Here is a 44,417-nt window from a genome sequence, read left to right as displayed (position 1 = left end):
CTCATCTTTTACTCAGCATAAGTAATAAACAAAGAACTTTTCCTTTGTTCAATCCTTGTCAGGACACTCAATATCCTTGATTTTGTTCAAAATCTGTCACATCGATTTCTGTCTGGGGGACCGGAAATAAATAATCTCTCGTTTCATCAACGCTATGAGGTTCAAACAAATCATCACCTGTTTCAAATGTTTCCTTTAATAATTCCCATCTTTTTATATCAAACCATCTTTTGAATTCAAAAGCAAATTCCAATCTTCTTTCTTCCCGGATTATATCTCTGAGTTCCTCCCTATTAATTTGGCTATCAACATTTACAGGAAAATCTGTTTCTTCCTCTCCATTGAACCGGGCCCTTTCCCTAATTTGATTGACCAAGCCAATAGCTTCACCTCCAGGCCCTTCTGTTTCATTAATAGCTTCTGCTGTCATCAGCAGTACATCAGCATACCGATACAAACTATAATGATGGTCACTGGAACGATCATCCCCAGCTTCCTGAGGTCCGGGGAACCGAAAATATTTTGCTATATGAGGTCTAGGCACCCGAAAATTAGTCGCAGTCAAAGCTGTTTTTACCCCATCGACAATTACAGAATCTTCAAAGCTGACTTTTTTCCTGTAGTCTCTTGAATCCCAATCAGTATAAACCATTAGAGAAGGAACAGCAACAGACAAGCTCCGGGGGGCATAATCCCTGATTCTTGTAAGATTAATCATTCCGTCCTTTTGATTGTAGGCACCCTGGTTCAGATCGTTTTTAAGATCAATGGTTAAAATAGGTTCTTTTAGAGTACCAGCCAAATTTGCGTTAAAAAGATCTTGATAATTAGGCTCCAGACCATAATTATATAATTCCTGATTTTGAATAATTTGTCTGCCTTCGGAAGCTGCTTCTTCATATCTACCTAATGTCAGATAAATATCAGTCAGGACAGTTGAGGCACTTCCCTGGGTACCTATATTTCTAGCATCTCCCTGGTTAGAAATAGGCAAGTGTTCTTTTGCGAAAACCATATCATCTATAATGTAGTTATAAACTTCTTCAATTTCCGTGCGGTCAATAGCATCTAATACTTCTGCACTTTCAATGGGCTCATCCATATAAGGAACAGCTCCAAAGCACCGGACCAAATGAAAATAAGTAAATCCACGGATAAACCGGGCTTTAGCTTCTAATTCATTCTTAATATCTTCATCAGCGGCTATAATTCTGGCCCCCTTTATTGCCGAGTTTGCTGCTGATACAGATTGAAACAGACGGTCCCAACTTTCCTGTATCAATCGATTGTTGGCATCCATGCTGAAATCGTTAATAGCAATTCTATCACTCAATGTATTTCGGTCTCCCACATCTACCATATCCCCTCTCAGCATCAAGGCCAATAGATATGATTTTTCCACTTGAGTAGTCACCCATTCGGCATAAGCTCCATGAATGGCTGCTTCTACATCTGAAGGCGATTTAAAAAAACCCTCCGGCGCCAGTAAGCCTTTTGGATCTTCATCAAGGGATGTGCAACCAAGAATGAAGACCGTGATTATTGCGGAAACATAAAAAATATAATTCTTCATTTGATTTTTAATTTTATGTAGGTTTTAAAATCCGATAGTAAGTCCTAAGGTGAATGATTGGGTATTTGGATAGCTACCAAAATCCAAACCTATATTTGTATTACTGGACCTGAAAGCAACTTCAGGGTCTACCCCGGAATAATCGGAAAAAGTCAGTATATTTTGGGCACTGAAATATATACGGGTACTATTTAATTTTGCTCTTTCAATCAATTGTGTTGGCAAGTTATATCCCAGCGATAAATTTTTCAATCTGATATACGATCCGTCTTCTACAAATCTTGTAGAAGTCCTGGCAGCCCTGTCTGAAGTAGCCTTTGGTACATTGGTTTCTGTATTGGACGGTGTCCATCTATCCAATGCCCTTACTGTTGCATTGGAATTACCACTAAGACGATCCAATTCCATTCGAACAATATTAAGCATATCTGCCCCCGTATAAGCCTGAAAAAAAAGATTGAGTGAAATTCCTTTATAAGTAAAATCATTATTGAATCCCCAAATCGCATCCGGATTTGGATCCCCTATAATTTTACGATCATCTGAATTTAAAATCCCATCTCCATTTAGATCCGCAAACTTTTCACCTCCCGGAGAAGTTTCAAAACTTCCTCCAGGAATAAATTCATCTCCTTCCTGGTATACACCTTCATATACATATCCAAAAAATGACCCTACGGGCTCTCCCTCGCGTAAAATTGAATTGGGTACCGCTGAAGGTTGACTAGGTGCACTTGAAAAAATAATATCAACACCTCCCGGAAGTTCCAACACTTTATTCCGGTTAAAGGTGATGTTAAAAGCCGTATTCCAATTAAAATCACCTGTTAACACCCTATAGTCTAATTGGAATTCAAAGCCTTTATTCTCTACTTTGCCAATATTTTCCAGACGGTTTTGAAATCCAGAAAAGGAAGGAATCGGAACATTAAAAAGCAGGTCACGTGTTTTTTTATAATAATATTCACCTGTAAGATTAAGTCTCCCTGAAAATAATTCCAAATCCAAGCCTAAATTGTATTGGCCCGTTGTTTCCCAGGTAAGATCCTTATTGGCTATAGATGTAGGTCTCACGGAACTTACCGGGCTGTTATTTAATATAAAATACGTTGTAGACAATCTCGCCAAAGATTGATATGCAGATATTCCCTGGTTTCCGGTCAGGCCATAACTTGTTCTCAATTTAAGATTTGTTATTAAATTATTGGTTGGAAAAAATCTTTCGTTACTAATATTCCATGAAAAGGCACCTGAGGGGAAAAAGGACCATTGATTTTCCTTACTGAATTGAGATGCTCCGTCATATCTGCTCGTAAATGTTAATAAATACCTTTGTTCAAAACTATAATTTACCCTTCCGTAAAAAGATGCAATTTCGGACTTTCCATAACTGGAGGAAGGAGAAATCAATGTCGTACCCGACCCCAGATTCCAAAATCCCAATGCATCGGATATAAATCCGGTATTGGAAGCGTTCAATGACTCGTTGTTAAATCTCTGGTAAGAATATCCGGCAGTCAATATCAGGTTATTCTTTTCTCCAAGGTCCGGACTATAATTAAAATATTGCTCTGTCAGGAAATTAACTCTCTTTATAAATTGCAATGAACCCTGTCCATTGGTATTTTCCCCTTGGTTTGTTATCCGGCTATTGTAGGTGCCATTCCTCACATTTTCGATCTTCAACCCATAGGTGGAATTAAAAACAAAGTTGTTGAATAAATCGATTGTAGCATGCAAATTAGATTGAATATTATTTTGCACATTTCCTTCTTCCCGGCCATCCAGAATAGCCATCGGGTTTTCAAATGCGGCAATACCAACTCTACTTTTAGTATAAATGCCATCTTCATCAATTATTCCCTGGTTCGGATCAAAACGCTGTGCTGCTGATACAACTCCGGAATTAGCAGCGATACCCCCAGTCTGGGTGGGTATACCATCTCTGTTTGAAGAACGGATTGACGTATTTAATTTCAAATTAATCTTATCCGAAGCCTGTAAGTCAAGATTTGATATTAGGGAAAATCTGTCATACCTTGAATTCTGTATTACCCCTTTTTGGTCAAAATATACTCCCGAAACATAATACTTTACCTTAGTTCCGCCCCCCGAAACGGATAATTGATGATTTTGGGCATGACCCGGCCTAAAAATTAATGATTGCCAGTCTGTATTGACATTTATAGAACTTAAATCATAAAATTCGGCATCTCTAGCATCATTGATATACTCTGCAAAATCCCTTGCCCCTAAAAGATCCAAACGCCCAATTTCTTTATGAAAGCTGTAGTACGTATTGTAATTAAACTTTGTAACCCCATTGGCACCGGATTTAGTAGTAACCATAATCACCCCATTGGCACCTCTGGATCCATAAATAGCAGTAGCTGATGCATCCTTTAGAACCTCTATTGATGCAATATCTTCAGGTGGAGGCATGGTTCCACCGACAAACCCGTCAACTACAAATAGCGGGTTACTACTTGCATTGATAGATGTTGACCCCCTTACCCTGATTTTAAAATCTCCTCCGGGTTCACCGTTAGTAGACTGAACCATCACACCAGCAGCTTTCCCCTGCAAAGCATGCACGGTACCAGTAGCGGGAAAATTCGTCAAATCTTCACTGTTAATGCTTGATACGGCACCCGTTAAATCACTCTTCTTTTGTGTACCGTACCCCACAACAACTACCTCATCCAATTGTGATGCGTTTTCCGATAAAACAGCATTTACCACTTCTTGATCAATTACATCTACTTCCATTGTTTCATACCCTATATAGGAAAACACTAATGTAATTGGACCATTCGGAATCTCCAATGAATACTTGCCATCAAAGTCAGTAACAGTTCCCAGTCCAGCTCTGCTTTTAACAGCAATATTTGCTCCTATCAGGGGGTTCCCTTCCGAATCAGTAACCGTACCGTTTACTGTCCTGTCAAAATTCAACCGGTTAGCCCTTAATCTATCCTGAAAAGAAACAGCTGATGCCAATTGATCGACTTTTTCTGTTTTGAATAGCATAATCTGGTTTGTACCTTCTATTACTTCATAAGTTATATCCAAACTTCCTAAAACCCTGTTCAGGAATTGACTTAAGACTTCATTATCAGCATACACATCCAATTTCTGTTGGCTGTTAATCCTTTGCGGGCTGTACAAGAATTCAACATGAGAGACCAACCCAATTTTATCTAATACTTCCTCCAGACTTGCGTTTGATAGGTCAATCTGTATTTTGTAATCCAGGATCCCCTGGTCATTTCGTAATTCCCCTCCCTGAGCAGGTGAAAAATTACTAACCAATACCCACAAAAATAAAATCAAACTCATTTTGTACCTATTATCCATAATTCCATATATTTTCTTTTCAACAACCTTTACTAAATATTACTATCTGCCCGTCATCTTCTAGGTAACTGGCATTCATAAGTCTACAAATTATATATAATGCTTCGTCCAACTTCTTACCCTCAAATGATGCTGTTAGAGTACAATCCTGAAGTTGTTCTTTGTCGTATTTGATTACGATCTTGAATTGCCGTGCAAGGTCTGTAAATACCGTATCAAGGGACTCGTTTTTGTAAGATTTAGTATGCATCCTCTGATCGCTATTCATCAATAAATTTAGATCCTCGGATTTACGGTAAATAGAGAGATCTTCTTTTTTGAGATGAATACTTTCCATTTGGGTCAACATTTCTGAAGCCGGTTCTACGGTATCCCCCCTTTTATTTTTCACACTTACCCGCCCCTCTGTAACTTTTACAAAAGATTCGGGATCAACCATTTTATCACTTACATAAAATTCAGTACCTAATACTGTTGTTTCAAAATGTTCAGAATTTACTATGAATTGAGCGCCTTCTTGTTTTTCAACAATAAAAAATGCACTACCTTCTAGATCCAATTCCCTGATTTCACCAAAAGAAGATGCATTGAACCGCACTGAACTCCCGGGGTCCAAAAAAACATAGGAATGGTCGGGAAGCTCTACGGGTTTGACCCTACCGTCTTCCTTATTACTCACTATATTCATAATGTTTTTCTCTTCATGGGAAGTATATTCTTCGACTATCATCTCTTCAGGTGGATTATCACCCCCCCAATACCAAACCCCCAAAACTATCACGGCTATACTACTTACAATCATTCCTGCATTTCGTACTTTTCGCAATCGATCCTGAAATTTGATTCCATTGATCAATTTACCTTTTTGATCTTCAATCCTTTGTAGGTCAAAATCTTCTTTTTCAGCGTAAAATGTATTGTAAAGGTCTATTGCGCTTTGCACTTGATGAAACTTCTCTTCACTTTGGGAAGCATAAATACGCCAGACATTATCTCCCATTCCCTCATCACTTTTCATCCATCTGAGGAATTCTTCATCGCGAAGTATTTCTTCTGTTGTATATTTCTTATCCATATATTTTCTCGTTATCTAGTTATAATGAGCATTGGGTAAGCAAAATCTAATAGGTAAATAGAGTTTTTTTTTAAAAATTAAACGAAGCCACCTATGTAAACAATTGACTATCAGGTTCAATACCAAAAAAAACTTTATTTGAATGTCTGTTCGACGAACAAATACAATGGAAATAAATGAAAGATTGGTATTCTTCGCATACCAGCTTTGAACAAGCGCTCCATCCTTACTATTTAAGACAATTCCACAACTTTATTATGCGAATCTCTGGCATACAAAATTATTCATGACGTTCAATTTTGACAAGACATCTATTTACCAGGGACAAAGCTCATTTCAGGCTCCACTTCGCTTACAGCGTGTGCTAAAACTTACTCTTCAAATTTTTCAATGAACGGCTCATTAGGTTATAAGCACTTTGTCTACCGATATTCATAATTTTACAAATTTCATCAAAAGATTTTTGCTCCAGAAAGTGAAGGGTAATAATATGTCTTTGTTTGTCAGGTAGCTTTGTGAGGTTCAACTTTAATAATTGCAGTTTTTCGTTTTCAGATTCTGCATGTATCCAGATTTGCTCCGGACTTTCACTTTTTAAATTCTCGATAGGCAAAATGTCCTCCGGTAAGTATTTTCTATATTCTTCCAGGTCCCTAATCACTTTGGACTTCAAAGTTTTCATCAAATAGAAGAAAGCGGCCTGGGGATTGCGAATTTGGTTCCTTTTTTTCCAAAGAATTAAAAACGCTTCCTGCACATTATCTTCTACTACATACTCCAAATGTGTGATTGTAAAACCGTATTTATACAATCGCACATAATGTTTGTCCACGAATTTGATAAATCCAATACGACTTTTTATTTCAAAACTGTTAAAGTCTTTACTCATATTATAACATCCTTCGCATTCTCAGGATAATCACTTTCACATAATAATGTTTCAAAGAAAGCAATTTCAAACAATAAATCAATATTTCCATCTTTGATTTATGACATTTTATTTCACAAACGATCAGACAGGTATGCTAATTTATTATTCTTCAGAGCAAATCGTTATAGATTAAAATTGGAGTTTTACAAAAATCACCCATTAATTTTTAACTAATTATTTTATTTTTAACATCTTTGTAAAAGATTTAAAAAGATTTGGATTTTTTTATTTCGCTTTATTGACTCTTGAATGAAAATCAAAAGATGCTTTTATCAAGAAATATACAAGATAAATATTGAAAATTCGGGTCTTATAGTATCAATATCTTTAAACAAGAAGGTATGTTAGGTATTTGAAATGAACTAACTCGTGATTTTAATTGATTGTTAACAAAAAAATGTTGAAATGGGAAATTTAAGAATTTCATCTGACGGGAATCTTCGACCGGCCGACTTCATTATTCGGCCATCGATGCGATTTCTATTCACAATAGCGGCAACCTTATGCGGCTATTTAATCACCGCACAGACGGTATCCGGTGTCGTCACCGACGCAGAAAGTGGAGAACCTATTATAGGGGCTTCCGTCCTGGAAACAGGAACAGACAACAATGGTACAGTAACTGATTTTGAAGGAAAGTATACATTGGACTTGCAAACGGAAAATCCAACTCTTATTGTTAGCTATGTAGGGTTTCAATCACAAGAAATACAATATAACGGACAGGGAAATATCAACGTGCAATTAGCTTCCGGACTGGCTTTAGATGAAGTTGTTGTCACGGCATTGGGAATTAAAAGGGAGACCAAAGCGCTTGGTTATGCAATGACTGAATTAGATGGCAGGGAACTTTCCTTAGTCAATACTGTCAACCCGGTGGAAGCCCTTCAGGGAAAATCCGCTGGTTTAAGCATTGGTGTATCTGACGGAGGTTTATTTGGAAATAATAAAATCCAGCTTCGTGGAGTATCAGTTTTAAATTCAGGTAATAACCAACCTATTTTTGTAATTGATGGAGTCATTATTCAACCAGGGGTTTCCAATGCCAGCGCTGACTGGAGTGCAAGTGCCAATGATTTTGGGAACATCCTTAAAAACCTGAATCCAGACAATATAGAATCTGTATCCGTTCTTAAAGGTGCTGCTGCCACGGCTCTTTACGGTTCCAGGGGGATCAATGGTGCCATAGTAATTAAAAATAAAGATGGTAAAAACCAACAAGGCATTGGGGTAAGTGTAACTCAAAGTGTAGGGATAACCGATGTCTATGCTACTCCCGATATTCAATATGATTATGGGCCAGGAACTTTAGCGGGTTATGTGGGATACGGTGACAGAGATGAAAACGGTAATTATTATAGGTTTGATGTAGATCAGGCTTATACAAGAGAAGTAGATGGCCAACAAGTAATGTCTAAAATTCAGAATGCAGGATCGGGATTAGGTTACGGTCCAAAATTTGATGGTCGTCCAATTGAAGATTTTGATGGCACGATCAGAAGGTATGAGGCATTTCCCAACAATATGTTGAATGCATATAGTACGGGTGTAAATTCCAATACAGCTTTAGCACTGAGCGGAGGAAATGAAAATGGTAATTTTTATTTATCAAATTCCTACAATCACAGGACTGGAATAATGCCTACCGATGAGTTCAATAGAAACTCTTTATTATTTAAGGGTTCCTATAACCTGGCATCCTGGTTAACAGCCGATGCTTCTATGACATTTACTACGTCAAAATCCAAGAATCCGTTTAATAATATTTCCGGTAATTTCCTTTCCGGGACCTGGGAAAATTGGTATGACACTGAAAGATGGAGTCAGCGCGATGTATATCAAGCGCCTCATGGTGGAACACCTAATAGCAACTATGGCGATGAATTTGCTTCTGTACCAGGAAATAATGTTTGGTTTGAATACAACCTTAACGATTTTGCCCGTAAAGAACAGGTTATTCGTCCAATTGTAAGACTAACTGCCAATCTTGCGGACTGGATATCAGTTTCCGCTGAGGCCAATATGAATTTTTACTCCAGATTTTATGAAAGAAAGGCATTGGGTTCAGGCTATGCAATGGATGGAGGAGCATATGAATTGAGAAATGATCAGGAAATAGCCCGTACAGGAAAATTATCCGCTAATCTCAATAAAAAGTGGGGAGATTTAACATCTAACTTAATTCTAGGTGGAGAAATTTGGGACCGACAAAATCAATTCACAAGGTCCTGGACAGACGGTGGATTAATTGTCCCGGGTAGATTTTATCTCAGCAATTCAAAAAGAAATCTTAGAACAGAGGGTGCTGTCAATGGAACAGAACAAATAAATTCCTTATACTTCCTGGCAAGTCTAGGGTGGAAAGATCAATTATATTTAGATATTACCGGAAGAAATGACTGGTCGTCTACTTTGATATATACCAATGGAACTGGAAATTATTCTTATTTCTATCCATCTATTAGCGCGTCCTGGATATTATCAGAAACATTCGAATTACCTGATTTAATATCTTTTGGGAAACTAAGGGCGTCATTTGCCCAGGTAGGAAACGATACAAATCCCTATACCATCAATAATGGATATTCATTGGGGACCATTGAGTTAGCCGGCGGTAATTTCATTTATAGCAACACTAAATCAACCACTTTGGTAGATCCTAACATTAGGCCTGAAAAGAAAAATTCCCTAGAAGTAGGACTTGATTTCAGATTATTTACAGGAAGAATTAGTACTGATATTGCATATTACAATGAATCCATTACTAATCAAATAGGAACTATTCCAATCCCATCAGCTACTGGATTTGGAAGTATGTTTACCAATATTGGTACGTTGACTAATAAGGGATTTGAACTATCTCTAAGTGTAATTCCTGTCCAAATTAGAGACTTTGAATGGGAAACCACTTTTAATTATTGGAACAATACCACCATAGTGTCAGACCTAAGAGATGAAGTAGGTGATTACAAGGCTTTGGGAGGTGATGTAGCTTATGGTAATTTCCGTGTAGGGTCAGTAGCATTTGAAAATGGTGAATACGGCGTATTAATGTCCGATACAAAGCCCCTGGAAGATGGAAATGGAAATAAAATTTTGACCTGGGCTGATGACCGTCGTGGTGCATTCTATACCAGAAGTAATGAAATTCAGGAAATAGGAAAGGTTAACCCTGATTTTGAAGGTTCCTGGAATAATGCATTCAAGTATAAAAATTTCAACTTATCGATTCTACTGGATGCTCGATTTGGTGGCCACATTGCTTCTTACTCGAATAAATATGGTACTGCGTATGGCTATCTGCAGACCTCTTTGGCCAATAGAGATGAAGAGCACGGAGGTATTACCTGGACAAGTGAATACGAAGACACAAAAGGCAGGACTTATCATGACGGCATGATTCCAGATGGTGTTTTTGCTGAAGGACAAAAAGTAACTGCACCTAGTGGTGAACAAGTAGATGTAGGCGGAATGAGCTATCAAGAAGCTTATGACGCTGGTTTTGTTGAACCCACCCACGCCAGCTTTAATACGTATTTCAATAGTGCCTGGAGTTCAGGTGTTATTAACGACAATTGGTTTAATGAAGTCAAATATATTGCACTTAGAAATATTTCGCTGGGATATTCATTTCCTAAAATCCTAGCTCAGAAAGTAGGTGCAAAAAGTCTCTACTTAGCTTTTAATGCACGGAATCTAGCTTATTTGTATAATTCACTACCTAACAATCTTAACCCTGAAAGTTTCCGGGGTACCACTAGTAGTGATTCATTCCGGGAGCGCTCATTTACTCCATACTCTGCAAATTATACATTTACACTAAGTATTGATTTTTAATCAAATAAAACCGTATTGAAATGAATTATAAAAATATATTTATACTATTAATTCTCACACTCTTTTTCGGAAGCTGTGACAGAGATAAATTTGCCGAACTGAACTCAGATCCTTCTACCCTTTCAGATCCGGATTTGAGGTACTCAATTACCAAGGCTATAGAACAAATGTATAGTAATGATTATACCAACTGGTTCTATTCAAATTTCCAATATATCTTCCCATGGACTCAGGTAACTACTATCCAAGATGGCAATAATGCCGATTTTAATGTTATGGGACCTTATGGAAGCCAGGGCATTTACGGAGGATTATTCCCACAAACAATGGATGTGAGAATGAGGATTGATGACATGTCTGAGGAAGATCAAGCTACTCGACAAGCCCTAAAAGCAATTACGTATCCAATTCAAATAACTCCCGCACTTACAAATACAGACCTTACAGGTTCGATGGTTTATAGTGAAGCAGGGCTCGCTCCTTATACCAACCCACCATTGCTTACACCTGAATTCGACTCACAAGAAGAATTGTTTAATATTTGGCTAGAGGAACTGGATGGTGCTATAGAGGTTTTATCCAATACAGAAAATCAGCTGACTCTTGCAAATCAGGATGTAATTTACCAGGGAGATTACAGTAAATGGGCAAAGTATTGTAATTTACTAAAATTAAAAATTGCTGCACGACTTGTCAATAAGAACAGGTCGAAAGCGTTGGCAATTGCTGAAGAGGTAGTGAATTCTCCCGCCGGATATCTGGATGGGCTTGACGATGATTTCATCTATCAACGTGGTATAAATTATTTTGGAACTGGAAACGGCATGTGGATCGGATATGGAAATAAAAGACTGGTTGACTTCCTATTGCAAAACCAAGATCCCAGATTGCGTTTTATTTTCAAAAAGAATGATTTCAATGGCGAGGTTGTCCAAGCATTTATTGATGCAGGACAAGATTTACCCCCATTTATTGAGCCTTTAGTCCAATATGACGAAAATGGAAATTTTGAGGGATGGGATGGTCCCGGTGAGCCGTGGGTAAGATACCACGGAGCCCCTGTATCTCCCGACGCTACACAGGATCCTGCGAATGATATTTATTTCAATCAATCTGCCTACAACAGAATAGCTGCCAATGGTGTTGAAAAAACTTATTCTTCTACCATTCTATATCAGGAAAAATTAACACGAACCACGTATAACTATACCTACCCAACGAAACCTGGCGGTCGCGTAATTGAATTAAGAGACAATGACCCACCTTTAAATATAATTTTGGGTAGTTCCGCTGAAGCAAATTTATACTTAGCTGAATTCAAACAATTAGGAGCTAATTTGCCTAAGTCAGCACAGGAATATCTGAATTGGGGTGTTGAATTATCCGTTAAAAGAGCAGATTTGCTGGCAGAAAATAATCAATTACCATATTATTCTTCTGATCCGGTCTATACAGATGCAGATATGGCTGATAAAGCAGCAACTTACTTGCGCGATGGCGAAATAGAAAGTCTATTGCAGAATCCTGCTTATGATCTTAGTACAGATGGTTTGGAAAAGATTTATATTCAACAATACATTAATTTCATGAATACACCTAGTGATTTGTGGGCAACAGTAAGACGTTCTGGAGTACCTAAGAAAGGGAGTGATTACCTGGCATGGGAAGAATTTACTTCTTCCGGCAATTCAATGCCTATCCCACGAAGATTTACTGTGGGCACCCCTACTCCTGATGATATTAACTACGATAATCAATTAAAATCAGTCCAGGAACAAGGTTTCACAACAGGTGACCCTAATCCTACCATTCTAAATGCGGAAAGATTGTGGTTTGACCTGGAAGACCCCGAATACGGAGCAGGACCTAAATAACAGATCAACATTTATATTCATTAAAAAGCAGGCCAGGAATTCTCCTGGCCTGCTTTTTTACATTTGTCCTTCCCCACCTGTAGATTGGCTTTAGTAGTTTCATGAAATGAAAATTGTTATAAACTATTTTCACCCAGTCCCACCTCTTCTCGATAAGAAATAATTGTTGCAATATTACGCTAAACCATAATGTCAAAATCGCCCGATATAATTATCATAAAAGCAAAGGTGCAGTTATCCTTAATACTTTATACTCACCATCCATTTGAAGACACTATTAAATAACTAGAATAAAATCAGTAAACAGTTATCAGATAATTCAAATTAAATACAACAATGCAGAGATTGTATGCAACTCATTCATCAACTAGGTAATGGGGAGGAATGGTAGCATTGGATAAGTGATGACTAAAATTAGGAATCAGTATAAAAGGATTCCTCAACAATCTAAGTCTAATGACACTTTAAATTTTTCAATTTGAAACATTTATAATACCTTTTTCCCCCTTCAGAATCATAGAACATTATCAAATAAAGGAAAACATAGAATAGGGGTAAATAGGATATGTGCCAAAACCCTACCACGGGATCAGGATTTACCTCAGTGAAGGCAGCAACCGTTTTGAAGAGGTTTATCTCTTCCCCATGTACGGTTGCAGCAAATCCATGGCTGCTGATTTTGATCACGATGGCGACCTTGATATTGCAGGTATTGCATTTTATGACAACACAAACCATCCTACTAAAGGATTTGTATACCTGGAAAATTCTGGCAATTTAGATTATACGGCCCACTATATGGACCAGGCCGCTTATGGAAAATGGTTGACTATGGACCTGGGAGATTTCGACAATGACGGATACACCGATATTTTCCTGGGTTCTTATTTCCATAATATACAAGAACTCTCCACCAGAGTAAGTCCCTCAGGTGAACATCTTCCACAGGTATTGTGGTTATCTTATAAAAAATAGAAAATATAACGTATGCTTACCTTTTTTTGTTAAAGAACGTTAAATATTCATTTTTTAACCGAAAGTCAAAAAAAATATTTCTTTTAAACAAAATTATGTTTATCTTTGTATTACTAAAGTGTGGTATATGAATCACAGTCTTTAGGCGATAAGAATTTAATTATTTAACTAAAACAACTTTTATAGAGAAAAAAACAAAAAATAGATTGACTTGATTTTGAATGTTTATGAGTTAAAATCGAGATTTCTAAGATTAATTTGATTATAGTTTAAAATACCCTTTAGAGGGTGTACTTGTAATTGGTATTTTAAATTCTAACTCTTATCTAATTTAGAATTTCCCTTTTCTTATTAAATTTCAAATCTTAAGGTAAAGTATATCTCTTTATCTTTTTCCAGGTTATATCTCATTTTTTAACATTTGAAAGACAGCATCTGACAATGCTAGTTTTTCTCGCATGTTAGCATACCAAATTTCATATTGAAATTAATGGGTTACCATTGATTATTGTGTTTACTTTTTTGACTTTAGGTCAAATTAGCCATGGGTATGCTATAACTTAAAATTCCCTAATAATTTTAAAACAACTCTAAATGAAACAGTTTACCCTTACCATTTTGCAATTATTTGCAATATCAATGATCTCTCAAGTTTATGTATTTGCAAATACCAATAACTTGAACACTTACGAAAACAACCCCCATAAGCTAAACCCAAAAGGAACTTTCTTCTCTAAAAATGTACTATCCGCCCCACCCGTACTTTCCGATGACTGCGGTCTAGGAATAGCTGGAGAGTTTAATTTCTTTATTTTTAAAGACCTTACCCTTTCCAATACTGACTCAGAAGGTAGAATAGCAGTAGGAAAAAACGCAAATTTGTCCAATTATTCCGTTAATTCCTCAAATGTCTCCGGTGAGTACGCCATTATTGTAGGTAAAGATTTTACCTTCACTAACGGTCAAATCAATGGTGGACACGCTGCATACGGAAATTCATTCAATGGATCCGGATATGGGATTCCCAATGGGGAAGTAAAAAAAATTACTCCCATAGACTTTTCCCAGTTAGAATCAGAACTAAATTCCCTTTCCGCATCATTGGCTGAAATTCCCGCCAACGGCACAGCAGACAATGTAGGTTGGTCTGGCAATCTAACCCTTACAGGTACAAATGAAGATATGAACGTCTTTTTGATCAGTGAGGATATTAAAGAATTAAAGCTTAATGTACCCTCCGGTTCTACTGTTCTTATTAATATTGAAGGAAGTAGTCGAAATATTGGTTTTAATGGTCAACAGTTTATTGACAAATCACAGGCCAAAAAGGTTATATTCAATTATTTTGAGGCGAGTTCATTGACTATAGGTTCCAGCGGTGCAAACGGCACCATATTAGCTCCTAAGGCGTCTGTATCTACCACTTACAGTCAAATAAACGGTTCTATAATAGCTAAAAATTTAATTGGAAATATTGAAGGACACCATAACTTATTTAATGGATGCTTAAGTGAACCTCCCTCTTCAACATGTGAAGATATATCACTATCCATAGAAACGGTTGATCCATCATGCGGAGAAAAAGACGGATCCATAACGGGAACGATCTCCCAGGAAAAAGAACCGAATGGGGCATGTATTCGATACGCATTATACAGATATGATGACCATGGCAGCGGAGATTGGGTGAAAATAAATCAGGAAACCCCTGTATTTACTGACCTTTCTCCCGGTAAATACGCTATTAAAAAATACCAGGATAAAAACTGTGATGGCGACTTTGAAATCGATAATTGTGATCAAAGGTTTCCTGAAAACAACAGTGAGTACATACTCTTGGAGGACCAGCCATGCCCTTGTGTAGAGATTTCTATGGAAATTGATAAAGCCAATCCATCATGCGACCAAAATGATGGGGTCATTGTCGGCATACCTTCTGAAGAAGAGGCTCCCATAAACGCTTGTTTCAGGTACGGATTATATAAATATGACCAACCCAATGAAGGATGGGTAGTAACGTATTCCAATAGCCCTGAATTTTCAAACCTTGCGCCAGGAAAGTACCGCATCAAAAAGTTTTTAGATTATGGTTGTGACGAGGACTATAGCTATGAGGACTGTTATCAGGCGTTTCCTTCCGGAGATAACTATATAATTCTTGAAAAAGAGCCTTGCTGTTATGAACCATCTGGTCAAACAGAATTCAGCGATGGATCTTGCACATATCCTTCGAACCTAGGTCTTATTAAAATGGATGAAGGATTCAATGACGGAGAGACCAAACACATTTACGTAAAAGTAGACGGTGCCGTATGTTGTGGAGAAGTACTCTTAAATCTCAAAACCGGAGGAAAAACACAATGTAACATCTATTCAATTGCTGGTCCAGTCTGCCTGGAAGAAAATAATAGCTGTAACACCAACTTCACAGAAATAGGAACTTACCAGCCCGGATGTGTAAGTGGTTTACAAAAATGCGAGGACGTAACAGATGAATTTGAAGTAGGTGGCCATTCAGCTAAATTCAATGGATGGAAAGATTTGGGGGACGGGACTTCCATTTGGTATTACACCATCTCCAGCGGTAACAAACATGCCATCAGCCATGTAACTTTTGGTTTAATTGAAAGTAGAAAAACATGTGAACAATTCAATTCTCTTGGTTCATTTGTTTGGATTGACAAAAACAAAAACGGGATACAGGACGATGGTTCCGAGGCGGGAATGCCAGGAGTAAAAGTAATTCTATACAAAGATGGTCAGGAAACTGATATTTATCAATATACTGATGCATTCGGCAAGTATCTATTCACTGACTTACCCAATGGAATGTACCAGGTGAAATTTATGAATCCGGCAGAATATATATTCACCACCAAAAATATGGGTAATGGTCAAAACGACAGCAAGGCAAATCCTCAAAATGGTATGACTGATGAAGTTCAACTTTCAGGAGGGCAAGATTACATGTTCTCAGATGCCGGATTGATTTTTTCTGTACTTTCGGTAGAATTAACATCCTTTGATGCCAGGCAATCAACTTCAGGAGTAGAATTGACATGGGAAACAGCGTCAGAAATTAATTCAGATTATTTTGAAGTGCAAAGATCTGCGAATGGCTATACCTTTGAAACAATTGCAATGGTCAATGCGGCAAATCAATCTTCAAGTGCCCTGCACTACGAATCCTTCGATGACAGTCCTACAGAAGGAATTAACTACTACAAATTAAAACAAGTAGACAAAGACGGAACATTTAAGGTGTCAGATACGAAAACAGTTGAATTTAAAAATAATACTTCCCAAAATTTAAGTGTATTTCCCAACCCGTTTGATACAGAGCTATCTATCAGGCATTCTTTCAAGGAGGACGTACAGGCAAGTCTGTATAACGCTGCAGGCATTTTGATCAAAAATTTCACATTGGATTCTAATCGATCAAACAGAATTGATACAAATGAATTAGAATCAGGAATGTATTATTTAACATTTCAATCTGATCAAACACAAAAGGCAATAAAAATCATTAAAAAATAAAGTACTGTAAAAGCATTTATTTAGGGTGCTCATCATGTAATAGCCGGATTACCATATTTAGGGGATGGTTTTCCGGCTTTGATGAGCTTTTTCACATTAAGTACTTAGAGTGAACTAAAGTCCGTGAAGTCCGTGAAGTCCGTAAGATTGGACAATTTTCTTCTTCATCAGCACATCTTCTTATTCAATTCTACTATAGTTTCAAGGGTATTAAAACCAGCCAATTTGCTTAGCCAATAACTACTGTATATATTTCATATACCGGTTTTATATGCACTCCTCAACTTTAGATACTTTTTAAAATAGTTTTCGCAATTTTGCATAATTATAAGCAAAAATAGGGATCTATGAATTACAGGTATCTTTATACTACAATACTTTTTACGATATTACTGGGTATAAACCCTCTGTACAGTCAGCAAAACAGTACCAATGTAGCGGGAAAGATCGTAAATGCAGAAACAGGCAATGGAATTCCTGCCGCAAACATTATATTAAAAAGAAATGAACAACTCTTCTCAGCGGTTTCTAATGACAACGGGAATTATGAAGTAAAAAATATACCTTTTGGGATTTATACATTACAGATTTCATCTATCGGGTTCCGGTCTGTGATCATTCACGAATTCCCTGTAGAATATAATCGCATACCTCCATCCTATTTTGAATTGCAACCTTCCCAGATACAGATCGACGAAGTAGTAATAAAAGCGGGACAAGATCCTTCAAAAACTTCCAGTCTTACCCATGAATATATCCTTACCCAGGAGGAGGTAAGAAGATTTCCGGCTACCTTTTACGACCCCGCTCGACTGGCTACAGTATACCCCGGAGTCAATAATGATAATGACCAGGCCAACAACCTTTCCATTAGGGGGAATACTCCCAATAATATGAATTACTACATTTACGGAACCGAAATTGTCAATCCCAATCACTTGTCGAATGCCGGAACGATAACGGATCGAAGCACAGTCAATGGTGGCGGTGTAAATATGATAAGTGCTCAATTGCTTAAAAATAGCAGTGTGTATACCGGTGTCTTGCCGGTAAAACTCAGCCAGGCTACGTCAGGAGGTATTGATTTTGCCATTAAGGAAGGAGCCAGGGACCAAATGCACTTTACCGGGCAGGCGGGATTAAACGGGATTGATCTGGCTTTAGAAGGTCCAGCCGGAGAAAATTTATCATATATTGCCAATTATAGATATTCTACTGTGGGATTGCTGACGCAATTAGGAGTGGATTTTGGAGATGAAGCGATAAATTACCAGGACCTTTCACTACAATTTACTTATACACCTAACGAGAAAACAAAAATACAGTTTTTTGGTATGGGCGGGACTAGTAGTAATATTTTTGAAGCCAAAGTGGATAGTCTTAGAGAGACCTATAAAGACCTTCAAAATATCGAATATGAATCCAAACTAGGTATTATCGGATTCAATGCCTCCTATGATTTCAATAATTCAACTCAATGGGTGACTACATTTGCCGTGTCAGGAAGAGAAGACCAGCGTTTTGCTGAAATCCCTATTTCTTCCTTTGAAACATCTGACCATGCTGTTTACGCAAAATATGCTTTAACTTCCTCTTTACATCAAAGTATTTCGTCTAACTGGAAAGCTGATTATGGAATTTCATTTACCGGTTGGGGTGGAAAGCTCTTATATACTGAAGAACTGTCATCTACCTTCCCCCAAACCGACGTACAGGCAAAAAGTTTCTTATTAAGACCATTTGCAAGTGCCAAATATATTGAGGGATTGTGGAGCATAGACGCCGGGATTGGGTTGGCATACAACCAAGTGAATAAAAATTTTGCACCGGAGCCGAGACTTGGGATTAATAGGTACATGGACAACAACCAAAAATTATCTTTCCAAACCGGTTTACAACACAAATTAAAACCATTTCAGGTACTTCTTTCCACCCCTGAAAATACAAAACTAAAAATGCTGCAATCCTGGAAGTCAACATTATCCTATAAAAAGGATTTTGATAAGAGTTCCATTACTTCATCACTATTCTACGAAAATATCAACCACGCAGGTGCCGGAGAAAATTCTTTTTCTACTTTAAACATCTTGGAACAATACCCTCCGGGAACTCTGACTGACAACGGTAAAGGACGTAATTACGGCGCAGAAGTGTTTTATAATCACTTTTTAAACGGAGGTCTATTCTATATGCTCTCTGCTTCTGTATGGGATGCTAAATTTAAAAATCCCCAATCAAATGAATGGAAGAATACCCGATATAACAACCAATACATGTTCAATGGTACCATTGGAAAACAATTCGATTTCTCAGACGGAGCAAAAGAAAAAATACTTGGAATCAACATTCAATTAGTCTATACGGGAGGATTTTGGTCTTCCCCTATCGATTTGCAGGCCTCCCGGCAAACCGGCAAAACGGAATATGTAAGTGGCCAGGAATTTACGATACAACAACCCGACATAATCAAAACATATTTCCGTGTCTACTATAAAATCAATCACAACAAGAGATATAGTATGATTGGACTTGACTTAAGCAACGTGATAAATCGCCAAAATTTAGCATATAAATACTATGATCCATATCTGGATACAATAACTGAACAATATCAATTAGGATTGATTCCCATGCTTAGTTATGTTTTAAGACTGTAAGATGAATGAAAATTATTACTTTTGAAATTATCTAGCATTCAAATAGTAAAATATGAAATGGGTACTAATTTTATTTTGTATTGCAGAAGTTTTATCAGCAATAGTTCAATTTAATGACCCTGATCCCTGGCTTTGGGTTCCTATTTATCTAATCCCCTGTATTCTTACCGCATTCTATTTCGGAAATAAGCTACCGAAATATTTGAAGATTGGAGTTTTGGTTTTGTATTTATCAGGGCTTTTTACCTATTTTCCTTCCCTGATAGGATGGGCGCAAGATGGTTTTCCTACTATTACCGGTTCTATGAAGGCAGAGTCCAAATATATCGAACTGGTCCGGGAAGGAGGAGGATTGTTAATTTGTATTGTCCATTTGATATTATTATTGTATCCTGGAAAGATGAAAAAATAAACTTGTAAAAGTAGATGATAACTTTTGAAAGGACGTATTTATATCTTTTTATATTCTAATGATCTCAATTACCAAGCAAAATTGGGGTTCATGAATTAATTTTTGAAAGTCGAAACCAAACATATTAAAATGTGCATTATAATTCGAAAGTCAATGATTGAATTAAGTTGAAAAAAATCATCTCAGACAACTTGGAAAAATTTAATATTTATTGATATTATGCAAGCATTTGAAAAATCCGGCCGGTTTTACATATATTTCGACGATCATTTTTTTGGGGATCAAGTAGTGACGGATCGTTTATCCGTTTTTGAATGGACGACCCTGAAGGAGTAAGCAAGGGGAAAAATGGAGCATTTGAAGAAGTGGAAGCGATGTACGACTTTTTTGTTAAAAACAGAACAATACTAAAAAAAAGATTAGTAGGTACTGTATAGGATTTTTATACTACACCCACACCTTTATCATTTCAAATCATACAATTGAGAAGATCATTATCATTATTAATTACAACTTTATTTTTGCTTTTCACGTTTCTCACGCCTGGAAAATCTCAAAACGCATTTTCCCCCAAAACTGCTATTGGATTTACAGCCGGCTACAATATCTCCTCTGCCAATTTTGAATCAGACTTGCGATTTGCTACGGCTATAGACGGGGCGTTTCTTCCGGGATATAACGCGGGCTTACTATTTACTTATGTCGCCCCAAAGAATCTCGGCATCCAGGTAGGACTCAATTACACTCAAAAGGGGTGGGTAATTAAAAGAGCTTCGAATTCTTATACCCGCAACATTAATTACCTGGAGCTTCCTTTCTTGACAAGGATTGAAATCGGAAAAGGGGACTTTAAGCTTTTTGGGTTGCTGGGCCCTTCTGTATCCTATTTTTATTCTGAAAGCGAAACTATCTCAATAGAACCGGGTACGGGAGAACAAGTATTCACTGCCTTTCAACAACCTATAGAAAATGAATTTGACTTTGCGATTTGTGGAGGGGTGGGGTTTTCCCTTTCAACATCAATTGGAATCTTTCAAATTCATGCAAAAGCCGGTCAAAGCCTTACCAACTTTTTTCAATACAAAAGGGAGGAAAATGGCTTTATAACTTCACAGAATCAGGCCCTAAATGTAAACTTTGGGTATTTGATAAAATTGTAGTTCCAATTGATTAATTACTATTTATTTCCTTACTTTGGAGCGTTTATTTTGAAAAATTAGCGTACCAAATAAATAATAATGGCATTTTCTACTTTAGACATTGTTTTGTTTGCTATCTATATTGTACTTACCATGGTAATGGGACTATGGATAGGATCCAGAAAACGAGGAGGATCGGAATCCGCTGCTGATTATTTTTTAGCGGATAAATCCATACCCTGGTGGGCAGTGGGAGGATCATTGATAGCCAGCAATATTTCAGCAGAACAAATGATCGGGATGTCCGGATCAGGATATGCTGTCGGTATGGCAATCGCATCATATGAATTGATGGCAGCCTTTGCACTTCTGATTATTGCAAAGTATTTTCTCCCGATCTACATTAATAAGGGAATTTATACCATGCCACAATTTCTCGAACAACGCTTTGGGCATGGGGTACGCACAGGGCTCGCATTGTTTTGGATTGGACTTTTTGTCCTTGTAAATATTACCAGTGTCCTTTACCTTGGAGCATTGGCTATAAGGACTATGTTGGGTATCCCGTTGCTTTATGGTATTATAGGGTTAGCGATCTACTCGGCAGCATTTTCAATTTTGGGCGGGCTACGAACAGTTGTTTGGTCAGAAGTGGTCCAAGTAATTGTTTTAATATTCGGTGGCTTTATGGCAAGCTATTTAGTTCTCAATCAGGTCAGCGACGGAGAGGGTTTCTTTGCCGGGCTTAATACTCTTGTAGAGAAAGCACCTGAAAAATTTGATATGATCCTAGATAAATCCAATCCCGAATACATCAATCTACCTGGTATCAGTGTACTTATAGGAGGGTTATGGATTGCCAATCTTTATTACTGGGGGAATAACCAATATATAATACAGCGAGCATTGGCAGCCAAAAATATAAAAGAAGCTCAAAGAGGAATGGCATTTGCCGGATTTCTAAAAGTACTTTTACCTATTATTGTTGTTGTTCCTGGGATAGCGGCTTATGTACTCGGTGCAGATATTATTAAACCGGATGAGGCTTTCCCGTGGGTATTATCTAATTATGTAACAGCTGGGTTTAAAGGTATTGTTTTTGCCGCACTTGTCGCTGCTGTAGGTTCTTCGGTAAGCGCAATGGTAAACAGTACCTCCACCATATTCACCCTCGATATTTACAAAAACTATCTGACCAAGGATCCCAGTGATAAAAATTTAGTTCGGGTTGGTAAAATCGCCTCGACATTGGCATTGGTTATAGGAACAGCTCTGGCACCTACCTTGAGCAGCCTCGATCAGGCATTTCAGTACATTCAGGAATACACCGGGTTTATTAGTCCGGGTGTAGTTGTTGTTTTCTTATTTGGAATGTTTTGGAAAAAAGCATCTAACCGAGCCGCGCTATGGGTAGTCATACTTTCAATTCCTCTTTCGGCGGCCATTAAATTCCTGGCTCCGGATTTTCCATTTATGGATCGAATGGGTGTATGCTTTCTGGTCCTGGCAGCTATTTTAGTCGCGATATCCTATATAGACAATGGTAAAGAAAACGATGTCAATGCTATTAAACTATCAAAAGATATTTTCAAAACCGGCTGGGTTTTCAATTTTGCCTCATTGGTAATTCTAATCATTTTGGCTTTTGTTTATATCAAATTTTGGTAGCCTATGGGATTAAAAGAAATACATGACACCCTATTCAACCCGCCACAATTTGCAGTTTGGGCTCCCGGAAGAATCAATCTCATCGGGGAACATACCGATTATAATGGCGGATGGGTACTTCCCGCTGCAATTGACCGTGGCTTTGAAATGTACTTTTCTTTTGATGAAAACATTGAGCAATTTGAACTTTACAGTAAAAACCTAGATAATCAACAAGCCTTTACTCGAACCCATGAATCTTTACCCGCTGCAAATTGGGCAAAATACTTACAAGCTCTCATCCTTGTCATCAAAGAGGAAGAAGGGATTATAGTACCTTATTTCCAAGTTAGTCTGGAAAGTTCAATTCCACCAGGTGGAGGACTTTCCTCTTCCGCAGCCATGAATGCTGGATTTTTAACTGGAATTAAACACTTTTTGAAGTTGAAATGGTCTGGGGCAAAAATGGCTCAATTAGCGCAATTAACAGAACATAAAATCGGTGCCAATGTGGGAATTATGGATCCTTATGCTGTTATTTACGGAGAAGAAAACAGTTTTATTTTCCTGGATTGTCAATCCAACTCACACCAGGTAATCAATGCAGACTTTCATGATTACGCATTGGTGCTGGTAGATACGAAAGTCACGCATAATCATGCGGAAAGTGGGTATAATGACCGGAGAAAAACCTGCGAAAGGGTAGTTGAACTGGCGAACGCTTTTACAAAAGCCCAAACTTTACGGGACCTCAAACCTGACGATTTAGTAAAAATAAATGATGAATACCCGAATGTTTCTACTGTCGAAGCAGAATTCATATTTGAAGAGAATAAGCGCGTGCAAGAAGCAGTAATGGCTTTGCAATCTGGAGATTTTGTTGGATTGGGGAAATTGATGTATGCGAGCCATTATGGATTGCAAAATAAATATCGGGTAAGTTGTCCTGAATTAGACTTTTTGGTACATACCGCTACCCGATCTGGGCTTGTTTTAGGAGCTAGAATGATGGGAGGAGGGTTCGGAGGAAGCACTATCAATTTGATTCACAAAGATAATGTTAGTTCCTGGATAAAATTTGCGACAACAGAATATGAATCAACATACCAGATTTATCCTTCTACACTAATTGCACGTCCGTCCAAAGGATGTGAGGTAAGGGAAACATGGGGCTAGAAAAATTGGGGTTGGAAAATATTTAAAGGCTTACCCTAGTCATCAACCACACAAACTCAGTATTTTATTTGTTATACTAAAAGCGGTAATTTCTACGTTTTATCAGCAAAGTACCAGAAGTATGAAATTAATAATTCCTCTCCTATTTTTTATTGGATACTTTAATCTCGTAATTGCCCAACCAAAGGTACAGTTAACTCCTTTTGCAGAACGTTTAGATGCTCCTATTTCAATGGCTGCTACTGGTAATAATACTTTATATGTAGTGCAAAGAGCAGGTACAATAGTAATACTGGATAATGGTCAGGTATCAAAGACTTTTCTTGATATTTCAAATCTGGTTTCGACGAAAGGAGAAGGAGGTTTACTCGATATGGCTTTTCACCCTGATTATGAACAAAACAAAACTTTCTATGTAAACTTTACGGCAGAGGATGAAGAAGAAATGCTCCATACGTATATTGCGCAAGTCACAGTACCACAGGATAGTTCTTCTGCTGACCCCGACAGTATGAAAATTTTAATGGATATTGTCCAACCGTTTGACAACCACAATGGTGGTCAAATTCTTTTTGGCCCGGATAGTAATCTGTATATTTTCACCGGAGACGGTGGTTCTGGAGGAGACCCGGAAGGAAATGCACAGGACTTGCTTTCGCCCTTGGGCAAGATCTTGAGAATAGATGTACGCCCGGACACTGCCTCTGCACCCTATTATGTGGTACCGGAATCCAATCCTTTTGCATTTACGGACCAGGCTTTACCAGAAATATGGGCCATCGGTCTCAGAAACCCCTGGAAAGTCAGCTTTGACAGGGAAACCGATAGCCTTTGGGTAGCCGATGTGGGGCAAGGACTCTGGGAAGAAATTAGTGTGCAGAACATTTATGAAGCGGAAGTAAATTACGGATGGAATTGCATGGAAGGGAATGTAGTGTACGAAGAATGTGACGAAACGTCTTCCTTCTTATCTCCTGTATATGTCTATGGACACAGCAATAAGGAAAATTGTGAGGACCCCGATTTTTGTGGTCAATCCGTCACTGGCGGGTATGTCTACCGGGGAAACGATTATCCGGCTCTGTACGGGCATTATATTTTTGCTGATTTTGTCAGTAACCATATCTGGACCCTGGATACAAAGAGTAATTCAGTAACTCTGCAGGATGATGAATCCATCAATGGCGTATCAGGGATTGTAAGCTTTTTTGAAGATCCGGATGGAGAATTGTACCTGGTCAGTTTAGGAGGCACAATCTACAAAGTGTCAGCAGAGGATGTAACGACCGCTTTGGGACATGAGTCGTATGAGAAAATCTCTATTACTCCTAACCCAGTGAGTAATGAACTAAATCTGAATATTTCCGAATTTGATAAGGCACAGATCTTTTCGATGGATGGCAAACTCATGAATGAATACCGAAGTCCCCGAAATACCATTAATGTATCTGCACTTCCAAATGGTACCTATTTCATAAAAATATCTAAAAACAACCAACGGTTTGTAGGCAAATTTGTCAAACTATAATTGTAAATATTTTGGGAATTCTAATTGCGAATCGTCTTGTTCTTGATGATTGGATCCGCTTTAAAAGAAATAAAGGCAATATATCCCAGTGTAATATATAAGAATAAAAAGGCGAGTTTCAGACCGATTAAATCACCAATACCTCCAACTACAAAAGGGACTAACGCTCCCCCAAAAATACCCGTACAAAGGATGCCAGATAATGGACCGTGGTGAGCTGTTACAGAATTCAATGCCATTGAAAAAATAATAGAGAACATTACAGATATAAAAAATCCCATCGCGGGAAAACAAAATAACGAGACATTTGCAGACCCAAAAATAGCAAGCCCCAAAGTAAGTGCGGAAAGGACGGTCGCAATGGATAGAACGATTTTCGCGTCGAATATTCTGAGAACAATTAGTCCAACCACACAACCAATTGACATAGATCCCCAAAACCATCCCACTGCTTTTGCTCCATTTACTTCAGGCGAAAATCCATGGTATGTTTTTAAAAACTCGGACATCCAGTTCGCCAATGCCTGTTCTGTACCTACATAAGCAACGATACCCATAAAATACATCCACACCTTAGGGTCTTTCAATAATTCCAGATACACTGCCAGTGATCCGGTTTTTTCATCTTCTTTCAAAGTAACTTTAGGCAACTTGATCAACGAGAGCATCACTATCATGGCAATAAATACAATACCAAATAACCAATACAATGAGGTCCAATTAATCTCTTGTCGAATCAGAGGAGCAAATATGCCCTTTACCCAGTTTTCTCCTGTTTCAGGCCCCAGAGATGACATAAAATAAGTAAATACAAAAGGGCTCGCAAACGACGCTAAACCAAAAACCAATTGGGCCATCACAGCAAAAAATGCAAAATTTTCTTCACCACCGGCTGTACGCATCAAAGGGTTAATTATTACTTGTAGCATAGCCATTCCAATTCCTATAACAAATAAAGAAAATAAAGCCATTCCATAGAATGGCAAAAAAGAAAAAGCCAGCGTTCCAATTAAATTCAGAGAAAATGCAATCAGTACAGACCTTTTTACTCCCAGTCTTTCAATCATAGTTCCTGCGGGAATAGAAGCTATACCATAAGCCAGAAAAAATGAAAATGGTAAAAACGAAGCCATGGTAAGACTGATGTCGTACGTATCAATAATCAATGGCATTAAAGGCCCCAGGATATTGGTGACAAATGAAATGACAAACCATATTACAAGTATAACTCCTACTACAAAATTACTTCGTTTCATACCTTAATTTTTGTGGGCTACGTTTAAAATTTATCCGGATACATCTTCGCAAATAATCCATGAACATACAGCAAAATGTGCCAAATTACTTAATCCATAGTTTGCCTTCTAATATTATATTGGGAAATCTTGGCGGAATATTACTTATATTTCAATGGAGAAAATAACGATGGGTAAGATTGTTTATTAACGCTGTCAGATCCTATGGACGCTGACAGGTTAATATCTTCATCAATCTTTATCCCTCAAATTTTTCCCATAATTTATCAATTGGGCTTGAGATTGAATGAGATTGAAAAAAAGAATTCCTCCCGCCAAACCATTCAAAAACATGTTTTACAATATATTCCGGCATCTCATTTGGCAAATAGTTGTGAAAAGAAGTCCACGGATAGTCATCTATTTCGTTGGTAAAACCATGATGCACAGGATTGTAATGTATATAGACCAATGCGTTCCTTAGATATTGTATATTATCAATTCTATTCCTTTTGAAAGGTCGTTGATATAAACTTCCGCTACGTTTGTATTTCCCGTTAATATATTTAGCATAAGAACTAAAAAGATGAGAAAAGTGGTGAGTAGGATTAGCCTTTTTTCTATTGTTCACGCGGTCAGGTTTTTCAAACGCTGACAGGTGAACAGCGTCCAATTTTACGGTTTTCCATTTTACATCTTCAAACCTGACAGCATCCAGATTGAGGGATCTGTTAGCGTTTGTCTTACTAAAGTCATTCTTTGAATACCGATAATACATTCTTTCTTTTATTCTAATAAGATAATGAAAATGATTTGGCATAAGCGCCCATGCATAGGTATCGGCTACCGGGCAAATATACTTGTCATATAATTCTAAGAAATGTTCATAATCAGTATCCTCTCGAAAGAGATCTTCTACTCCATTCGACCTGTTATATATGTGATAGAAATATCCTTCTTCCAATTTGTCCAGATAGCGCATGGACATTGATTTTATTAAAAAAAATTATTACTGCATACTTGTTCTTAAAATGGATCTTTCACTTAAAGTTAACAATTTTTTCAAACCTGACAGCATCCAGATTGAGGGATCTGTCAGCGTTTGGACAATCCACGATATCATACTTTTATTAACGCTGTCAGATCCTATGGACGCTGACAGGTTAATACACTCATGGAAAACTCAACTTACCCATCGTTGTCTTCGGCATGTTTTCGCCAAAATATGGGTATGATTTGGGGTCACCAAACAACAATTCATTAGCCAAAACAGCAAAGAGGACCGCTTCCTTGGCATCTCCATCAACACCCAAAACCTTAGTGTTTTTAAATCCACTATTGGGAAACCGTAGCTTTAATTGGTCCATTAATAAAGGGTTATGAGCCCCACCGCCGCTTATAAAAATTTCGGTTCCCGGGTTTGCATAACCTTCTAAACCCTCAGTTATCGACAACACAGAGAAACGGTTCAATGTGGCCATTACATCCACAGGAATTATTGCATTAACACTCGATTGAATCTTGTCAAATAGATACTCTAGATTAAATAGCTCAGGTCCTGTCGTTTTGGGAAAATGTAAATCAAAAAAAGGATTTTCCATTAAGCTTTTCAACAGTTGTTCATTAACGACCCCGCTTTCCGCCACCTTAGCATCCCTATCGAATTCTTTGCCAAATACATATCGCATATATGCATCCATTAAAGTATTCCCCGGTCCTGTATCAGTACTAAATGGAAAGTCACTACTTATGCCTTCCAACTTTGGCAGATACGTAAAATTGGCGATACCCCCAATATTCAAAAGAATTCGATCGGTTACCTGATTTGAGAATAAACAAACATCTCCATACAGTGCCAATGGTGCACCTTCGCCACCTGCCGCTATGTGTTTCTGACGAAAATCACTGGCTGTAATTATTCCTGTATTTTGTGCAATAAAATCACCATCTCCTACCTGAAGAGTTATATTCCCATACGCCTTGTTTTCATGAAAATGTCCCGGGGCATGGTAAACCGTCTGGCCATGGCTGGCAATAATATCTATTAAATCAGAACTAAGTTGCCATTCCAGAATAGTATCGTTAATTATTTGGCTGTGTTTAGTCGCTACCAATTGATCTAAAAAGCATACGTCCTGAATACATGCATCTGGTTTGGCAAAAACCTTTCTAATCTCATCTCTGAATTTATCCTCATACTCAACCGTCTGGAAATTTATTATCTCCAAATCCGTTTCATAACCAGTACCCTTTACTTTGCACAATGCCAAATCCAATCCATCCAGTGAAGTACCGGACATTAACCCAAGAACATACTTATACTCTTTATCACCTATTTTTATGAGTTCGTTATAATTGTTTGCCATATAATACTTGTCTTAAACTCTATGAATATTCAATACCAGATTTGATCTCCATTCTCTCCAATTTTGAAAATACGAGCAAGATTCCTTCTATCCGACGGACTTTCCAGAAAGTAATATCCTTCGGAGGGCACATCCTGAAAAGTTAAATTCCCTTCTTTTGTACATTTCTTTTCCTCCAGTGTTTCCCATTCGCCATTTCTATTAATCAATAATAATTTATAGACAGCTCCTTCTTCTACCTGAGCCAATTCGCCGTGATTGATTTTTGGTACTGAAATATTGATCTTCTGATCATAATCCGGATTGGGGTATTCTATTTCACCCTCCGTTGTTACCAAAAAAGGAGGAGACGTAAAATGATGTGTTCCTCTTTCAAAATATCCTACCCTGTAAATAACATCAGTCCCCATATCACTGAATACTACCTCACTATCTATCACCTTTCCAAAATAGATTGGCATCCATCTTCCATAGTTCATGGCGTAAATAAGACCGTACCCTTTTTCCTTTTCTTTTCTACTTGCAGGTAAACTTACATTCGTGGTCCGGCAATGGTCACTCGTAGAATCATACCAATAATCGTTTTTCAAAAATGATAATGGAAAAACATCATTTCCTACCAACTCTAATATATCATCTGAATATTTCCCCTCCCTGTGAAAAGTTCTTCGAATCACTTTAGCCGGACGCTTGGTTTGGATCGCATGTCTCAGGGGAGCTGAAAATCTATTCTCCACAGGGTCATACACTACTTCAAAGGCGTGTTGCCCATTAACAGAGCCCCAAAAAGGTATTTCATCAACCGTCGTTGGAATACCGGAGGCCCGTAATTGATAATTAAATAAATTAGCTCCGTAATAACATGTCCCCTCATGAAAACAATATAGTTCACTCAAAGATGGGTACTTATTAAAAGACCTGGGACTAGGATTATAAGACCAAAATCCGGATAATTGCTCTGTTTCTATGATTCTTTGCTCTGCCTGATCAATTAAACGCGTTTGTTCAAGCGGTTCGTAAGGCAAATTCTTATCCAGCGTATCCAACGTCTCAGAAAGGATATCAAAGTAGTGTGACCTCCACTCCTCTGGATATTCATCGATTATTTTATAAGGCAAAACATACCTTAGAAAAATACTATCGGGAATATTCTTATTCCATTGATATCTACTTCTTGTATCAATTGCTAATCTGATTCTCTTGGATAAATCCAATCTCGATAATACTTCCAGGTCTGAAACCGTATCTTTTGTAATTTGCCAACCATTATTCAATAATTTCATTAAGCTCTCCTGGTCATTTACTTCCATCGTGTGGAATGAAAGAACATCTCCCAGCGGATTAACCCATCGAACCCGATTTGATCTTTTTGAAGGCATCTCGGCTTCCAGAAAATCAATGCTCTTCGAATAAATCTCATCACCTTCACTTTGAAATTCTTCTCTCAGGTTTTTCCAAATTGGACTTTTCGACTTTTTCTCTACTTCAGATTCTGCTTCTGACGTATTGCATGAGAACATTGAATAAAATGCACATAAAGCAAAGCTAAAAAAGAGAATTTTTTGAGGCATTATTATTTTTTTGAAAAGTTAATTCACAATATAAAAAACATTTGTTAATTTCGTAATGTGTATAAATACGAACCCTAAAATTAATTTTTTGTGTCAAGTCAAACCCAGGAATACATTTCAATTGGTATCTTAGGATTATTAATTGCACTACCAACCTTTTTCCCTTTACATCCCGGACAACCTTACCCCAACTGGTATGAGCCTTCCTTTCTTGTTTCAGTAATATTAATTTGCACAGGTTTAATTTTTTCTGTCATTAGTGGTTTCCTACGGAAAAAATTTATTGCTTTTAATCTTGCTGATGTATGCTTTATTATACTTACCACCTATATAGTAGCCAATACCTGGCTTCAGAACACTGTAACAAATTCTACCTGGGTAAATATTCTCTGGATTTTTTTACTATTCTTTGTAACTCGCATTTTAGGTGCCGGAATTACAAAAAAGAAGTTACCTCTCCTTTTTACAGCGATATTATTGGTAGGGGTATTTCAAGTTTTTTACGCTTTGTTTCAATCCAGTGGCAAAGTAAATAATTATAGTATGTTTAATCTAACCGGTAGTTTTTTTAACCCGGGACCACTCGGTGGATTCCTGGCTACTATTATGCCCATTTCTATGGGAATGATTCTAAATTCCAGGTTGGATAATTATAGCAACTTTAGAATAAACAATATCCTTGCGTGGTTATTCATAACTTTTGGGACTTTAGTTTTATTCTTTACGTTTTCCCGTGCTGGAATCATCGCTGCCTTATCAGGGACATTGTTAGTTATATGGCCCTATATAGAGAAAAGGATACCATTAAAAATATCTAAAAAAGGCCTTTACACTCTACTGTCTACTATTGCTATCTCTGCAATAATAGGGCTATACCTGCTAAAAAAGGATTCTGCAGACGGAAGACTTTTTGTTTGGAAAGTCTCATCGAGCTTGATAGGAGATGCTCCATTCTTTGGACATGGGTGGGGAAGTTTTGATGATAAATACAATTTATACCAAGCTCAATATTTTGATTCAGGACAAGGTAATTCAGATGAAAAATATCTTTCCATAAACGGGGTAAAATACCCATATAATGAAAGCATAAAATGGATTGTAGAAAATGGGGTAGTGGGTTTCGGTTTATTAATTCTATTCCTCGTTTTACTCTATTTATCCTTTCAGAAAGTACTTTTTTCTGAGCGAAACAACGCCCTTCAATTCAGATCAATTCTTGGAAGTCTGGTAGCTCTTTTTATTTTTTCTCAGTTTTCCTATCCCTCCGAATTAATATTTTTATCAGTTTTTGGTCCTGTTTTATTAGCACTGCTTGGCGTGGGTGAAACTATAAATCAGAAAACCCTCTTAAGAGGTAACGGAGTAATTCAGTACGGAATGGTTACACTTCTTCTTGCATCCGGTTTTTACCTCGGAAAATGGACAATTAATAATCGCAAATACGCAGGAAACTGGGAGAAGGCTTTTGCCGCATTTAATGAACAAAAGTATCATGAAGCAAACCAATTATACAGTAATTCTTACCATCAACTAAATGACGAAGCAAACTTTCTACAGCAATACGGTAAATCACTTTCTTTGTCCAGTCAATTTGACAAGAGTAATATAATAATGACAAGGGCCAAACTATATAGTTCAGACCCTGGAATCTACAATACTCTGGGATATAATTACTTCGAGCAAGGAAAATATCAGAAAGCGGAATTAGAACTCCTACAATCTATGTCAATTAGTCCTTATTCACTGTATCCCCAATATATATTATCCAAGTCATATTTTCGTTCAAATCAAACAGATAAAGCCGTCTATCGCGCTAAGATATTATTAAGCATAGAACCAAAAATTCATAATGATATGTCAAATTCCATAAGAGCTGAAATGACTTCATTCATCAATGAAAATAAATAACAATACCTGACTACTCGGACCGCTCGAATAAGACATTAATTTCATTGTAATATGGCCGGGTGATAGCTTCGAAACCAGAATCCGTACCAATTAACAACCATGCAGTACCAGTACTATCGGAAGTATACAAAAATGGTTCTTCATTTCCTCTTGATATTAGGTTGTATTCAAACTCTGAAGTTCCATTAGACATGTCTCCTACCACTATCATATCCTCTCCCTCATTAGCTTGATTCCCTTTATCAATATCCATTCGATAATAGTCACCCTCATCTTCGATCCTTCCGGGCTCCTCATCTACTACACCTGCCTTCAAATAAACACTGGTTGCAGGGCTTCCCCCTACCCCTACCGAACTATCTGCTGCATCAGATGCCAGGTTGATATCAAAATAAACTTCATATTCAGTATTCGGCTCCAAGCCACTGATTTGCTTTTTTATTAGCATGAAAAGGTCATCGCTGTGGTTACTTCCTGAAATCACCAGGGCACCATCAGTTGTATCGAGTGGCTCCGGTAATGTAGAATGACTAAAATCCAGTTCATAAAACTCTTCCTCTCCTACCGGATAATCAGCAAAATCACTTTCCCAGCCCTCAGTATCAGTATCGAAACTATATTCATATAATTTAAGGGGGTCGGGACCAAGATCCTTATCGTCACAAGAAATTAGAGTCGTTATAAAAATTGAAATAATTAACAAAATAGGTATTCTCATATTAAACATTTTACTCTAAGACGTATCAGGGAGAGGAATCGTTGGGTAGTTAATAATTTTTTAGAAAAATTTAAATCCTCTTTAATAAAACTATCCTTTCGATACACAAATTATTGAATTCCAAATTATTAAAACACCTACAAACCCAGGCTTCTACAAATACATTAATACCCTGACAAAGAGAACAGCTTCCAGACTATCAATGCTAATTCTGTTTTGACCGTCAAGAGAAAATCAACATTGTTTTAGTTCCAGATATGACAAATAAATCCAATGTTAAATCGCAAATAATCTAATACCGAACCACTTAAAAAAACGTTAATATATTCAAGGAGAAATAAACTATCATGCATTTTCTCCATCAAGAGTTCTGAAAGATCTGAATATATTTTACCAGAAAGCTTCAACTAAAGAGATCATGAAAAAGATAATACTCTATTTATTAATAATTTATGGCTCTACAATATTCGCCCAAACGAATTCAACCTACCTGGGGGCTGGAAATGATAATAATATCAAAGTGTACAGCAGCAGTAACTATACACCACCCGGACGCAATAATTCTGCTTCCGCAGAGAATACAATTAATGGAAGTGGTCTTGACGGACCAAGACAATCGGCAGCTCGTTTTCTTTCTCAGGCAACATTCGGGGCAAATGATGTAGATATAGATCTCGTACTCGAATCGGGATTTGGAAATTGGATTGATGAACAAATTGCTAAGCCTTCACCTTCTATGCTGAATACTCTACACTCAGTGTACCAACAAGGATATCAATTACATTTGGAAAATGGTGGTGAACCGGATGACTATTACGGTCCTTACTGGATCCATTTCCAATATGCTTTCTGGCAAAACAACATAATGAATCAGGATGCCCTGCGCCAAAAAGTCGCCTGGGCTTTGAGCCAAATATTTGTAATTTCTATTCAATCAGACCTCGAAGGCCGGGGTGAAGCATTAGCTAGCTTTTATGATGTTTTACTCAAGAATGCATTAGGCAATTTCGAAGATTTGCTGCAAGAGGTAACTCTTCATCCCGCAATGGGTTATTACCTCAGTCATTACAATAACCCAAAGGTCGACCCGGAAACCAATATTCATCCCGATGAAAATTACGCACGCGAGGTAATGCAACTTTTTACAATCGGATTGCATGAACTCAATGTTGATGGTACTGTAAAATACAATGGAGCGGGAAATCCAGTTCCTACCTACGACATGAATACCATTTCGGAAATGGCCAGGGTATTTACCGGCCTGGGACCGGGAGGATTAATGAGAACCAATGAGTGGGTGCAAGAGCCCTTTTTTGGATTGGATATTTATTTTAATGACCTCACGGTACCTATGACCATGTATGAAGAATACCATGACAATGGGGAAAAAGTCCTAATTGATGGAACAGTATTACCTGCCGGGCAAGGAGGAATAAAAGACATAAAAGAGGCCCTTCACACATTGTTTATGCATCCCAATACCGGTCCATTCATTACACGTAGGCTCATACAACACCTTGTGAAATCAAATCCAAGTCCTGCTTACATTGAGAGGATTTCCTCGGTTTTCAACAATAATGGGCAAGGTAAACGAGGAGATCTTGGTGCTGTGGTAAAAGCTATATTGCTTGACCCCGAAGCAAGAACTTGTGAATGGATCCAAGAACCATCACAGGGAAAATTGAGAGACCCTTTTGTACGCTATCTAAATGTCGTGCGTTCCATGGACCTAAACAATAGCAATGGCATTTTTTGGAACACAGGGTATGAATTTTGGAATTCTACAGGGCAGGTTCCGTTAGCTGCACCTTCTGTTTTCAACTTTTACTTACCCGATTATCAAACCAATGCATTCAAATCAAATGGAAATCTATACAGCCCTGTCTTTCAAATCCACAATACGAAAACCAGTCTTGATATGATCAATCAGGTCTATCAGTGGACTATGCACTGGAATTTACTGAGAGCCTGGGATCCAGTTGAACCAACGTTCCTGGATTATAATAATTGTGAGCCGCTTGCCAAAGATCCCGAAGTATTAATCAATAAATTGGATATTCTATTTACGCACGGCCAAATGGATCCTTTTACACGAAAAAATATCAGGGAAGCAATTGAAAAGATCCGAGGTAGTAACCTGGGAGCGGATTATTTAGAATATCGATCTGCTCTCGCCCTTTATCTCACGTTAATATCTCCTGACTTCACCATACTAAAATAACCCGAAATGGAAAGCAAATTACATTCTCACTCGCGTCGAAAATTCCTATCAAATATTGGTTGTGCCGCCTTGGGATACAGTACCCTATACTCTTCATTAATTAACCTGAAGGCACTCAATGCAGCTGCTATAGCCGATTCACAAACTCAACAATCCAATGATTATAAAGCATTAGTTTGTATACTTTTAGCAGGAGGCAATGACTCTTATAATATGCTTATCCCCTACCAAAATGATATTTATTCGGAATATGCCAAAACGCGTTCCAACCTTGCCATTCCCAAGTCTGAAATTTTACCTTTAACTTCCCCAATATCATCCATTGCAAACTATGGAATACATCCTGGGATGTCAGAATTACAGACTTTGTACAGAGAACAAGACCTGGCATTTGTAGCCAATGTTGGGACCCTTGTAGAACCAACATCCAAAGAACAATTTTACAGTAATTCACACCGACTTCCACTGGGTTTATTTTCGCACGCCGACCAAATACAACAATGGCAGACCGGTCTACCTCACGAACGATCTTCCATTGGTTGGGGCGCTCGAATTACTGAAATTATACAATCGATGAACCAAAATCAAAACATTTCTATGAACATATCCCTTTCGGGAACCAATGTATTCCAACAAGGAAATGGAATTTTTGAGTTTTCTATCGGGCGCGAAGGCGCTGCCGGTATTCATGGATTTAACGATACATGGCAATTAGAACAAATCCGAACGGCAGCGCTAACCAATTTAATGGAACATCAATATCAGGATATATTTAAAAAATCTTATATCAATACTATCAGTAATGCGCATTCGGCCAGTCAGGAATTTCAAAGTGCCTTAGAAAACGCCCATGAATTCAATACTCAGTTTGGCCAGTCAGATCTTTCCCAAAGTCTGAAAATGATTGCAAGAGTAATTTCAGTACAAGCTAATCTCGGATTCAACAGGCAAATCTTTTTCTTAAACTTTGGAGGCTGGGATCATCACGATGAAATACTGGAGGCCCAAGACTCCATGCTTCCAATTCTAAGTCGGGCCCTATTTGATTTCCGGGAAGCAATGAAAGAAATAAATCAAAACCAATCAGTGACCACTTTTTCCATTTCAGATTTTGGACGTACACTAACCTCTAATGGCAATGGAACAGATCATGCATGGGGTGGTAATACCATCGTATCCGGAGGAGCTGTAAAAGGAGGTAAAATATATGGTTTGTATCCGACCTTAGCACTGAAGAGTTCCCTTGACCTGGGGAATGGGGTTTTGGTGCCCACGACATCCGCAGATGAATACTTTACAGAGTTAGCACTATGGTACGGAGTTTCCAAATCGGATGCAATGACTATTTTTCCGAACCTGAAAAATTTCTATAATCCACAATCTGGTAATTCCCCCCTTGGCTTTTTAAATGAAACATTATGAAAGTATACCACTGTATAATAATTGTATTATTTCTTTCTCCCATCCACCTTTTGTCTCAATGTTATCCCGATAGACACAATACATCATGGTCTGACGCATGGATAAGTTGTGAAACACGTAAAAGCCCAAATCCCAACAGGGGCTTGTCACATTGGATATTATATGATCTGGGCAAAGTTTACCCACTCGGGATAATGCATATATGGAATCTCAATATTCCGGGGGAAGAAAATTCCGGGATTAAATCAATGGTAGTAGACTATCTCCTGGATGAAGAAAATTCCGAATGGCAAAATTTGGGTACTTTTGAAGTGGACAAAGGACCAGGATCAAGCATCTACGAAGGAAAGGAAGTAACCGATTGGGAAGGCGCTCAGGCACGGTACGTTTTATTAACATTTCCAGAAAACTACGGTGGAAATTGTACTGGTTTTAGTGAAATAAAATTTGACCTTCATGAAGCAGAGGTAATGACTCATATTACTCACGAAAAAGTTTCCGAATTAAGCGTACAGGCCTATCCAAATCCTTTCAAAAATAAATTTATCCTGACCATTCAAACAGATATCAGGGAAAATGTCAGGTATAAACTTGTAAATGTATTGGGACAGGTGTTGATTGACAAAAACGTACCTGTTCATGGCCTGGAACAAATTGAAATAAATACCGCTAAACTTCCGGCCGGGAATTATTTTATATTTGTAGAACAAGGAGAATCCAGCGTATCCCAATCGCTTATTTGTATACCCTAATGGAAACATATAAATGGAATAATCACAGCGTTACCATCAAAAACGATCATGACCCATCCTTTTTCACTATAGGTTTCAACGTAATATCTTATTTATACTTCCTATAAATTTTCCTTGACCAGAGTAAAATAACCGGAAATTAAAAAACAATAATTAAATTAGATTATTAGTGTTTTTATACCATTTTTTAGTCATGGTCAAAAGACTTAGAGATATATCATTTTTAATTGTTGGTCTTATTATATTGGTTCACAATATAACACCTCACCTACACCACGATGAAATATCAGAAGAACAACATCTGAAAGCACATTATGAAGCAAATAATGTATTGGATTGGATTTTGCTAAGTTTTCACAATAACCTGGAGAATGGACATCTGGAATGTTATTCCGAAATCGAAAATATTAACTTGAGTCCGAATTTGGATTTCATCATTCCTGTGGACTTCATGTTTGACTTTAATTATGTATCTATCATTCGTCCGGACAGTACCAAAGAAATTTCACGGAGTGATTTGTATCACTTTCCTGATATTTTCCGGCATTTCTATCATTCTTTGGCTATTTCGAACAGGCCTCCTCCCAGTAATTTTGGATAAGTTCCTCCAACGGTAATTTGAGTCTTTTTTCAATATTAGTCATCCTTCGCTTGAGAGAAATAGCAGAAGGAAGGCACTTTGAGCTTTATTGTTGAACTGGCAACAACAAGTTTTCTTACTGTTTAGAGAAGTTTGTTCCCAGGACTAAACAAGAATACCAATGGGCAATCAGGGACCACACATAACACTTAATGTAAATCTCATTTATACAAGAATAATAATTTAGGTCGTGTTTAATAAAATAATACAATTTTCCCTCAATAATAAATTGATCGTACTACTTTTAGTAGGCGGCTTAGTGGGAGCTGGAATTTTTTCTGCTTCAAAAATTCCTTTAGATGCAGTACCAGATATAACCAATAATCAGGTCCAAATCGTCAGTACTTCACCCACCCTTGCTCCACAAGAAATGGAGCAACTTATTACCTATCCGTTAGAAGCATCTTTGACCAATATTCCGGGCGTTATTGAAGTCAGGTCAATTTCCCGGTATGGATTGTCTGTTATCACTGCTGTCTTTGAAGAAGATATCCCAATAATGAAGGCCAGACAATTTGTTCGGGAACAGCTTAATATAGCATCAGAAGAATTGCCCCAGGGCTTGACCAATCCTGAATTGATGCCCATTACCACCGGTCTTGGAGAAATATATCAATATGTATTAACCGTTGACAAATCAAAAGCCCATTTGTACGATGCCATGGCTTTGAGAACGATGCAGGATTGGGTGATTAAGCGCCAACTCAATGGGACACCAGGTATAATTGAAGTAAGTAGTTTCGGAGGCTTTCTAAAACAATATGAAGTCTCATTACAACCTGAGCTATTACGTAGTTATGACCTTACCATTAGTGAAGTGATAAGTGCTGTCGAAAAAAACAATGAAAATAGTGGCGGCAGTTATATCGAAAACGGACCGCATTCCTTTTATATTCGTTCTGAAGGAAGAGTATCAACACTGGAAGAAATAAGCAAAATTTTTATAAAGGATAATTCCGGGGCTCCTGTTAGAATTTCGGATGTAGGGGAAGTAAGGATCGGAAACTCTAAAAGGTATGGTGCACTCACTATGGATGGCCAGGGAGAGGTAGTAGGTGGAATCACATTAATGTTAAAAGGAGCTAATTCCTCGGAAGTACTCACCAATGTTCAGGAAAGGATAAACTCTATTAGTCAAAATCTACCTGAGGGTGTAAGTATCTATCCATACCTGGACAGGTCCCGGTTAATAAGTAAAACTATTGATACAGTAAAAACGAATTTAATTGAAGGAGGATTAATCGTCATTTTCGTACTCCTATTATTACTAGGAAATTTACGGGCAGGATTGATTGTAGCTTCCGTTATTCCCCTTTCGATGTTGTTTGCTCTCACAATGATGAATTATTTTGGAATATCTGCAAATCTAATGTCTCTGGGCGCCATTGATTTTGGGATTGTGATTGATGGTGCCGTTATCATCGTAGAAAGTTTGCTACACACACTTACTCTTGGATATTTGGGCAAACGACTCAAGCAAAAAGAAATGGACTCAATTGTAGCAGAATCCACCTCAAAAATCTACCGTTCTGCTGCTTTTGGAGTTCTTATTATTTTAGTAGTATTTATACCCATTCTCACACTGGAAGGGGTAGAAGGTAAAACTTTTCAACCAATGGCCAAGACCGTGGGATTCGCTATCCTGGGATCTATGTTATTGTCGATAACTTATGTACCCGTAATGGCTTCTATTTTCCTGAGCAAAAAAGTAAAAGATAAAGTAACCTTCTCTGACAAGATTGTCAATTTTCTCAAAACTCTTTACAAACCATTTCTCACCTTTTCGTTGAAATATCCCTTGTCAATTATAATTATAAGTATTTCCCTGTTAGTTCTTGCCATGATCCAATTCGGTAGATTGGGTACTGAATTTGTTCCTACCCTCGAAGAAGGGGACATTGCAGTCCAGCAGTCTATAAAGCCAGGGAGTTCGTTACAGGAAAGTATCCGGACATCAACCATAGCGGAAAAAATTATCCTTCAGAATTTTCCAGAAGTACAACATGTCGTATCCAAAATCGGAACCGCAGAGGTACCTACTGACCCTATGGCCATCGAAGATGCGGATATTATGATTATTATGAAGGATAAAGAAGAATGGACTTCTGCTTCAAACAGGGAGGATCTTATGGCAAAAATGAAAGAAAAACTCTCACCCATCACCTGGGCTTCTTATGAATTCACACAACCAATCCAGCTTAGATTTAATGAATTAATGACTGGTTCCAAAGCGGATATATCTGTAAAAATCTATGGTGAAAATATTGGCACTCTTAAGGAGAAAGCCGACGAAGCTGCTCAAATTATTAAGAATATAAACGGAGCCGGGGATGTTAAAGTTGATCAAACAGAAGGTCTCCAACAATTGTCAATTCAATACGATCGAAATAAATTAGCACAATTTGGAATCAACATTAAGGATGTCAACCAAATAATCCGAACAGCATATGCCGGAGAAAAGGTGGGAAATGTATTTGAAGAAGAAAGGAAGTTTGACCTTATGGTAAGACTAACTCCGGAAAAAAGGCAGAAACTGGATCTTACACAACTAACCGTTAAGTCCAACCTTGGACTCCCTATTTCATTAAGTGAAGTAGCTACTGTAAAAACGATTGAAGGCCCCATGATGATTTCTCGGGAAAAAGCCCGAAGATTTATTAATATCGGTGTGAACGTAAGGGATAGAGACGTCGGAAGTTTAGTAGCAGATATTCAGAATCATTTAAAATCCAAACTTAATCTCCCCCCAAGCTATGAAATTCAATACGGTGGTCAATTTGAAAACCTGCAAAACGCTCGAAAGCGATTAATGGTAGCCCTGCCGATTGCTTTGGGTCTGATTTTATTGCTTCTATATTTTGCATTTGGTTCTATCATGGAAACGCTAATTATTTTTATGGCAGTACCTCTATCTGCCATTGGGGGAATATTCGCTCTGGCTATCAGGGGTATGCCTTTTAGTATTTCGTCCGGCGTAGGTTTTATTGCATTATTTGGAGTTTCTGTACTTAATGGAATTGTACTACTAAGCGCTATAAACCAATTGAAAAATGAAGAAAACCTTAATCTATTTGACATGATCAAGACAGCCTGCTTATCCCGCTTTCGCCCTGTATTAATGACTGCTCTGGTAGCTGCGTTGGGATTTCTTCCCATGGCAATATCCACCGGAAATGGTGCAGAGGTTCAAAGACCACTGGCCACAGTAGTTATAGGGGGATTAGCTACATCTACACTATTGACTTTAATGGTTCTACCAGCTATTTATTTTTTAGTAAAAAAGCGCAATTCAGTTGTATCAGCAAGCATCTTTATTCCTTTAGTACTTGGTGTTAGTAGTCTCAATGCACAAAATATTTCCTCTTACGAGGAGGCGCTTCCATATTTATTAAAAAACAATCCGACCATAAAAAATTCCCAACTTGAATGGCAGAAAGAAGAATTGGGTACCCATAAAATAGGAAATTGGTCGCCACTTTCCTTTCAATATCAGGGAGGACAAATAAATTACCCGGGGTATGACCATTTCCTGACTATAGAACAAGATATTTCTCCAATTTTTCAAAAAAATCTCAAAAATGCACGGCAAGAGGTAATTGAGTTCAATTCTGCTGCCCTAAAAGACGAAAGCAAACTGACAGCCATAAATTTAACAAAAGATCTAAAGCTACTTTTTAACGACTGGTACTACTGGAATAGCAAAGCAAAACTTCAGGATTCTATTCTATCGATTTTAACCCAAATAAAACCGGTAATCCAGATTAGGCTTGAAAATGGTGAAATCGATGGTGTAGAGTATGAACTTTTTCTTCAAGAAATCACTAGTGCGGAAAACAACCAGGAATTATTCGCATACTACGATAAGGAGGCGGAAAATAACATCAGGAATTTGCTTTTTATCCCGGATTCTATTTCAATGAACCCCAGAAAACTTGAATTGCTAGATGTAAAGGGAGAAATTTCACCCTTAATTGATACAATCAAAATAAACTCCTGGTATCAAAACCAGCATAGTGCGATTGGAGCCATGATTCTGGAAAATAAAATACAGGCTAAGATGCCCTCATTCCAATTAGGGTATTTCACACAATCCCTCGAAGCTGATCATAATTATCACGGTTTTCAATTAACAGTACAAATACCTATAGATAAGAGAATTGAAAATACCAATGTACAACAATTGAAAGTCCAACAAAATCAAATTCAAAATGAAAACCAAGCAAAAATAAATGAACTCAATCTAAAAACCAGTCAGTTGAAATCCTCCATCCACCAGCTCGAAAACATAATAGAAAGGTACGCACAAAATATGTCTTCAAGTCAAGATCGATTGCTGGAAAAGGTAAAACAAAAATATACAAACGGGGAAATAAACTTTCTGGAATTTAGCCAAATTCAAAGAAGGATATTTCAAAATCAAAATGAATATCTGGATCATACCCAAGTTTATAATGAAAAAGTCATCCTATTAAACTATCTGTCCATCTTAAACTAATAATAAAATGAAATCACTTACAAATATATTTATCCCCATTTTTGCATTTCTATTAAGTGCATGTAGTCAAGCTCCGAATTCCGAGCCATTAAATAATTCAGAATCATCCACACAATCCCAAAGCACATTATCCCTGGAAAAAGTATCCTCAAATGACCTCATAGAAATTGGCCCGTTACAAACCAAAACTATATCGAGAGAAATTCCTGCTACCGGAAGATTGTCTCTTCCACCAAGCGGGACTATTTTAGTCCATGCCAAAACTTCAGGATATATAAGTGACTTCCACCACTTACCAGGAGATTTTGTCAAAAAAGGTAAATTACTAGTGTCTATTAATCATCCTGGAATTATAGAAAAACAACGCATCTTCCTGGAAACTCTATCAGAATTGGACCTGGCATTTAAAGATTTTCAAAGGAAAGAAAACCTCCGAAATTCTAATGCCACATCCGAATTAGTTTATGAAAGAACAGAGGCTAAGAAAAATTTGCTACAAATAAGATACGAAGGGTTAAAGAATGAATTGGAAATTTGGGGGGTTGATGTTAATACTTTAGAAAAAACAAAAATATATCAACCAGAAATAGCCATAACGGCACCCCATTCAGGAATCATTGATGAAGTATACATAAATCCGGGGCAACTTGTCACGCCTGAAGATCCTACCTTTAGAATCGCTAATACAAAAGACCTTCATTTGGAGCTTCAGATCTTGTCGAAAAATACTCCATTTGTTAGCATAGGACAAAAAGTAACATTTACCATTCCCGGCGATACGACCAGGTATCAAGCCAAAGTCATAAAAATAAATCCTACGCTCAAGCCTGGAATTGAGACACTTTCTGTTCATGCCCATTTGGAAAAAGACCGGCATACAAAATTAATTCCCGGTTTATTTGTTAATGCTAATATACAAACAGAAAGTATGGAAGTGACAGGACTCCCTGAAGGAGCAGTAATTAAGGAGGGACAATCTTATTTTGTGTATGCCGTAGAAAATAAAAATCTTGTAAAAAAACCCCTGAAATCAGTGGAGAAAATAGGAGATATGGTAGTGTTCTCTCCTCTACCCTTTCAACAGTATATTACTAAAGGTGCTTATTATCTGGAATAACATTTAGAATTTTTTCTGAATTAGCCGGTTCTTACATTTCAGGAACCGGCTAAAACAAAAGAGTTTTTTTTAATATATTGCACCAAGAATAGCAAATATTCAATTCTCCACTTGGGGAATTTGCGAGTCAATGTTATATACTAATTCAACACACATAATCCGGGTTACTCCACCTTCACCATTCGTTTGGTAGCCGTATATTTATCCGTATCCAATTGATAATATAATACACCCGTAACCGGTAATTCCTGTGG

26 protein-coding genes are annotated in these 44,417 nt (G+C 37.6%); 17 read left to right on the top strand and 9 right to left on the bottom strand.

The features are described 5' to 3' along the window. Nucleotides 1-67 precede the first annotated feature (67 nt). The 4 genes from LVD47_RS22365 to LVD47_RS22350 all read right to left on the bottom strand — a co-directional run bounded on the left by LVD47_RS22365 (nt 68) and on the right by LVD47_RS22350 (nt 6,894). Nucleotides 68-1,573, bottom strand: coding sequence for a RagB/SusD family nutrient uptake outer membrane protein (locus tag LVD47_RS22365; protein WP_236980806.1), 1,506 nt, complete (start codon nt 1,571-1,573; stop codon nt 68-70). Between the two features lie 24 nt (nt 1,574-1,597). Next, nucleotides 1,598-4,930 (bottom strand): SusC/RagA family TonB-linked outer membrane protein, encoded by a 3,333-nt coding sequence (locus tag LVD47_RS22360; protein WP_236980805.1) that lies wholly within the window; start codon nt 4,928-4,930, stop codon nt 1,598-1,600. 19 nt (nt 4,931-4,949) lie between these two features. Further along, complete coding sequence (locus tag LVD47_RS22355; protein ID WP_236980804.1) at nt 4,950-6,005, bottom strand: FecR family protein; 1,056 nt, start codon at nt 6,003-6,005, stop codon at nt 4,950-4,952. Nucleotides 6,006-6,369: 364 nt separating this feature from the next. Further along, nucleotides 6,370-6,894: an RNA polymerase sigma factor gene (locus tag LVD47_RS22350; protein ID WP_236980803.1), complete on the bottom strand. Its 525-nt coding sequence runs from the start codon at nt 6,892-6,894 to the stop codon at nt 6,370-6,372. Between the two features lie 447 nt (nt 6,895-7,341). Here LVD47_RS22350 and LVD47_RS22345 point away from each other — a divergent pair, with 447 nt between their 5' ends. From LVD47_RS22345 to LVD47_RS22300, 10 genes are all read left to right on the top strand, one after another. Next, entirely contained in the window at nt 7,342-10,773 is a 3,432-nt protein-coding gene (locus LVD47_RS22345) for a SusC/RagA family TonB-linked outer membrane protein (RefSeq protein ID WP_236980802.1), read from the top strand. 20 nt (nt 10,774-10,793) lie between these two features. After that, nucleotides 10,794-12,647 (top strand): SusD/RagB family nutrient-binding outer membrane lipoprotein, encoded by a 1,854-nt coding sequence (locus LVD47_RS22340; protein WP_236980800.1) that lies wholly within the window; start codon nt 10,794-10,796, stop codon nt 12,645-12,647. Nucleotides 12,648-13,214: 567 nt separating this feature from the next. After that, nucleotides 13,215-13,622, top strand: coding sequence for an FG-GAP repeat domain-containing protein (locus tag LVD47_RS22335; protein WP_236980798.1), 408 nt, complete (start codon nt 13,215-13,217; stop codon nt 13,620-13,622). Between the two features lie 594 nt (nt 13,623-14,216). Beyond that, on the top strand, nt 14,217-17,159 hold the full coding sequence (locus LVD47_RS22330) for a choice-of-anchor A family protein (protein ID WP_236980797.1): 2,943 nt from the start codon (nt 14,217-14,219) through the stop codon (nt 17,157-17,159). 347 nt (nt 17,160-17,506) lie between these two features. Next, a complete protein-coding gene (locus LVD47_RS22325; protein WP_236980796.1) occupies nt 17,507-19,816 on the top strand; it encodes a TonB-dependent receptor in 2,310 nt (769 codons plus the stop codon). A gap of 52 nt (nt 19,817-19,868) precedes the next feature. Then, entirely contained in the window at nt 19,869-20,228 is a 360-nt protein-coding gene (locus LVD47_RS22320; protein WP_236980795.1) for a transmembrane 220 family protein, read from the top strand. A 482-nt stretch (nt 20,229-20,710) separates the two neighbouring features. Next, on the top strand, nt 20,711-21,388 hold the full coding sequence (locus tag LVD47_RS22315) for a porin family protein (protein ID WP_236980794.1): 678 nt from the start codon (nt 20,711-20,713) through the stop codon (nt 21,386-21,388). Nucleotides 21,389-21,466: 78 nt separating this feature from the next. Continuing rightward, nucleotides 21,467-23,035 carry a sodium/sugar symporter gene (locus LVD47_RS22310; protein WP_236980793.1) on the top strand — a complete coding sequence of 523 codons (1,569 nt, stop codon included), beginning with the start codon at nt 21,467-21,469 and terminating at the stop codon, nt 23,033-23,035. Nucleotides 23,036-23,038: 3 nt separating this feature from the next. Next, nucleotides 23,039-24,190: a galactokinase gene (gene galK, locus LVD47_RS22305; RefSeq protein ID WP_236980792.1), complete on the top strand. Its 1,152-nt coding sequence runs from the start codon at nt 23,039-23,041 to the stop codon at nt 24,188-24,190. A 121-nt stretch (nt 24,191-24,311) separates the two neighbouring features. Next, the gene (locus LVD47_RS22300; RefSeq protein WP_236980791.1) at nt 24,312-25,718 is read left to right on the top strand and encodes a PQQ-dependent sugar dehydrogenase; all 1,407 of its coding nucleotides are present in this window, start codon (nt 24,312-24,314) and stop codon (nt 25,716-25,718) included. 20 nt (nt 25,719-25,738) lie between these two features. Here LVD47_RS22300 and LVD47_RS22295 read toward each other — a convergent pair whose 3' ends face one another. The 4 genes from LVD47_RS22295 to LVD47_RS22280 form a co-directional block, all read right to left on the bottom strand. Then, complete coding sequence (locus LVD47_RS22295; protein WP_236980790.1) at nt 25,739-26,974, bottom strand: MFS transporter; 1,236 nt, start codon at nt 26,972-26,974, stop codon at nt 25,739-25,741. Between the two features lie 238 nt (nt 26,975-27,212). Further along, the gene (locus LVD47_RS22290; protein WP_236980789.1) at nt 27,213-27,935 is read right to left on the bottom strand and encodes a hypothetical protein; all 723 of its coding nucleotides are present in this window, start codon (nt 27,933-27,935) and stop codon (nt 27,213-27,215) included. 190 nt (nt 27,936-28,125) lie between these two features. After that, a complete protein-coding gene (locus tag LVD47_RS22285; RefSeq protein WP_236980788.1) occupies nt 28,126-29,319 on the bottom strand; it encodes an anhydro-N-acetylmuramic acid kinase in 1,194 nt (397 codons plus the stop codon). Between the two features lie 29 nt (nt 29,320-29,348). Then, the gene (locus tag LVD47_RS22280; RefSeq protein ID WP_236980787.1) at nt 29,349-30,890 is read right to left on the bottom strand and encodes a hypothetical protein; all 1,542 of its coding nucleotides are present in this window, start codon (nt 30,888-30,890) and stop codon (nt 29,349-29,351) included. Nucleotides 30,891-30,980: 90 nt separating this feature from the next. Between LVD47_RS22280 and LVD47_RS22275 the strand changes: the two genes are divergently transcribed. Continuing rightward, on the top strand, nt 30,981-32,798 hold the full coding sequence (locus tag LVD47_RS22275; RefSeq protein ID WP_236980786.1) for an O-antigen ligase family protein: 1,818 nt from the start codon (nt 30,981-30,983) through the stop codon (nt 32,796-32,798). Between the two features lie 10 nt (nt 32,799-32,808). On the opposite strand, the gene LVD47_RS22270 is transcribed toward LVD47_RS22275, so the two are convergent. Further along, the gene (locus tag LVD47_RS22270) at nt 32,809-33,516 is read right to left on the bottom strand and encodes a hypothetical protein (protein ID WP_236980785.1); all 708 of its coding nucleotides are present in this window, start codon (nt 33,514-33,516) and stop codon (nt 32,809-32,811) included. A gap of 418 nt (nt 33,517-33,934) precedes the next feature. Between LVD47_RS22270 and LVD47_RS22265 the strand changes: the two genes are divergently transcribed. The 6 genes from LVD47_RS22265 (at nt 33,935) to LVD47_RS22240 (ending at nt 44,163) form a co-directional block, all read left to right on the top strand. Beyond that, a complete protein-coding gene (locus tag LVD47_RS22265) occupies nt 33,935-35,737 on the top strand; it encodes a DUF1800 domain-containing protein (protein ID WP_236980784.1) in 1,803 nt (600 codons plus the stop codon). Between the two features lie 6 nt (nt 35,738-35,743). Then, nucleotides 35,744-37,159, top strand: coding sequence for a DUF1501 domain-containing protein (locus tag LVD47_RS22260; RefSeq protein ID WP_236980782.1), 1,416 nt, complete (start codon nt 35,744-35,746; stop codon nt 37,157-37,159). Continuing rightward, entirely contained in the window at nt 37,156-37,911 is a 756-nt protein-coding gene (locus tag LVD47_RS22255; protein WP_236980781.1) for a T9SS type A sorting domain-containing protein, read from the top strand. Before LVD47_RS22260 ends, LVD47_RS22255 begins: the two co-directional genes overlap by 4 nt. A 193-nt stretch (nt 37,912-38,104) precedes the next feature. Then, on the top strand, nt 38,105-38,512 hold the full coding sequence (locus tag LVD47_RS22250; RefSeq protein ID WP_236980779.1) for a hypothetical protein: 408 nt from the start codon (nt 38,105-38,107) through the stop codon (nt 38,510-38,512). A 229-nt stretch (nt 38,513-38,741) separates the two neighbouring features. Continuing rightward, nucleotides 38,742-43,046 (top strand): CusA/CzcA family heavy metal efflux RND transporter, encoded by a 4,305-nt coding sequence (locus LVD47_RS22245; protein WP_236980777.1) that lies wholly within the window; start codon nt 38,742-38,744, stop codon nt 43,044-43,046. 7 nt (nt 43,047-43,053) lie between these two features. Next, nucleotides 43,054-44,163: an efflux RND transporter periplasmic adaptor subunit gene (locus tag LVD47_RS22240; RefSeq protein WP_236980775.1), complete on the top strand. Its 1,110-nt coding sequence runs from the start codon at nt 43,054-43,056 to the stop codon at nt 44,161-44,163. Nucleotides 44,164-44,417 lie beyond the last annotated feature (254 nt).

This window comes from Membranihabitans maritimus, from assembly GCF_021729145.1.
Taxonomy (GTDB): Bacteria; Bacteroidota; Bacteroidia; order Chitinophagales; family Saprospiraceae; genus Membranihabitans; species Membranihabitans maritimus.
This window is presented reverse-complemented; position numbering and strand designations above follow the sequence as displayed.

What these genes read in the sequence shown, in the direction of transcription:
- LVD47_RS22365 (WP_236980806.1), bottom strand. Translation starts at nt 1,573, where the DNA reads ATGAAGAATTATATTTTTTATGTTTCCGCAATAATCACGGTCTTCATT.
- LVD47_RS22360 (WP_236980805.1), bottom strand. Translation starts at nt 4,930, where the DNA reads ATGGATAATAGGTACAAAATGAGTTTGATTTTATTTTTGTGGGTATTG.
- LVD47_RS22355 (WP_236980804.1), bottom strand. Translation starts at nt 6,005, where the DNA reads ATGGATAAGAAATATACAACAGAAGAAATACTTCGCGATGAAGAATTC.
- LVD47_RS22350 (WP_236980803.1), bottom strand. Translation starts at nt 6,894, where the DNA reads ATGAGTAAAGACTTTAACAGTTTTGAAATAAAAAGTCGTATTGGATTT.
- LVD47_RS22345 (WP_236980802.1), top strand. Translation starts at nt 7,342, where the DNA reads ATGGGAAATTTAAGAATTTCATCTGACGGGAATCTTCGACCGGCCGAC.
- LVD47_RS22340 (WP_236980800.1), top strand. Translation starts at nt 10,794, where the DNA reads ATGAATTATAAAAATATATTTATACTATTAATTCTCACACTCTTTTTC.
- LVD47_RS22330 (WP_236980797.1), top strand. Translation starts at nt 14,217, where the DNA reads ATGAAACAGTTTACCCTTACCATTTTGCAATTATTTGCAATATCAATG.
- LVD47_RS22325 (WP_236980796.1), top strand. Translation starts at nt 17,507, where the DNA reads ATGAATTACAGGTATCTTTATACTACAATACTTTTTACGATATTACTG.
- LVD47_RS22320 (WP_236980795.1), top strand. Translation starts at nt 19,869, where the DNA reads ATGAAATGGGTACTAATTTTATTTTGTATTGCAGAAGTTTTATCAGCA.
- LVD47_RS22310 (WP_236980793.1), top strand. Translation starts at nt 21,467, where the DNA reads ATGGCATTTTCTACTTTAGACATTGTTTTGTTTGCTATCTATATTGTA.
- galK (WP_236980792.1), top strand. Translation starts at nt 23,039, where the DNA reads ATGGGATTAAAAGAAATACATGACACCCTATTCAACCCGCCACAATTT.
- LVD47_RS22300 (WP_236980791.1), top strand. Translation starts at nt 24,312, where the DNA reads ATGAAATTAATAATTCCTCTCCTATTTTTTATTGGATACTTTAATCTC.
- LVD47_RS22295 (WP_236980790.1), bottom strand. Translation starts at nt 26,974, where the DNA reads ATGAAACGAAGTAATTTTGTAGTAGGAGTTATACTTGTAATATGGTTT.
- LVD47_RS22290 (WP_236980789.1), bottom strand. Translation starts at nt 27,935, where the DNA reads ATGCGCTATCTGGACAAATTGGAAGAAGGATATTTCTATCACATATAT.
- LVD47_RS22285 (WP_236980788.1), bottom strand. Translation starts at nt 29,319, where the DNA reads ATGGCAAACAATTATAACGAACTCATAAAAATAGGTGATAAAGAGTAT.
- LVD47_RS22280 (WP_236980787.1), bottom strand. Translation starts at nt 30,890, where the DNA reads ATGCCTCAAAAAATTCTCTTTTTTAGCTTTGCTTTATGTGCATTTTAT.
- LVD47_RS22270 (WP_236980785.1), bottom strand. Translation starts at nt 33,516, where the DNA reads ATGAGAATACCTATTTTGTTAATTATTTCAATTTTTATAACGACTCTA.
- LVD47_RS22265 (WP_236980784.1), top strand. Translation starts at nt 33,935, where the DNA reads ATGAAAAAGATAATACTCTATTTATTAATAATTTATGGCTCTACAATA.
- LVD47_RS22260 (WP_236980782.1), top strand. Translation starts at nt 35,744, where the DNA reads ATGGAAAGCAAATTACATTCTCACTCGCGTCGAAAATTCCTATCAAAT.
- LVD47_RS22255 (WP_236980781.1), top strand. Translation starts at nt 37,156, where the DNA reads ATGAAAGTATACCACTGTATAATAATTGTATTATTTCTTTCTCCCATC.
- LVD47_RS22250 (WP_236980779.1), top strand. Translation starts at nt 38,105, where the DNA reads ATGGTCAAAAGACTTAGAGATATATCATTTTTAATTGTTGGTCTTATT.
- LVD47_RS22240 (WP_236980775.1), top strand. Translation starts at nt 43,054, where the DNA reads ATGAAATCACTTACAAATATATTTATCCCCATTTTTGCATTTCTATTA.